Annotated in this window: 70 protein-coding genes, 1 tRNA gene and 1 riboswitch (2 of these 72 only partly in view); of the genes, 17 read left to right on the forward strand and 54 right to left on the reverse strand. The window is 42.3% G+C overall.

Annotated features, from left to right (window positions below; genetic code table 11):
- The 11 genes from spoIIIAF to NYE20_RS13445 form a co-directional block, all read right to left on the reverse strand.
- Window positions 1–422, reverse strand: the 5' portion of a protein-coding gene (spoIIIAF, locus tag NYE20_RS13395) for a stage III sporulation protein AF (RefSeq protein ID WP_003230233.1). Its footprint begins 199 nt before the window's first position; 422 of the gene's 621 nt are visible here — the first part of the coding sequence; the start codon lies at window positions 420–422; its stop codon lies beyond the left edge, outside the window.
- 13 nt (window positions 423–435) lie between these two features.
- Window positions 436–1,635, reverse strand: a complete 1,200-nt coding sequence (gene spoIIIAE, locus NYE20_RS13400) for a stage III sporulation protein AE (RefSeq protein WP_003230230.1) — start codon at window positions 1,633–1,635, stop codon at window positions 436–438.
- A gap of 18 nt (window positions 1,636–1,653) precedes the next feature.
- Complete coding sequence (spoIIIAD, locus tag NYE20_RS13405; RefSeq protein WP_003230228.1) at window positions 1,654–2,055, reverse strand: stage III sporulation protein AD; 402 nt, start codon at window positions 2,053–2,055, stop codon at window positions 1,654–1,656.
- Window positions 2,056–2,062: 7 nt separating this feature from the next.
- Window positions 2,063–2,269 (reverse strand): stage III sporulation protein AC, encoded by a 207-nt coding sequence (gene spoIIIAC / locus NYE20_RS13410; protein ID WP_003153142.1) that lies wholly within the window; start codon window positions 2,267–2,269, stop codon window positions 2,063–2,065.
- A gap of 22 nt (window positions 2,270–2,291) precedes the next feature.
- Window positions 2,292–2,807 carry a stage III sporulation protein SpoIIIAB gene (gene spoIIIAB / locus NYE20_RS13415; protein ID WP_085186480.1) on the reverse strand — a complete coding sequence of 172 codons (516 nt, stop codon included), beginning with the start codon at window positions 2,805–2,807 and terminating at the stop codon, window positions 2,292–2,294.
- A complete protein-coding gene (gene spoIIIAA / locus NYE20_RS13420; protein WP_015714242.1) occupies window positions 2,801–3,724 on the reverse strand; it encodes a stage III sporulation protein AA in 924 nt (307 codons plus the stop codon). The genes spoIIIAB and spoIIIAA overlap by 7 nt, the downstream gene beginning before the upstream one ends.
- Window positions 3,725–3,799: 75 nt before the next feature.
- Window positions 3,800–4,081: a YqhV family protein gene (locus NYE20_RS13425; protein ID WP_004398639.1), complete on the reverse strand. Its 282-nt coding sequence runs from the start codon at window positions 4,079–4,081 to the stop codon at window positions 3,800–3,802.
- 144 nt (window positions 4,082–4,225) lie between these two features.
- Complete coding sequence (efp, locus tag NYE20_RS13430) at window positions 4,226–4,783, reverse strand: elongation factor P (RefSeq protein ID WP_003226377.1); 558 nt, start codon at window positions 4,781–4,783, stop codon at window positions 4,226–4,228.
- Window positions 4,784–4,807: 24 nt separating this feature from the next.
- Window positions 4,808–5,869 carry an aminopeptidase PapA gene (gene papA / locus NYE20_RS13435; RefSeq protein WP_015251726.1) on the reverse strand — a complete coding sequence of 354 codons (1,062 nt, stop codon included), beginning with the start codon at window positions 5,867–5,869 and terminating at the stop codon, window positions 4,808–4,810.
- Window positions 5,866–6,312 (reverse strand): type II 3-dehydroquinate dehydratase, encoded by a 447-nt coding sequence (gene aroQ / locus NYE20_RS13440; protein WP_021480009.1) that lies wholly within the window; start codon window positions 6,310–6,312, stop codon window positions 5,866–5,868. Before aroQ ends, papA begins: the two co-directional genes overlap by 4 nt.
- A gap of 86 nt (window positions 6,313–6,398) precedes the next feature.
- Entirely contained in the window at window positions 6,399–6,935 is a 537-nt protein-coding gene (locus NYE20_RS13445; RefSeq protein ID WP_003230222.1) for a YqhR family membrane protein, read from the reverse strand.
- Window positions 6,936–7,161: 226 nt separating this feature from the next.
- Between NYE20_RS13445 and NYE20_RS13450 the strand changes: the two genes are divergently transcribed.
- Together NYE20_RS13450 and NYE20_RS13455 are read left to right on the forward strand one after the other, a co-directional pair.
- The gene (locus NYE20_RS13450; RefSeq protein WP_032726146.1) at window positions 7,162–8,118 is read left to right on the forward strand and encodes a DUF1385 domain-containing protein; all 957 of its coding nucleotides are present in this window, start codon (window positions 7,162–7,164) and stop codon (window positions 8,116–8,118) included.
- Window positions 8,119–8,157: 39 nt separating this feature from the next.
- On the forward strand, window positions 8,158–8,553 hold the full coding sequence (locus NYE20_RS13455; RefSeq protein WP_003226367.1) for an SA1362 family protein: 396 nt from the start codon (window positions 8,158–8,160) through the stop codon (window positions 8,551–8,553).
- Here NYE20_RS13455 and NYE20_RS13460 read toward each other — a convergent pair.
- The 3 genes from NYE20_RS13460 to lipM form a co-directional block, all read right to left on the reverse strand.
- Window positions 8,550–9,425, reverse strand: coding sequence for a patatin-like phospholipase family protein (locus NYE20_RS13460; RefSeq protein ID WP_003230220.1), 876 nt, complete (start codon window positions 9,423–9,425; stop codon window positions 8,550–8,552). The two genes, NYE20_RS13455 and NYE20_RS13460, sit on opposite strands and share 4 nt — an antisense overlap.
- A gap of 125 nt (window positions 9,426–9,550) precedes the next feature.
- Entirely contained in the window at window positions 9,551–9,979 is a 429-nt protein-coding gene (mntR, locus tag NYE20_RS13465) for a transcriptional regulator MntR (RefSeq protein WP_003236923.1), read from the reverse strand.
- Between the two features lie 99 nt (window positions 9,980–10,078).
- Window positions 10,079–10,915, reverse strand: a complete 837-nt coding sequence (lipM, locus tag NYE20_RS13470; protein WP_014664579.1) for an octanoyltransferase LipM — start codon at window positions 10,913–10,915, stop codon at window positions 10,079–10,081.
- Window positions 10,916–11,105: 190 nt separating this feature from the next.
- On the opposite strand from lipM, the gene NYE20_RS13475 reads away from it, so the two are divergent.
- Entirely contained in the window at window positions 11,106–11,486 is a 381-nt protein-coding gene (locus tag NYE20_RS13475) for a rhodanese-like domain-containing protein (RefSeq protein WP_004398485.1), read from the forward strand.
- Window positions 11,487–11,520: 34 nt separating this feature from the next.
- Here the strand turns inward: NYE20_RS13475 and gcvPB are convergent, their stop codons facing one another.
- From gcvPB to gcvT, 3 genes are read right to left on the reverse strand one after another with little or no spacing between them, the layout of a single operon-like run.
- Window positions 11,521–12,987 carry an aminomethyl-transferring glycine dehydrogenase subunit GcvPB gene (gene gcvPB, locus NYE20_RS13480; RefSeq protein ID WP_021480011.1) on the reverse strand — a complete coding sequence of 489 codons (1,467 nt, stop codon included), beginning with the start codon at window positions 12,985–12,987 and terminating at the stop codon, window positions 11,521–11,523.
- Window positions 12,980–14,326: an aminomethyl-transferring glycine dehydrogenase subunit GcvPA gene (gene gcvPA / locus NYE20_RS13485; protein WP_032726149.1), complete on the reverse strand. Its 1,347-nt coding sequence runs from the start codon at window positions 14,324–14,326 to the stop codon at window positions 12,980–12,982. The genes gcvPB and gcvPA overlap by 8 nt, the downstream gene beginning before the upstream one ends.
- Window positions 14,327–14,355: 29 nt before the next feature.
- Window positions 14,356–15,444, reverse strand: a complete 1,089-nt coding sequence (gcvT, locus tag NYE20_RS13490; protein WP_049141217.1) for a glycine cleavage system aminomethyltransferase GcvT — start codon at window positions 15,442–15,444, stop codon at window positions 14,356–14,358.
- A gap of 171 nt (window positions 15,445–15,615) precedes the next feature.
- A riboswitch (glycine riboswitch) is annotated at window positions 15,616–15,717 on the reverse strand.
- Between the two features lie 168 nt (window positions 15,718–15,885).
- Between gcvT and NYE20_RS13495 the strand changes: the two genes are divergently transcribed.
- From NYE20_RS13495 to sinR, 4 genes are all read left to right on the forward strand, one after another.
- A complete protein-coding gene (locus NYE20_RS13495; protein WP_032726152.1) occupies window positions 15,886–17,559 on the forward strand; it encodes an SNF2-related protein in 1,674 nt (557 codons plus the stop codon).
- A gap of 20 nt (window positions 17,560–17,579) precedes the next feature.
- A complete protein-coding gene (locus NYE20_RS13500; protein WP_032726154.1) occupies window positions 17,580–18,374 on the forward strand; it encodes a YqhG family protein in 795 nt (264 codons plus the stop codon).
- 183 nt (window positions 18,375–18,557) lie between these two features.
- Window positions 18,558–18,731, forward strand: coding sequence for an anti-repressor SinI family protein (locus tag NYE20_RS13505; protein ID WP_014477323.1), 174 nt, complete (start codon window positions 18,558–18,560; stop codon window positions 18,729–18,731).
- 33 nt (window positions 18,732–18,764) lie between these two features.
- Complete coding sequence (sinR, locus tag NYE20_RS13510; RefSeq protein WP_003226345.1) at window positions 18,765–19,100, forward strand: transcriptional regulator SinR; 336 nt, start codon at window positions 18,765–18,767, stop codon at window positions 19,098–19,100.
- 91 nt (window positions 19,101–19,191) lie between these two features.
- On the opposite strand, the gene tasA is transcribed toward sinR, so the two are convergent.
- From tasA to tapA, 3 genes are all read right to left on the reverse strand, one after another.
- On the reverse strand, window positions 19,192–19,977 hold the full coding sequence (gene tasA, locus NYE20_RS13515) for a biofilm matrix protein TasA (protein ID WP_014477324.1): 786 nt from the start codon (window positions 19,975–19,977) through the stop codon (window positions 19,192–19,194).
- A 64-nt stretch (window positions 19,978–20,041) separates the two neighbouring features.
- Entirely contained in the window at window positions 20,042–20,614 is a 573-nt protein-coding gene (locus tag NYE20_RS13520; RefSeq protein ID WP_003246088.1) for a signal peptidase I, read from the reverse strand.
- Window positions 20,598–21,359 carry an amyloid fiber anchoring/assembly protein TapA gene (gene tapA / locus NYE20_RS13525; protein ID WP_032726156.1) on the reverse strand — a complete coding sequence of 254 codons (762 nt, stop codon included), beginning with the start codon at window positions 21,357–21,359 and terminating at the stop codon, window positions 20,598–20,600. The genes NYE20_RS13520 and tapA overlap by 17 nt, the downstream gene beginning before the upstream one ends.
- 270 nt (window positions 21,360–21,629) lie before the next feature.
- Between tapA and NYE20_RS13530 the strand changes: the two genes are divergently transcribed.
- Window positions 21,630–21,956: a YqzG/YhdC family protein gene (locus tag NYE20_RS13530; RefSeq protein WP_038829733.1), complete on the forward strand. Its 327-nt coding sequence runs from the start codon at window positions 21,630–21,632 to the stop codon at window positions 21,954–21,956.
- 41 nt (window positions 21,957–21,997) lie between these two features.
- On the opposite strand, the gene NYE20_RS13535 is transcribed toward NYE20_RS13530, so the two are convergent.
- From NYE20_RS13535 to corA, 10 genes are all read right to left on the reverse strand, one after another.
- Window positions 21,998–22,177: a YqzE family protein gene (locus NYE20_RS13535; protein ID WP_014480252.1), complete on the reverse strand. Its 180-nt coding sequence runs from the start codon at window positions 22,175–22,177 to the stop codon at window positions 21,998–22,000.
- 71 nt (window positions 22,178–22,248) lie between these two features.
- Window positions 22,249–22,623 (reverse strand): ComG operon protein ComGG, encoded by a 375-nt coding sequence (gene comGG / locus NYE20_RS13540; protein WP_032726157.1) that lies wholly within the window; start codon window positions 22,621–22,623, stop codon window positions 22,249–22,251.
- Window positions 22,624–23,007 (reverse strand): ComG operon protein ComGF, encoded by a 384-nt coding sequence (gene comGF, locus NYE20_RS13545; RefSeq protein WP_032726158.1) that lies wholly within the window; start codon window positions 23,005–23,007, stop codon window positions 22,624–22,626.
- 25 nt (window positions 23,008–23,032) lie between these two features.
- Complete coding sequence (gene comGE, locus NYE20_RS13550; protein ID WP_063335293.1) at window positions 23,033–23,380, reverse strand: ComG operon protein 5; 348 nt, start codon at window positions 23,378–23,380, stop codon at window positions 23,033–23,035.
- Entirely contained in the window at window positions 23,364–23,795 is a 432-nt protein-coding gene (gene comGD / locus NYE20_RS13555; protein ID WP_032726159.1) for a competence type IV pilus minor pilin ComGD, read from the reverse strand. The genes comGE and comGD overlap by 17 nt, the downstream gene beginning before the upstream one ends.
- Window positions 23,785–24,081, reverse strand: a complete 297-nt coding sequence (comGC, locus tag NYE20_RS13560) for a comG operon protein ComGC (RefSeq protein WP_003230162.1) — start codon at window positions 24,079–24,081, stop codon at window positions 23,785–23,787. The genes comGD and comGC overlap by 11 nt, the downstream gene beginning before the upstream one ends.
- 13 nt (window positions 24,082–24,094) lie before the next feature.
- Window positions 24,095–25,132 carry a comG operon protein ComGB gene (gene comGB, locus NYE20_RS13565; protein WP_086344083.1) on the reverse strand — a complete coding sequence of 346 codons (1,038 nt, stop codon included), beginning with the start codon at window positions 25,130–25,132 and terminating at the stop codon, window positions 24,095–24,097.
- Window positions 25,119–26,189, reverse strand: coding sequence for a competence protein ComGA (gene comGA / locus NYE20_RS13570; protein WP_032726161.1), 1,071 nt, complete (start codon window positions 26,187–26,189; stop codon window positions 25,119–25,121). The genes comGB and comGA overlap by 14 nt, the downstream gene beginning before the upstream one ends.
- Before the next feature lie 211 nt (window positions 26,190–26,400).
- Window positions 26,401–26,598, reverse strand: a complete 198-nt coding sequence (locus NYE20_RS13575) for a hypothetical protein (protein ID WP_032726162.1) — start codon at window positions 26,596–26,598, stop codon at window positions 26,401–26,403.
- A 1-nt stretch (window position 26,599) separates the two neighbouring features.
- Complete coding sequence (gene corA / locus NYE20_RS13580; protein ID WP_161621668.1) at window positions 26,600–27,553, reverse strand: magnesium transporter CorA; 954 nt, start codon at window positions 27,551–27,553, stop codon at window positions 26,600–26,602.
- A gap of 142 nt (window positions 27,554–27,695) precedes the next feature.
- On the opposite strand from corA, the gene NYE20_RS13585 reads away from it, so the two are divergent.
- On the forward strand, window positions 27,696–29,024 hold the full coding sequence (locus NYE20_RS13585) for a hemolysin family protein (RefSeq protein WP_021480026.1): 1,329 nt from the start codon (window positions 27,696–27,698) through the stop codon (window positions 29,022–29,024).
- Between the two features lie 52 nt (window positions 29,025–29,076).
- Here NYE20_RS13585 and rsbRD read toward each other — a convergent pair whose 3' ends face one another.
- The gene (rsbRD, locus tag NYE20_RS13590) at window positions 29,077–29,913 is read right to left on the reverse strand and encodes an RsbT co-antagonist protein RsbRD (protein ID WP_141949677.1); all 837 of its coding nucleotides are present in this window, start codon (window positions 29,911–29,913) and stop codon (window positions 29,077–29,079) included.
- An 86-nt stretch (window positions 29,914–29,999) separates the two neighbouring features.
- Here rsbRD and NYE20_RS13595 point away from each other — a divergent pair.
- Window positions 30,000–30,070 (forward strand) — tRNA-Gln (locus NYE20_RS13595).
- Window positions 30,071–30,136: 66 nt separating this feature from the next.
- On the opposite strand, the gene mgsR is transcribed toward NYE20_RS13595, so the two are convergent.
- Window positions 30,137–30,517 (reverse strand): transcriptional regulator MgsR, encoded by a 381-nt coding sequence (gene mgsR / locus NYE20_RS13600; RefSeq protein ID WP_003230147.1) that lies wholly within the window; start codon window positions 30,515–30,517, stop codon window positions 30,137–30,139.
- Between the two features lie 231 nt (window positions 30,518–30,748).
- Between mgsR and NYE20_RS13605 the strand changes: the two genes are divergently transcribed.
- Window positions 30,749–30,994 (forward strand): DUF2626 domain-containing protein, encoded by a 246-nt coding sequence (locus NYE20_RS13605; RefSeq protein ID WP_003226300.1) that lies wholly within the window; start codon window positions 30,749–30,751, stop codon window positions 30,992–30,994.
- A 39-nt stretch (window positions 30,995–31,033) separates the two neighbouring features.
- Here the strand turns inward: NYE20_RS13605 and NYE20_RS13610 are convergent, their stop codons facing one another.
- Window positions 31,034–31,669 carry an MBL fold metallo-hydrolase gene (locus NYE20_RS13610; RefSeq protein WP_048655106.1) on the reverse strand — a complete coding sequence of 212 codons (636 nt, stop codon included), beginning with the start codon at window positions 31,667–31,669 and terminating at the stop codon, window positions 31,034–31,036.
- Window positions 31,670–31,825: 156 nt separating this feature from the next.
- On the opposite strand from NYE20_RS13610, the gene NYE20_RS13615 reads away from it, so the two are divergent.
- Window positions 31,826–31,999: a DUF2759 family protein gene (locus NYE20_RS13615; protein ID WP_003230141.1), complete on the forward strand. Its 174-nt coding sequence runs from the start codon at window positions 31,826–31,828 to the stop codon at window positions 31,997–31,999.
- A gap of 31 nt (window positions 32,000–32,030) precedes the next feature.
- Here NYE20_RS13615 and NYE20_RS13620 read toward each other — a convergent pair whose 3' ends face one another.
- The 12 genes from NYE20_RS13620 to NYE20_RS13675 form a co-directional block, all read right to left on the reverse strand.
- Window positions 32,031–32,345, reverse strand: a complete 315-nt coding sequence (locus tag NYE20_RS13620; RefSeq protein ID WP_003230139.1) for an MTH1187 family thiamine-binding protein — start codon at window positions 32,343–32,345, stop codon at window positions 32,031–32,033.
- Window positions 32,346–32,347: 2 nt separating this feature from the next.
- On the reverse strand, window positions 32,348–33,409 hold the full coding sequence (locus NYE20_RS13625; RefSeq protein WP_116316542.1) for a hypothetical protein: 1,062 nt from the start codon (window positions 33,407–33,409) through the stop codon (window positions 32,348–32,350).
- Between the two features lie 61 nt (window positions 33,410–33,470).
- Window positions 33,471–34,601 (reverse strand): M14 family metallocarboxypeptidase, encoded by a 1,131-nt coding sequence (locus NYE20_RS13630; RefSeq protein WP_339185244.1) that lies wholly within the window; start codon window positions 34,599–34,601, stop codon window positions 33,471–33,473.
- 82 nt (window positions 34,602–34,683) lie between these two features.
- Window positions 34,684–36,600 (reverse strand): LTA synthase family protein, encoded by a 1,917-nt coding sequence (locus NYE20_RS13635; RefSeq protein WP_339183199.1) that lies wholly within the window; start codon window positions 36,598–36,600, stop codon window positions 34,684–34,686.
- A gap of 115 nt (window positions 36,601–36,715) precedes the next feature.
- On the reverse strand, window positions 36,716–37,681 hold the full coding sequence (gene glcK / locus NYE20_RS13640) for a glucose kinase GlcK (RefSeq protein ID WP_046160589.1): 966 nt from the start codon (window positions 37,679–37,681) through the stop codon (window positions 36,716–36,718).
- Between the two features lie 10 nt (window positions 37,682–37,691).
- A complete protein-coding gene (locus NYE20_RS13645) occupies window positions 37,692–37,907 on the reverse strand; it encodes a YqgQ family protein (protein ID WP_004399107.1) in 216 nt (71 codons plus the stop codon).
- Window positions 37,908–38,016: 109 nt separating this feature from the next.
- Window positions 38,017–39,540 carry a rhomboid protease YqgP gene (gene yqgP / locus NYE20_RS13650; protein ID WP_049141211.1) on the reverse strand — a complete coding sequence of 508 codons (1,524 nt, stop codon included), beginning with the start codon at window positions 39,538–39,540 and terminating at the stop codon, window positions 38,017–38,019.
- An 89-nt stretch (window positions 39,541–39,629) separates the two neighbouring features.
- Window positions 39,630–39,803 carry a hypothetical protein gene (locus tag NYE20_RS13655; RefSeq protein ID WP_003230126.1) on the reverse strand — a complete coding sequence of 58 codons (174 nt, stop codon included), beginning with the start codon at window positions 39,801–39,803 and terminating at the stop codon, window positions 39,630–39,632.
- Between the two features lie 66 nt (window positions 39,804–39,869).
- On the reverse strand, window positions 39,870–40,433 hold the full coding sequence (locus tag NYE20_RS13660; protein ID WP_038429302.1) for a 5-formyltetrahydrofolate cyclo-ligase: 564 nt from the start codon (window positions 40,431–40,433) through the stop codon (window positions 39,870–39,872).
- Window positions 40,434–40,516: 83 nt separating this feature from the next.
- On the reverse strand, window positions 40,517–40,666 hold the full coding sequence (rpmG, locus tag NYE20_RS13665; RefSeq protein WP_003153056.1) for a 50S ribosomal protein L33: 150 nt from the start codon (window positions 40,664–40,666) through the stop codon (window positions 40,517–40,519).
- 83 nt (window positions 40,667–40,749) lie between these two features.
- On the reverse strand, window positions 40,750–41,829 hold the full coding sequence (locus tag NYE20_RS13670; protein WP_072173926.1) for a glycosyltransferase family 4 protein: 1,080 nt from the start codon (window positions 41,827–41,829) through the stop codon (window positions 40,750–40,752).
- Window positions 41,826–42,296: a hypothetical protein gene (locus NYE20_RS13675; protein ID WP_339183205.1), complete on the reverse strand. Its 471-nt coding sequence runs from the start codon at window positions 42,294–42,296 to the stop codon at window positions 41,826–41,828. Before NYE20_RS13675 ends, NYE20_RS13670 begins: the two co-directional genes overlap by 4 nt.
- A gap of 179 nt (window positions 42,297–42,475) precedes the next feature.
- Between NYE20_RS13675 and NYE20_RS13680 the strand changes: the two genes are divergently transcribed.
- Together NYE20_RS13680 and NYE20_RS13685 are read left to right on the forward strand one after the other, a co-directional pair.
- On the forward strand, window positions 42,476–42,829 hold the full coding sequence (locus tag NYE20_RS13680) for a hypothetical protein (protein ID WP_003245993.1): 354 nt from the start codon (window positions 42,476–42,478) through the stop codon (window positions 42,827–42,829).
- Complete coding sequence (locus NYE20_RS13685) at window positions 42,826–43,290, forward strand: endolytic transglycosylase MltG (RefSeq protein WP_014480272.1); 465 nt, start codon at window positions 42,826–42,828, stop codon at window positions 43,288–43,290. The genes NYE20_RS13680 and NYE20_RS13685 overlap by 4 nt, the downstream gene beginning before the upstream one ends.
- A gap of 27 nt (window positions 43,291–43,317) precedes the next feature.
- On the opposite strand, the gene pstB (NYE20_RS13690) is transcribed toward NYE20_RS13685, so the two are convergent.
- The 9 genes from pstB (NYE20_RS13690) to NYE20_RS13730 all read right to left on the reverse strand — a co-directional run bounded on the left by pstB (NYE20_RS13690) (window position 43,318) and on the right by NYE20_RS13730 (window position 52,812).
- Window positions 43,318–44,100: a phosphate ABC transporter ATP-binding protein PstB gene (gene pstB / locus NYE20_RS13690; RefSeq protein WP_339183208.1), complete on the reverse strand. Its 783-nt coding sequence runs from the start codon at window positions 44,098–44,100 to the stop codon at window positions 43,318–43,320.
- A gap of 10 nt (window positions 44,101–44,110) precedes the next feature.
- On the reverse strand, window positions 44,111–44,920 hold the full coding sequence (gene pstB, locus NYE20_RS13695; protein ID WP_015384102.1) for a phosphate ABC transporter ATP-binding protein PstB: 810 nt from the start codon (window positions 44,918–44,920) through the stop codon (window positions 44,111–44,113).
- A 20-nt stretch (window positions 44,921–44,940) separates the two neighbouring features.
- Window positions 44,941–45,825, reverse strand: a complete 885-nt coding sequence (gene pstA, locus NYE20_RS13700) for a phosphate ABC transporter permease PstA (RefSeq protein WP_003230103.1) — start codon at window positions 45,823–45,825, stop codon at window positions 44,941–44,943.
- Window positions 45,825–46,754 (reverse strand): phosphate ABC transporter permease subunit PstC, encoded by a 930-nt coding sequence (gene pstC / locus NYE20_RS13705; protein ID WP_014477352.1) that lies wholly within the window; start codon window positions 46,752–46,754, stop codon window positions 45,825–45,827. The genes pstA and pstC overlap by 1 nt, the downstream gene beginning before the upstream one ends.
- A gap of 68 nt (window positions 46,755–46,822) precedes the next feature.
- Window positions 46,823–47,725, reverse strand: a complete 903-nt coding sequence (locus tag NYE20_RS13710; protein ID WP_014480275.1) for a phosphate ABC transporter substrate-binding protein — start codon at window positions 47,723–47,725, stop codon at window positions 46,823–46,825.
- Between the two features lie 154 nt (window positions 47,726–47,879).
- Entirely contained in the window at window positions 47,880–50,030 is a 2,151-nt protein-coding gene (gene pbpA / locus NYE20_RS13715; RefSeq protein WP_014477354.1) for a penicillin-binding protein 2A, read from the reverse strand.
- 113 nt (window positions 50,031–50,143) lie between these two features.
- Window positions 50,144–51,436 carry an MFS transporter gene (locus NYE20_RS13720; RefSeq protein ID WP_003230095.1) on the reverse strand — a complete coding sequence of 431 codons (1,293 nt, stop codon included), beginning with the start codon at window positions 51,434–51,436 and terminating at the stop codon, window positions 50,144–50,146.
- A gap of 106 nt (window positions 51,437–51,542) precedes the next feature.
- On the reverse strand, window positions 51,543–52,151 hold the full coding sequence (gene sodA, locus NYE20_RS13725) for a superoxide dismutase SodA (protein ID WP_004398583.1): 609 nt from the start codon (window positions 52,149–52,151) through the stop codon (window positions 51,543–51,545).
- A 178-nt stretch (window positions 52,152–52,329) separates the two neighbouring features.
- Complete coding sequence (locus tag NYE20_RS13730; protein WP_004398518.1) at window positions 52,330–52,812, reverse strand: DUF456 domain-containing protein; 483 nt, start codon at window positions 52,810–52,812, stop codon at window positions 52,330–52,332.
- 109 nt (window positions 52,813–52,921) lie between these two features.
- On the opposite strand from NYE20_RS13730, the gene NYE20_RS13735 reads away from it, so the two are divergent.
- From NYE20_RS13735 to ispG, 3 genes are all read left to right on the forward strand, one after another.
- The gene (locus tag NYE20_RS13735; RefSeq protein ID WP_015384107.1) at window positions 52,922–53,683 is read left to right on the forward strand and encodes a DUF1189 domain-containing protein; all 762 of its coding nucleotides are present in this window, start codon (window positions 52,922–52,924) and stop codon (window positions 53,681–53,683) included.
- A 94-nt stretch (window positions 53,684–53,777) separates the two neighbouring features.
- On the forward strand, window positions 53,778–54,077 hold the full coding sequence (locus tag NYE20_RS13740) for a LysM domain-containing protein (protein ID WP_021480041.1): 300 nt from the start codon (window positions 53,778–53,780) through the stop codon (window positions 54,075–54,077).
- Between the two features lie 122 nt (window positions 54,078–54,199).
- Window positions 54,200–54,436, forward strand: partial view of a flavodoxin-dependent (E)-4-hydroxy-3-methylbut-2-enyl-diphosphate synthase gene (gene ispG, locus NYE20_RS13745; RefSeq protein WP_010886567.1) — the beginning only. The gene runs 897 nt beyond the window's last position; the window shows 237 of its 1,134 coding nt (coding positions 1–237); it begins with the start codon at window positions 54,200–54,202; its stop codon lies beyond the right edge, outside the window.

Raw genomic sequence — 54,436 nt, forward strand, 5'->3', positions numbered from 1 at the left:
TACACGCTGATTGTTTTAATATCCTCTTCTGAATCTACCTTTTCTCCTGCCGTGAGTTTGATGCGGCCTACTTTATATTCATCATGACTGAATCTCTCCTCCGCTTTCTTTTTTAGTTGGACAGCCATTTCTTCTAGAATATATGCGCGCTGGGAAGCTTGTATTTCTATTTTTTTTGAATTGATTTGATTTTTTATGTCGGCAGACTCTGACTGCCCGTTTTTTGTGAGGTATTCAAAGATGACTTCGGGGTCTGTCTTGAAAAGTTTAAAAATCGGCGTAAGCATGACGACAATCAAGAGCAGGCTGACTACCATTTTTGCGTACTTTTGCATGCTGGAGCTCGGCAGCAGCATATCAATCACAATTGCAAATAGGATAAACAACACGATGGTGGTAAGCCATTCCGTTAAAAAACTCATTCGCCTGCCTCCTTCATTTCATCATCATCGTGAGGTTTCCGGCTGTGATTATGACAGTAAGGCTTAAAAAAAACATGAGAGACACAATGGCGAGAGCTGCAAAAATATAAATGACGCTTTTGCTGATGACGTCGAGGCAGGTGATGACGGGCCCGCCTCCTAGCGGCTGAAGAATCGCGGCTGCCAGCTTATAAATAAAAGCGAGGGAAAGCACTTTGATTGCCGGAAATGCCGCAATACAGATCAAAATAGCGACACCGAGAATCCCTACCGTATTTTTCAGCAGTAAAGAGGCGCTGATTACTGTATCTGTTGCGTCTGTAAACATTCGGCCAAGCACAGGAATAAAATTTCCGGTTATAAATTTAGCCGTCCTGAGCGTAATGCCGTCTGTCACTGCAGCTGAGGCTCCCTGAACAGAGATGACGCCGAGAAAGATGGTAAGAAAAACAGCCAGTGCTCCGATGGCGATATTTCTGAGCAGGTTGGCCAGCTGCGTTACTTTGTATTGTTCAGTCATCGTGCTGACAATGCTCAGAATCGCTGATAAAAAAATCAGCGGCATGACGATATTCTGAATCAAGAGACCGCTCGTGTTCATCAGGAAGAGGATAACAGGATGAAAGAAGGCAGCAGATACAGCTCCGCCTGAGGAAGCCAAAAGCGCCAAGAGGAGCGGAATGAGCGCCAGGATAAAGCTGGTCATCGTCTGAATCGCCTCAGTTGCATAGTTAATTGCCACATGAAAGCTATTAAGCGCAAGGATAATCAGCACCATGTACACAATTGAGTAAGCGACCTTACTGACGGTGCTTTGCTGAAACGCATTTTGCAAAAGCTGCAGAATGACGCAAAAAATCGTGAGCAAAATCAATGTGCCCAGCAGCTTTCCGTTGGCAAGCACTTCATGAAACAAATAAGAAAAGAGAGCTTTCAGCCATTCTTGCGGTGAGAATGATTTATCGCCATTGATAAACTCCATTAAGCTGCCTTTTTGGCTTTCCGGCAGCAGTCCGCCGTATTCTGTCATAATGTCATTCCAAAATTCTCCGATCTTATCTGTTTCAAGCGAGGCTGCTGTCCTTTCTGCTAATTGCTCGGCTGTTTCAGCATGGTCTTCCGTTTGTTCTGCATTACCAGCTGCTTGTACAATTTCTGCACGGCCTGCTATGATCAGCACGGCCAAAAGCAAAACCCATTGAAAGCGCTTCAATCTACCGCCTCCTTTCGGTTATGACATAGAAGGTATAAGTCCGAGAATCGTTTCGATAATGACGGTTAAAATAGGCACAGCCATTACGAGTATTAAAATTTTCCCCGCCAATTCTATTTTCGAGGCGATGGCTCCTTGACCGGCATCTTTTGTGAGCTGTGCCCCGAATTCAGCAATATAGGCGATTCCGATAATCTTTAAAATGGTTTCAACATAGACCATGTTGACATTTGCATTAATCGCAATTTTTTCTATCATTCGAATAATGTCGTAGATTTGATCTACCAAATAAAGAAAAATGGCACATCCGGCAAAAACGACGATTAAAAACGCAAAAGTCGGCTTTTGTTCTTTTACAATTAAAGAAAGGAAGGTGGCGATCAGCCCTAAACCTACAATTTGAACAATGTCAATCTGCAAGCCCCCCCTATCCTTGGAATAAAAACACAGCTTTTATCTTTTTAAATAGGTCATCTACAATCGTGGCGACCATAAATAAAATATAGATAAAACCTAACAGCGTCACCCACTGAGCATATTCTTTCTTGCCCATCTGATCCAATATCGTGTGTAAAAAAGCCACCACGATTCCCACTCCGGCGATTTGAAATATGACATTCACGTCTACTCCCATTTTATTTTTGCTCCCCTCACGTTTACATCAATAGAAGAATGAGTAACAAGCCCGCTAAAAAGCCCAAACTTTTTATCATCTTTTCATTTTTCGCTTGCGCCTGCTCAGCATCCGCTTCAGAGGCTTCCAAATGTGACAGCGCCAGCTTGATGTGCTTTTGCTGAGAGATTCGATCATGAATCCCGAGCGTCTCGCCAAACTGCTTCAGCACTTCGTATTCGCTTTTTTTCAAAGACAGGGTGTCCCATACCTTCTTTAAGCTTTGCTCCCACGCCGTTTTCGCGGAATCACTTCCCTTGTCCAGCTGATCACTGAATGCGGAAAAAAGAGCTGAAACAGGCTGTGCGAGCTGTTTGGCAATCTGCATTGAAGCAGTATGAAGCGGTGTATGGCCGTACATGATTTCAGCCTCGAGGGATTGAAGCGCCGCACGCAGCTGGCGGATTTGCCGCGGCCGTTCTGTATAAATCTTCGCCATCTCAAAACCTGTCCATGTTGTCGCTACCACAATGAATACAGCGCCCAGCAGCTTCAGCATGTTTTCACGCCCGTCGTCCTAGACAGCACATTTCCGTCTTTGTCATAAATTTGGCTCACTGTGCCCGGCCCTTTTGCTCTTGATAATTCCAAATAGCGGTCAAAGGCTCTTTCTTCCCACAAACGCTTCAATGAAGGCCGCTTCATCAGGTCGGATATGCTCCAGCCATGCGCCGATACGATTACTGAAACACCGGCATGCAGTGCCTCCAGAAGTGCATCTGTATCTTCCATACGCCCGATTTCATCGACAATCATCACCTCAGGGCTCATGGATCGAATCATCATCATCAGCCCTTCAGCTTTTGGACAGGCGTCTAACACGTCAATTCTCTGACCAAATTGATGCTGCGGAATGCCGCGAAGACATCCGGCAATTTCTGACCGTTCATCGACGATTCCTGTCTTAACGGGCAGCATGGGTTTTTTGCCGGTGCTTGAGAGCCTCGCAAGGTCCCGGAGAAGTGTTGTTTTGCCGGTTTGGGGCGGTCCGATAATCAGCGTATTCAGCCAGCTGCTTTGATATAAGTATGGAAGCAGCGGCTCCGCAATCCCCAGCTTTTGCCGGGCAATTCGTATATTAAAAGATGCGATATCACGGAGGCCTTTCACACCTCCGTTTTCCGTAATGACTCTGCCCGCCAGTCCGACTCTGTGGCCGCCTCTGATCGTGACATACCCTTTCTTCAGCTCTTCTTCTAGTGTATACATACTATAGTTGCTGAGCCGGCTCAGGATCAGATGGGCATCCTCGGCCGTGCCCGCATAGGACAAATACACAGGTTGTCCTCTTCGAATCAATTCAACAGGGCGGTTGATCCGAATTCTGACTTCTTCGATTTCCAGCCATTGTTGTTCCGGTATTTCAGAAAGGGCGTTTTTCATGGATTCAGGGAGAACCTCAGCGATTTCATTCAACAGAGCCTCCTCCTTTCTACCGATTGGCTTCTTTAAAATGTATGATGTGAGGCAGACTTTATGACAAGCCTCTCTTTATTTATGAACACCCGCTAAAATCAAGACAACACCCGTAAAAATCAGAATCAGCTTTGCATACGAAAGCTGCCCGGCAATTTGGTAGATTCCGACAGTCATCGTAATGATAAAAATCAACGGACCGACAATAGCGAGAATGCTGTTAACCACAACCGCCTTCCGGACATCGTTGGTCACAAGCATGACAATTGCTGCCGTCAGCTCAATCATAGAGGATAAAACTCGTAATCCCGCCATTGTTAAAACAGTAGAATTGATATTTCCAAGTAAAAATTTCATAGCACTCTCCCAACCTCCCATTTTTTTATATGATATGCTCTAGCTTGCTGAAGTAGTCTTGTCATTTTCGTATAAAAGAAAGATTCTGTTTTTGGGCACAAAAAAAGCCTGCTCCCATTTGGGAACAGACTTCTTTTTTTCTTTCTATGCTCTTGAAACGTAAGAACCGTCTGATGTATTGACAACAAGTGTGTCGCCTTCATTCACAAAGAACGGCACGTTTACAACAAGCCCGGTTTCAGTTTTCGCAGGTTTTGTACCGCCTGACGCTGTATCACCTTTAATACCAGGTTCAGTTTCAACAACTTTCAGCTCAACTGTGTTTGGAAGTTCGATACCAAGTGTTTCATCCTGGTACATCATGATATGCACAGACATGTTTTCTAGCAGGTATTTTAATTCTTCTTCGATTTGAGTTGCGCTCAGTTCAAGCTGCTCATAAGAAGAAGTATCCATAAATACGTGCTGATCTCCGTTTGCATATAGATATTGCATTGTTTTGGTTTCGATTTGCGCTTTCGCTACTTTTTCACCAGCGCGGAATGTTTTTTCCTGAATCGCGCCAGTGCGAAGGTTGCGGAGTTTAGAGCGGACAAATGCCGCACCTTTTCCAGGTTTTACGTGCTGGAAGTCAACGACGCGCCAAATGCCGCCATCTACTTCAATTGTTAATCCTGTACGGAAATCGTTAACTGAAATCATGTTTAATGTCCTCCTATATTCCAATCACAAAATAATAAGTTCTTTTGGGGAATGGGTGATTGTCCGGTTGCCGTTTTCTGTAATCACGATGTCATCTTCAATGCGGACACCGCCTGTTTCTGGTATGTAAATGCCCGGCTCCACTGTGACCACCATACCCGGTTCAAGGATAGCTGAAGATCTGACGGATAATCCCGGCGATTCATGAACTTCCATGCCGAGCCCGTGTCCGGTTGAATGGCCGAAATAGTCACCGTAGCCTTTTGCAGCAATATGATCCCTTGTGAGGGCGTCAGCCTCTTTTCCTGTCATTCCCGGCTTAATATGTGCGACGCCAAGCGCCTGAGCATCAAATACAACCTGATAGATCTCCTTCAATTGATCACTGGGCTGACCTACAGCGACCGTCCGGGTAATATCAGAACAATATCCTTTATAATAAGCGCCAAAATCAAGCGTAACAAGGTCTCCGCTTTCAATCAGTTTGTCACTGGCCACACCGTGCGGAAGGCTTGAACGAAGGCCTGAGGCGACAATCATATCAAAAGAAGAGCTGTCTGCTCCCTGGCTTCTCATATAAAACTCCAGCTCATTGGCAACAGCGATTTCAGAAATGCCGGGTTTCATAAACGTCAAGATATGTCTGAAGGCATCATCTGCAATCTTCGCAGCTTCCTCTAATATCTTAATCTCTTCACTAGACTTAATCAAGCGCAACTTTTCCACGGATTCAGCCACAGGCACTAATTCGGCATCACTGATAACGGCGCTGTATGAAGCGTAAGTGCCATATGTCATGCTGTTCTGTTCAAAACCGAGACGCTTGATGCCAAACGATTCAACAGTGTCAGCAGTGGTCTGAATCAAGCTGCCGCCATGTTCAATGATCTCAAAACCCTTTACCTGAACCTTCGCCTGCTCAGTATAACGAAAATCCGTAATAAACGCCGCTTTGTCACCGGATATAACAGCCAAACCCGCCGAACCTGTAAACCCTGTCATATAGCGTACATTCGTGCTGCTTGTAATCAGCATGCCGTCAATTCCCAGCTGTCCAAACAGGTTTCTTAATTTCTCTAGCTTCATCTTGATTCTCCCCCTTGCTGGCTTAATAAGTAGCGAACAGCAAGCTTGTAGCCTTCAGCTCCAAGACCGACAATCTGCCCTTTCGCAACAGGAGCGATAACCGACTGATGCCTGAATTCTTCCCTGGCGTATAAGTTTGATAAATGCACCTCTACCACAGGAAGACTGATGCTTGAAACAGCATCCCTGATCGCATAACTGTAATGACTCAAGGCGCCAGGGTTCAGAACAATCCCGCTGTATTGCTCCTCAGCCTCATGTATCGCATCTATCAAATCACCTTCGTGATTAGACTGGAAGAAAGTGAGCTGGATATGTAAAGCTTCAGCAAACTGAAAAAGATCTGTTTCAATATCGGTCAGTGTCTGGCCGCCGAATACTTCAGGCTCACGCTTCCCAAGCCGGTTAACATTCGGTCCGTTCAAAATCAAAAAATGAGGCACATAATCTCTCCTTTTCGCGAGGGTTTCTCATGTAAAAAATGTTCACTTCTCGTGAACATTTTATCATACTGGAAAAGGATTATACACTATTCTCTATGCATTCCCAGCGCACGTGCAAGCTTTTCCGAATTCAGCTCATTGTATTCAAATGAAATGGAATACCCGACAAACAGCCCGTAAAGCAAATAAATGCAAATGGTCGTAATAATTGTATCTGATGTCAGTTCGGTCACCGTGCGCACATCTGGAAAAATCGGATTAAAAACAAAAAACACGAGCAGCCAAAGCACCAAGCCGTATAAAATACCCGGCCACATTGTTTTTAAACGTTTCAATAGAAGAAAATAAAGAAACGCTGCGCCAATTGAAATTACTCCAATTAAAATGATGCTGATTACCGTTCCCAGCCCATGTTTTTTCCACTCTCCGAGCACAAACGGCTGCAATATCATATTCGGGCTGATTTCGGAAAAATGAAACAAATATGCGATATAAGCAACGAAACTCCAAAGTACGCCTCCGCAAAAACCTGTTGCCGCCACTCTGCCGGCCATTGAAACAGGCGGCTTTTGCTTCTCATTCAATTCTTCATTTTGTTCTGTATCTTTTTCGCTTGTCATCATGGCACCTCCAGTTAAAGTGTGCCCAAAAAATGAAATGTCAATAAAAAAGCTCACACTTTTTGACAGCTGCGAGTAAAATTTGAAAATAAAGGGTATAATGCATGTAGAAAAAGCAAGGCTATGGCAATTTTTTCAGCCTGTCAATCTAGAGGTTTAGCGCTGTTTCCTGTACAATAGAGTGAAAGGAAATGGTTAGCAATCCTAAAGAAATAGGCAGGTTGATAATATGTCAAAACATAAAGTTCCGCCCGCTTACGGCGGGCAGGCTGTTGTGGAAGGCGTTATGTTTGGAGGAAAGCATCATTACGTTACAGCCATCAGAAGAACGGATGGAAGCATTGACTTTTTTAAGCTTCCACGCAAACACAACCCGAAACTGAACATCGTGAAAAAGATACCGTTTTTACGGGGGATCGCGGCCATTATCGAAGCGAGTGCAAACGGCACAAAGCATTTGAATTTTTCAAGCGAACGTTACGGGCTCGATCCATCTGAAGACGAGACACTTGAGCAGGAAGAAAAAAAATCCTCCGGGCTGTCTATGTATCTCAGCCTCGCAGTTATAGGCGTCCTATCATTTTTGTTCAGTAAATTCGTATTTACATTGGTTCCAGTTTTCTTAGCGGAACTGACAAGGCCGATTTTTTCCTCGGACACGGCGCAAATCGCGGTTGAAAGCCTGTTTAAGTTGATTTTGCTGCTCGGTTACATCTATTTTTTGTCCATGACACCGCTTATTAAAAGAGTGTTTCAATATCATGGAGCCGAACATAAAGTCATAAACTGTTATGAACAGAATTTGCCAATTACTGTGGAGAATGTCCAAAACCAATCTCGGCTTCATTACCGCTGCGGATCAAGCTTTATTTTATTTACGATTATTGTCGGCATGTTTGTTTATTTACTCGTTCCGACAGATCCGCTTTGGCTGCGTGTTATAGATCGTGTCGCACTGATACCGGTCGTGCTTGGTCTATCCTTTGAAGTTCTGCAGCTGACAAACAAAGTGCGTGACATTCCCGGTCTGAAATTACTTGGGTACCCGGGACTTTGGCTTCAGCTGTTAACCACAAAGGAACCTAAGGATGACCAGGTTGAAGTTGCCATCGAAAGCTTTAACGAACTTCTCAGACTCGAAGCATTGTCTGAGCAAAATCAGAAGCCTTCTCACAACGTCATCTAAAATCCGTTGCCCTGCTATTACTTTCGGAGGTGGACAGTTATGAATCATCGTGTACAACCTATTATTGCTGTATTAATTGCGCTGGGAGCGTTCGGTTTCCTCTATGTGCTGGTAACCAATCCCGGAGAAATGGCAAAAATGGCGGTAACCGTCATCGTGGCAGGTATCATTATTTATTTTATTGTGAAATATGTAATGAATCGAAATGCGGGCAGCGAAGGAGCAGCCTTCAAAAAAGCGGCGAAACAATCGCGGCGCCGGATGAAAGAACAAAAAGCAAAACACCGCGCCGGACATAAGGGACGTGTCAGCCACCTGCGAAGCGTTCCGAGCGCCAGCAAGCCTAAACCGATGATTCTCAAGAAAAAAAGCCAGACTCAGCTGACTGTTATAGAAGGGAAAAAAAATAAAAAGAAAAACAGAGCGCTTTTTTAATAGGTCCACTGCTTTAAAAACAGCTCTGTCCGTCTTTTACCTAGCTCAATCAGGGCTAGTTTTTTTTGTTGTGTTAAATGAAAATCAGTGGCCATTACGTCATCGACAGGGAGAAAAATGATATTTTGTTCATAGCGTGACGCAATGTGCCTTGCGTCATGAGCATCCTTCATCGTTTCAAACAGGGCGCCGAACAGTTCAAAAGCGTTGCGGATATTTTTTTTCGGACGCTCTCTTTCACGCGGCGCAAGTGTGACACCGATCACAGGGCGCTTTCTTTCCTTTGAAAACAGCCAGATTGGAAAATTGCTTAACACGCCTCCGTCGACAACCGTGGCGGTGCCTGTGTCCGTTTTTAATTTTATCGGTTCAAAGAAATACGGGATGCTGCAGCTCATTCTGACCGCTCTGGCAACCGGGAACATATCAGGATTTAACCCGTAACGGGCCAAATCGTCCGGCAAAACAATCATGGTGCCGTTTGTCAAATCAGAAGCAATAAGGCGCAGAGACCCTTTCTGCAAATCGCCGAAAACCCTTATGCCTTTCGCTCTTAACAGATCAGCAATCCATTTTTCTATCGTATCGCCTTTGTATAAGCCAAGACGCCAGTAGATGGACACCCACTGGAGCATTTTTAAGGGGAGAAAAGAGTACCTCTGATCCAGCAATTTCTCTCCGTCCACTTCTTCAATTAAAGCGTGGATTTCCTTACTGGTGTAACCTGACGCAATGAAAGCGGCAATAATGGCGCCGGCGCTTGTACCCGCAACTCTTTTAAAGCGGAAGCCTTTTTCCTCAAGCACTTCATAAGCGCCTGCGAGCGCAATGCCTTTTACTCCTCCGCCGGAAAACACACCGTCAATATACATCTCATTCCCTCCCCCTCCATCCGATCGTTTATTACCATTTTAAGAAAACACGCGAAGAAATAGACCAATGAATGACGGGCGGCGTCAGCGTATCAAAAAAGACGGCCTCCTTCGAGACCGCCTTTTTACTGATTATGATGTTCTGTTTTCTTTTGGATTGATTTCAGATCTTTTTTACGGGCATCATCTTCTTCAAAATATTGAACAAGATCCCCGATGCGATCAATGCTGTTCCAGCTTAAATGATGTTCGATTCCTTCGACATCGTTATATATTTTCTCTTCATCAACACCAATGATTCTTAAAAACTGCTCAAGCAATTCATGTCTGTATACCAGCCGTTTGCCTATTTTTTTCCCTTTAGACGTTAACACGAGACCGCGATATTTTTCATAAATTAAATATTCGTCTTTATCTAGTTTTTGAACCATTTTTGTTACAGAGGAGGGATGGACTGCCAATGCTTCCGCGATATCGGAAACTCGTGCATATCCTTTTTCTTCAATCAGCATATAAATCTGTTCAATATAATCTTCCATACTTGGTGTTGTCATCGAAACCCTCCCAAAAAGCACCTTAACTTTATAAACCATTACAAGTTTACACTAATGAACTTGAAAAAACAAGGATGCTCCGCGGGTCAAAAGCCCTGTTTACCGCTTATAATTCCATTCATCTGAAGCGTACTTTGTTTCAGCCAAGTGATGAACAAAATCAAGCTCTTCCTGAGAAAGTTCATATGGCTCCAAATGAATGTTAAGACCTGTTTCAAATCCTTCTTTAAAGGCTTTACGAGCCTCATCCATCGTCACCCGCTTTTCAGTGAGTTCATTAATGGCAACCGCTTTATTTTTGAAATTGCGCTGCATCCGTTCTCTTACTCTTTCACTCGGATATAAGAACAGATCGAACAGCTTATCCTCATCCAAATCAAGCAGAATGGAGCCATGCTGAAGAATCACGCCTTTTTGTCTCGTTTGCGCGCTTCCCGCCACCTTGCGCCCCTCAACCACTAGCTCATACCATGAAGGCGCGTCAAAACAAACAGATGACCGCGGATTTTTTAAGCTTTCTTTTTCTTTTTCAGTTCTCGGGATGGCAAAGTAAGCGTCCAGACCGAGATTTCTAAAGCCTTGAAGTATGCCTTCTGAAATAACCCGGTAAGCCTCAGTAACAGTTGCCGGCATCTCGGGGTGCTCTTCCGAAACAATTACGCTGTATGTCAGTTCCTGATCGTGCAGCACACCTCTCCCGCCGGTCGGGCGTCTGACGAATCCGAGATTATATTTATGTACTGCTTCAAAATTGATTTCCTTTTTAATATTTTGAAAATACCCTACAGAAAGTGTCGCCGGATTCCAGCCGTAAAAACGGATAACCGGGGGGATTTTCTTTTCGCTGTGCCAATATAAAAGCGCTTCATCAAGCGCCATATTGAATGCGGGACTTGCATTGCCTGAGTCTATAAACCGCCAAGTTTCTTTTTGCATTTTAAGACCTTCCTTACCGTTTTAATAGAATCAGTTTATCAAACTGTCGGGAAAATGAAAAATATTTTAGTTCCATTATAGATGACAATCACGCTGTGCTTTACTATAATAGTATTTGTCGAAAACGGATCTATGACCTTGTTTTATGAAGCAGGGTTTTGATTTTATATGCTAAAGGAGTAGAATCACATTGTCTAATATGATCGTTTTGATTATTTTTGCTGCATTTATCATCTATATGATTGCTTCATATGTCTATCAGCAGCGAATTATGAAAACACTTACCGAAGAAGAATTCCGCGCGGGTTACCGCAAAGCGCAGCTTATTGATGTTCGTGAGCCAAATGAGTTTGAGGGCGGACATATTTTAGGCGCCCGCAACATCCCGCTTTCCCAGCTGAAACAGAGAAAAAATGAGATCCGTACGGACAAGCCTGTTTACCTGTACTGCCAAAACAGTGTCCGCAGCGGACGCGCGGCACAAACCCTGCGCAAAAACGGCTGCACTGAGATTTACAATTTAAAAGGCGGCTTTAAAAAATGGGGCGGAAAGATTAAAGCGAAGAAATAAAGCAAACAGCTGTCTGGTAGACAGCTGTTTTTATTTATCTTTCTTCCGCCTCGTATCTGAGCACCGGGTGTCTCGCCGCTTTTGTTTCATCCATTCTTTTTACAATCGTTGTATGCGGGGCCTCCTGAACAAGCTCCGGATTCTCCTCCGCTTCTTTTGCGATTTGAATCATAGCATCAATAAACGCGTCCAGTGTTTCCTTTGATTCGGTCTCCGTCGGCTCGATCATGATGCATTCTTCAACATTAAGCGGGAAATAAATCGTCGGCGGATGATAGCCGAAATCAAGAAGCCGTTTTGCTATATCAAGCGTACGCACTCCCAGCTTTTTCTGCCGCTTCCCTGATAATACAAATTCATGCTTGCAATGGCGGTCAAACGGAAGATCGTAATAAGGCGCGAGCTTTCTCATCATATAGTTGGCGTTTAACACTGCGTTCTCAGTAACAGCCTTTAATCCGTCAGGCCCCATGGAGCGAATATACGTATACGCTCTCACATTAATGCCAAAGTTGCCGTAATACGGCTTCACTCGGCCAATCGCATGAGGGCGGTCATAATCAAACGTAAAGCGCCCTTCTTTTTTGACTAAAACTGGCTTTGGCAAATAAGGAATCAGATCTTTTTTTACGCCGACAGGGCCTGAGCCGGGGCCTCCGCCGCCATGAGGGCCTGTGAATGTTTTATGCAGGTTGAGGTGCACCACGTCAAATCCCATATCTCCAGGTCTCGCCTTGCTTAAAACGGCATTTAAATTAGCGCCGTCATAATACAGTTTCCCCCCCGCTTGGTGTACAATTTCCGCCATCTCTGTAATCTGCTCCTCAAACAAGCCGAGCGTGTTCGGATTCGTCAGCATAAGAGCTGCAGTTTCTTCATTCACTGCTCTTTTTAAATCCTCTAAATCAACAAGCCCTTTTTCATTCGATTTCACCGTAACGGTTTCAAAGCCTGCTACTGTTGCTGATGCAGGATTCGTCCCATGCGCGGAATCAGGGACAATGACCTTCGTCCGCTTGAAATCCCCGCGAGCTTCATGATAGGCACGGATCATCATCAGCCCCGTCCATTCGCCGTGCGCTCCGGCAGCAGGCTGAAGCGTAACCTCATCCATTCCCGTTATTTCTTCAAGGTGCTTGCTTAAATCATATAAAAGCTCTAATGCGCCTTGCACCGTGTCTTCATCCTGAAGAGGATGAATCGCAGCAAAACCAGGTATACGTGCGATTTTTTCATTGATTTTCGGATTGTATTTCATCGTGCAAGAACCGAGAGGATAAAAACCGGAATCCACCCCGTGATTGCGTTTGGACAGCGCTGTATAATGGCGCATGATGTCCAGCTCTGAAACCTCCGGCAGCGCTGCGTCTTCGTCACGAATATAGGTGTCTGACAAGAGGTCCCCCAATTCGATTTCCGGTACATCGAGCTCCGGCAGACTATAGCCGATTCGGCCTTCTCTTGAAAGTTCAAAAATAAGTGCCTGGTCCTGATTACTCATGGCGATCCCCCAATTCCTGAATGAGTGCGTCAATTTCTTCTTTTGTTCTCAGCTCCGTTACAGCAATCAGCATATGGCAGTCCAGCTCCGGATACGTCAACCCAAGATCATATCCGCCAATCATGCCTTTTGCCAGCAAACGCTTGTTCACAGCTCTCACCGGCTCATCCAGTTTGATGACAAATTCATTAAATATCGGCCCGTCAAACATAACGGTAAGACCTGCTTTTTTTGCTTCTTGCTTTGCATAGTTGGCTTTTAAGAGATTTTGGCGGGCTATATCTTTTACGCCGTTTTTTCCGAGAGCAGTCATGGCCACTGATGCTGCCAACGCATTTAAAGCTTGGTTCGAGCATATATTTGATGTTGCTTTATCTCGGCGGATATGCTGCTCCCTGGCTTGCAGGGTAAGCACAAAGCCTCTTTTTCCGTTTTCGTCTTCCGTTTGTCCGACGAGACGGCCCGGCACCTTTCTCATTAATTTTTTAGTAACGGCAAAAAAGCCGCAATGCGGGCCGCCGTATGCTGAAGGAATGCCGAAAGGCTGCGCATCACCGACGACGATATCAGACTGAAACTTACCCGGCGGAGTGAGAAGACCTAGCGCAAGCGGGTTAACTGAAACAATAAACATGGATTTCCCTTGATGAGCGATAGGCTCAATATCCTTTAGCGGCTCGATCCGGCCGAAAAAATTCGGGTACTGAACGATCACTGCGGCTGTGTTCTCGCAAACGGTTTGGCGCAATGCATCAAGATCCGTAACGCCATCCGCAGCGGGTACTTCAACTACATCAATATACTGACCTTTTGCGTACGTTTTCAGCACTTCTCGCGATTCAGGATGCACGGTTTTTGACACAACGATTTTTTTCTTTTTCGTGTGGCCTGAAGCAAGCATTGCTGCTTCCGCCAAGGCTGTTCCGCCGTCATACATCGAGGAGTTGGCGATATCCATGCCTGTCAGTTCACAGATCATCGTTTGGAATTCAAAAATAGCCTGGAGCTCTCCTTGTGAAATCTCTGGCTGATAAGGCGTATATGCGGTATAAAACTCAGAGCGCGAAATGACATGATCCACAATGACAGGCTGATAATGGTCATATACACCCGCTCCTAAGAAAGAAGCGTATTGTACGGTATCACGATTTTTAGAGGCCAGCTTTGTCAGTTCTCTTGTTAATTCAGTTTCTGATTTCGCTTTTTTAATTTGATACTCTTTTTTATATTTGACGTTTTCCGGTATATCAGCAAATAAATCATCGATGCTGCTTACGCCGATAGTAGCAAGCATCTCCTGTTTATCCTTTTCTGTTGCGGGCAAATAACGGTGCTTCATGTGTTGTCTCCTCTCTCCAAGAAAAAATATTAGCGTTTATAAAATGGTGTTTTGACAACCTTTGCTTTCACTAATTTTTTGCGAATCTCTACATCTACAACAGTCCCGATCTCACTCGTTTCCGAATCAATTAAGGCAAGGCCGACGTTTTTCCCTAATGTCGGTGACTGCGTGCCGGTTGTCACCTTTCCGACAGACTTGCCATTTTGGAAAACCTCATATCCGTGCCGCGGTATCCCTTTTTCAATCATTTCGAGACCGACAAGTTTGCGCTTCGCTCCGTTTTCTTTTTGTTCACTCAATACTGACTTACCGAAAAAGTCAGACTCCTTTTTGTGCTTTACAGCAAAGCCTATACCTGCTTCAATCGGTGTAATATCCCGGGTCAGCTCCTGACCGTAGAGCGGGAGCTTCGCTTCAAACCGGAGTGTATCACGTGCACCGAGACCGCATGGAATCAATCCGTATGCATCCCCTGCATCGATGATTTTTTTCCAAATATGCATAGCATCATCACTGCGGCAGTAAATTTCATACCCGTCTTCTCCCGTATAGCCAGTGCGTGAAATAAGTGCTTTGCGGCCGCTGATATCGGCTTCATCAATAAACGCAAACGGCTTTAATGCAGACACATCTGCATCTGTCAGACTTTTTACGACCGCTTCTGCTTTCGGTCCCTGTACAGCCAAGAGCGCGATTTGATCTGACTGATTGTCAATCTGCACATCACCTGCTGCATGTTCTTTCATCCAAGCCAAGTCTTTATCTATATTAGAAGCATTAATGACAAGCAGATAGCGGTTCTCCCCTTTTTGATAGATAAGCAAATCATCGACGGTTCCGCCATCCGGGTAACACATCGCTGTATATTGAGCACGGCCTGGCGTTAACGCGGAAACATCATTTGTCATCAATCTTTGCAAAAAAGACAGACTGTCGTTCCCTGACACTTCGACTTCTCCCATATGAGATACATCAAACAAACCGGCTGCAGTTCGGACAGCCTCGTGTTCTTTTTTTATAGAAGAAAATTGAACAGGAAGCTCCCAACCTCCGAAATCAATCGTTTTTCCTCCATATTCCTTATACAGGTCAAATAACGGCGTTCTTTTCAGCATCTAATTCCTCCCCTTTATCAACGGCGCAGCTAAAAAACATACAAAAAAGGACAGAGAAACACCTCATGTAAAATGAAGGTTCTCTGTCCTGGCACCTGAAAGTTTACTTTGCATACGCAAAGACGTCCCCTTTGGTGGTTTGCGCATCCGCACAAACACTCTCCAGAGTTGCGTCGAGCAAGAGTTCTTTTGCCTGAGAGATTCACTCCGCAGTTTGCTCCTTCGGCGCCTGTATCCCGAGGTTTTCGGTCAGGTCTCTCCCCTTGCTGTCATTCGCTCATATTTTCATGCTGTTATGGACATACTATAGCAATATCTTACATCAAATACATACTCATATCCTACCATCATCACTATATGCTGGGCAACAGCAATTTGGGCAGATTTTTCTAATATTATTCATCTTAAGAATCGAAGAATAAGAAAGGCGGTTTCAAAGCAATGAATACAGAAATGATCTACGATGCAAAATGGCCTGAAGAATTTGCTGAAAGACTGAAAAACGATGGCCCTTGGGCAAACTGGGAACTGTACAAGCTCTCTGCAGAAATCCAGAAAACATTAGCAATTCCAGAGTTTGAAGGTTTACGGGCTCCTTTATATCTGCCTTCCTTTACGCCGCTCCCCCACCAGCTTGAGGTGGCGCAAAAAGTGGTTGAAAAAATGAACGGCAAAGCGATTTTAGCAGACGAGGTTGGTCTCGGGAAAACGGTTGAAGCTGGACTGATTCTAAAAGAATATATGATTCGCGGGTTAGCAAAAAAAATTTTGATCCTTGTGCCCGCTTCCCTTGTGTCACAATGGGTCAAAGAGCTTCAGGAAAAATTTTTGATTCCGGCTGTTGAACAAAAGAAAAGCTATGTGTGGGAGCAATGCGATATTGTCGTCTCATCAATAGACACCGCGAAGCGCTCGCCCCATCGCGAAATCGTTCTGTCAATCCCATATGATCTTGTCATTATTGATGAGGCACACAAACTGAAAAATAGCAAAACGAAGAACTATGAATTTGTCCGGAATCTCGTAAAAAAATATTGCCTGCTTCTTACCGCGACGCCAATCCAGAACCGTATCGAAGAGATTTTCAATTTGGTGTCCTTATTAAAACCCGGCCATTTAGGCAGTCAGAATCACTTTCAGGAGGAGTTCGCCAAGAAGAAATCCAGTTTAGAAGCGCATGAACATTTAAAAGATCTTGTGAATAAAGTCATGATCCGTAACAGGCGGCATGATACCGGGCTGAATTGGAAACAGCGCCATGTTGAAACAGTGCCGATTGAATTTTCTCCATCAGAGCAGGCGCTTTATGATGAAATTTCTCGCTTGAAGGAAAGTATCAATAAACCAGCCAGCATGTTCTCGATTATGACCTTGCAAAGAGAATGCTGTTCGAGCAGAGAAGCGGTGTATATGACGCTGAAAAAGATGCTTGATCAAAAAGAGAAACAAGCACCTGCCATTGATGAACATACGATTTCAGTTTTAATAGAGCGCATCAATCAAGTGACACAAAATTCTAAAGCGCTTCAAGTCGTTGATTTAATCAAAAAGATCGACGATAAGGTCATCATTTTTACAGAATACCGTGCAACCCAGATTTATTTGCAGTGGTTTCTTCAGCAAAACGGCATCAGTTCTGTGCCGTTTAGAGGCGGATTTAAACGTGGGAAAAAAGACTGGATGAAGGATCTTTTCCGCGGAAAAATCCAAGTCCTTATTGCAACTGAAGCAGGCGGTGAGGGAATTAACCTGCAATTTTGCAATCACATGATCAACTATGATCTTCCATGGAACCCGATGCGACTTGAGCAAAGAATCGGAAGAATTCACAGACTCGGGCAGGAGCGTGACGTGCACATTTATAACATGGCAACAAAACATACGGTGGAAGAGCATATTCTAAAGCTTTTATATGAAAAAATTCATTTGTTTGAAAAAGTGGTCGGCGAACTTGATGATATTTTAACGAAAATTCAAGTGAACAATTTTGAAGAGCACCTTCATGACATTTTGTATCACTCAGCAACAGAAGAAGAAATGAAAATAAAAATGGATAACTTAACCTCATTTTTGTCTTATAAAAAACAGCAGCCTGCTGAAAAAAGAGGATCTTAGCCTGTAAGGAGGTTTTACTAGTGAGACAGCAAGAGGTTCACGATTTTCTGCTGCGTTTTTTTCAAGCAAACAGCTGCCAAATCGTCGATCAAGGCTTAGGCTATATGACAGTGCAGCTTACAGTTGAAATGGACAAACAAATCATGAACCGCCCTTTCTACTGGCATTGGCGCGAGAAGACAGGCGGTGATCCGAATCCAATGAAAATCACTTTTATTACAGATAAAGAAAATGCGCCAAAAGACCTAGATGGTGAATTTATATATTTTGGGGCCCCGCGTCTTTTTCAAATATTTAAAGCTGTTAAACAAAATGGGAGATTTACCAGAATGTATGAGAAAATTGAATCAGCCGGAGCCAAAGTCCCACTTCAGCCTTGGCTTGGTATAAATGTCACGATTTCATACCAGTCCGACATGAAAAAGGATAAGTTATTGTCACTAGGTCTTCACCTAGTCTCTGGAACGATAATTGAAGATTTTCAAAGCAAGCTGACCCAGCTTTCACTGACATCACAAATATGTGACTATTGCTTCACCATTTCACCTATGATCAAACCAGAAAGCGGACTTAAGCGTATGGAAAACTATATTTCCAAATCCGCTATGCAGGAGCCGTCCGACTGGGCGGAACAGGCGGTTAATAGGTGGAGAAATGACATGATATTGCTTGATAAGTTTTACGAGCATATAGAAGAAAAACCAGAAGAATACCATCTAGAAAAACAGGCGCTGAAAACCTTGTATCAACCAAAGATATCAGTTGAAATTGAAAATGGCGGATTATTTTATCTGCAAAATAATATTTCAAGCTAACTTTTATTCATTCGACATCGTTCTCGTTTTTTTTGAAAAAATGCGATTATAATAAAGGTATATTGGAAAAAAATTCTGGCATTTTTAAAGGGGAAATGACTTCCAGAGACTAATGAAGCATACAATGAGTCATGGCCGGACTGGCTGAAATACATAAACAAGTATTTTAGGAGGAGAAACTGCATGAAAAATGCAAAACAAGAGCACTTTGAATTGGATCAAGAATGGGTTGAATTGATGATGGAAGCCAAAGAGGCAAATATCAGCCCGGAAGAAATACGAAAATATTTACTTTTAAACAAAAAGTCTGCTCATCCTGGTCCGGCAGCCAGAAGTCATACCGTAAATCCTTTCTGAATGTGCTATAATATCACAAGGAAGGTGATGACATTGATTGGCCAGCGTATTAAACAATACCGTAAAGAAAAAGGCTACTCACTATCAGAACTAGCTGAAAAAGCTGGGGTAGCGAAGTCTTATTTAAGCTCAATAGAACGAAATCTACAAACGAACCCCTCCATTCAATTTCTCGAAAAAGTCTCCGCTGTTCTGGACGTCTCGGTTCATACTTTGCTCGATGAGAAACATGAAACCGAATACGATGGTCAATTAGATAGTGAATGGGAGAAATTGGTTCGCGATGCAATGACATCCGGGGTATCGAAAAAACAATTTCGTGAATTTTTAGATTATCAAAAATGGAGAAAATCCCAAAAAGAGGAGTAGTGCCTGAGCAGAGGCACTAACTCCTCTTTTGTCAATAAACATCGAGACGGCCCAGTGATAGTTTACTGGGCCGTCTCTTTTTTTGCTGTTATTAATTTTTATCCTCGCTGTGCGCTTTTTCATTTTCTTTCACGTAACCATCTTTATCAGTATGGTCCTTTTTGATTGTCAAGCCGTTCCACTGTGTAGCTTCGAATGAGAATTGAAGCTTAATGGAGTTGCCTTGATATTTATTTTGAACCATAAGCCCGTTTTCATCTTTTGTTTTATCATCCTTGAATTGGATTTCCATTTGAACCTGATCGAAGTCAGTTGGTGTTTTTGGAACACCATCATATTCAGGAGCGGTTTTACCATCAATTGTTGCTACATTGACTTTACCGCTTGCATTTAAGAATTTAGGGTCAATTTGTTTTTTGATTTTTTCAGCAGCCGCTGCATCATTTTTAGCAGACATCAAATACAAGTCTTTAAGGTTCGCATCATCTAAAATAATGTTTTTCGGGTAGCCATTGCCGCCCTCTTTTCCAACTGTCAACAATGTCACTTCAAACTGGCTGAGGAAATCTTCTGGAGATGTATTGCTGCCGCCATTTGCTTTAAAATCTCCATAATTAAGCGCCATTAAAACTTCTTTGATCGCAAGTGATCCGTTATTTTCAAATTGGAAATCCTTTGTCAACTTATCTCCCGGCTTTAGATTTGATAAGTTCACACTCGCTGAATTTTCTTTAGCAGATAAATCAAGCGTACCTGATGCAAAAGTAGCATCCTTTGATTTAATGTCGTTAAATGCTGCCCATGTTCCTCCTCCAACTAAAGCTAATCCTAGTGCTGCAGAAGCAACTCCTAAACTCAATTTCTTTTTCATACCCATGGTTAAAACTCCCCTTTTATTGAATGTTTTATATCGAAACCTGTTGCCAGGTTTACAACTGAAGTTAAGTGGACATGGTGCTGTCCTTTGTATCTGTTTCCAAGGCTTTTGTCTTTCTTTCAATTTCTCTAATGGCGCTGCTGATCGTCACAAAAGCGTACACTAACAGCATCACGCCGGGAACAATCAATAATACAGCCGTTCCAATTGGCTGGCTGGCAAAATGAAGCATATAGCCGGCATATGGAAGCTGAAAACCTGTGTATTGCGCGCGAACATTTTCGTCCGATACAGGCGCTGAATCAGCTGCTGCATTATTATCACCTTTTGTTTTAAATAACAAATGGTCTCCTTGCTTTGTTATGTCAACAATTCTGTGGGTGACCGCCGTATTTGCATCCTGCATAAATGTAATAACGTCACCTTTTTGGAGCTCTTTCACATCAGTGATTTCTTTGACCAATATTAAGGAACCTGTATTGAACTCCGGCTCCATCGAACCTGACAGAACTGATTTCAATGTATACCCAAACACAGCCGGCTCTCCCCCGGATGAACGTGTTGAAATCACGACAAGTGTCAGCACAATAATAAGAGTAAAGATGATCACGTATAAAATATTACTGATCAGCTTCATTGCTTTTTTCATCCTCTTCCCCGCTTTCCTTCTGGTCTGATTGAGTTTCATTTTCTTTGGTTACAGCTTCTTGAGATGTTTCTTCTTTCATTGTTTTTTCCTGTATATCCTTTTGTGTTGTTTCATTCTCCTTTTTGACGTCCGACTTTGTTTCTTTTTTAGGGACTGTCGGTTTTTCATCGCATTTTGCAAGCGTCATAGGCTCCGACCACTCAAATGTACTGCCGTTTGCCGGGTAGCCTGCCGGTTTATATACTTTAAATGCATAAATGCCGGGTTTCATTTTTTTCTTCGTCTCAATTTTATAAAGTGAATCGCTGATTTGATTGGAGACAAATCCTTTTTCGATCACGTTCCCATCCTTTAACGGTTTTCGGGCATTTTCAAGCTTATGAAGCTCCCACTTCCACTTTGATTTCTTAAGTTTCTCACCTGTATTTTCGAGCTCAGCAAATAAGGTGATAGGTGAGCATACAGTTCCTTTCGTATCCGTTTGATCTGATATGTGCAAATCACTTTGATCCCAGCGTTTATCATAATGGCAGTTTTTATCTGTATGCTGAAAGTCTTTACACGTTTGAAGTGAGACATCAAATGTTTCAATATCATGAAAAGCAGCGCTTGTATCATCGGAAAATTGTAAGCATATTGCGGCAGTCAGACTGAAAATGACTGAAAGCTGGAAGATTAGCAGAACTTTCAGTTTCGTCTTCGCCTTTTGCTGATTGTGAAACAATCGAAACATATCTTACCTCCTGTAAAACACTGTAACTTGATATGACAATCGTTCTTTTTAAAGAACTACACAAGTAGAGTATAATCAACGATTTATAGATTTAAAAACACCAAAATCACTCATTTTGTTCGTTTAAAAGAATGTTTTCATCATATTACAAAGTCTTGCTCAGTATTGCTCATCTTTTCAATTTTTTTGAAATTTTTGGGATTGTTATGTGAGAATTTAAATGCATATCCCGTTATTATTTGGTAATAATAAACAAGAAAGGGTGACAGCATGATGATCAAACAATGTATGATTTGTCTAACTCTTCTTGTCTTTGGCACCACAGCCGCTCACGCAGAAGAAACACCGCTTGTAACCGCCCGTCACATGTCCAAATGGGAAGAGATTGCTGTAAAAGAAGCAAAAAAAAGGTACCCGCTCGCACAGGTACTGTTCAAACAAAAAGTATGGGACCGTAAAAGAAAAGATGAAGCAGTGAAGCAATACCATTTAACTCTGAGGGAAGGATCAAAAGAATTCGGCGTTTTTGTGACGATTTCATTTGATCCTTATAGCCAAAAGGTCAATAAAATCGCCATATTAGAAGAATATCAATAAGGTCCTCCATTTTTTGAAGGACCTTATTCGTTTATTTGCGGTTATTTTTTCCGTTTCAGCCAAAGCCGGAAGCCATAGGGTAAAATACCGAACCACTGCTGAGAAGCAGGCGTTTTTGTTTCTTTCCGCACCTCTTTTCGTTCTTTTCGCTCATCTCTCGGTGTATCTATATATTTGACAAATTGCTGCGTCATATATTTAACATAATCATTCGTTTTCACGTGATCACCTCATCATTCAATTATTATGAAGTGTTGTCTCACATGACTTTTTTTATACCCTTTACACTGTTTTATTCTGTCCATCTCAGCAGTTTTTTCTGTTTTTGATCAAACACGATCTGTGCAGTTCTTTCTGTTCCCGACTCCGTTGACACTCTTAAGTTGATTTCTTTTTGCTCTTTTATCGATGTATCATGAATGTAATAAGAAACCCGTCCATATGGAAATTGCTGCGTACCCTCCTGGCCTTTCCGTTTCTCTAGAACGTGCCGAATCGAAAGAAGCGTACCATTTTGAAGCAAATTCTCTCCTATGTATAACTCTTTTGTTTCCTTTTCAAACATGCAGCGTGAAATATATTGAGCAGCAGCAAAGTTCACGATTAACAGCACAAGCGCTGACACAAAAAGAACAGCTGGATAAATAAACCCTCTTGTACGATACATTCACCCCCCTCCTAAATATGAATAGACTGGAAAAGCAGTTTGATACACTTTTTGGTCCTCACTCTCAATTTTCAGCAAAACAACACCATTTTCAATATCAGCTTTCATGGCAGTAATATGATCTAAAATCGGAACATGCCCTTTGCCATCCACTCTTTTTCTTATCATTGAATGATAAATGTCAAAACGGATGTCTTGTCCGGAAAGATTGGTGCAGATTAACACGCTCCCATGCTCGGCTGTCTTAACTGCCTGTGATTCCTTGCATTCATTCATCATCTGTTCTATCGAAATCATCCATTCTTGCTGTGTGAAACCGTCATGTTCCTGCTGTCGAGATAAAAACAGATGGAAAATCGCAGCTAACGATCCTGATATGAGCAAAAAGACTGAGAGCGAAAATAATACGTTAAGAAGCGTGTAGCCATTCTGTCTGCAGGATGCTGAGGCAAAATGATTTCTCTTTATAAGCTGCGGCTTTGATACATACGTTTTGATATTCGCCCTCCTCCTCCCACTTCATTGCATAGATATGATTGTTCTTTGTAATCGTTTTTGACGCGGCTCCTTCACCACTCATGACATATTTGCTAATGCTCTCATTCATCATCTGATAGCCAATTTCTCGTGATTCCGCCATTTTTTCATCAGACATCAGCTTGTCCCACAAGGGGACGACTGTCAGCAGCACAAACAGCCACAGGCTTAGCGCAGACATTGTTTCTATTGTAGAAAAACCTTTATTTTCTCTCCACATTGACTCTCCCGCTCCCTAGATAAACTGTTATGTCATAAGCGTCATGGCCTATTACTCGTATTTTTCCGCCTGCATTCGGGTGCCCTTTCTCATTAAATTCCAAACGGTCTTTTAATGTCAGCAGTTCTATAGAAAGTCCCCTTGCATACGGACGTTCAATGACCGTATCACCAATGACTAATTGATATTCTTTTTTATGAAAGAAAATTTTTGTTCTTTGTTGACGGGAAATAGCAGCCTGCTGTGTGAGCATAATATCATTTTTCAGCTGCCTTGCTGCCTGTCGGACAGCTATATTGTCATAAGCAGGAGGAAGTGTGGTGAAGACGGCAATCAGTAGGATAGAGGCAAGGCTTAACACAAGCAAACTTTCTAAAAGGGTAAACCCCTCCTCCTCGTTTAATTTAATGTTCAACCTTAACTTCTCCGCCGGTGATGATAATGCGCTTACCATTTGGACAGACAGCATCCTTTTTCACATAGCCCTCTGACTGTAAATCGGCAAGGCTCGGAGTTTGTCCCTCATGATCAAGCTCAAATGCAGTCATTTGTGCCTTAACCATGTTTTGTAAGCCTTCACAGCCTTTTTTTTGAATGGTTTGATTATGTTTTGTGACGTTCGGTATCGTAATTAAAAGCAAAATCGAAATAATAAAGAGCACGATTAACATTTCAACAAGTGTAAATCCTTTCTCATTCATCAGCCTCTTCCTTTCACATTTGATTCATCATCTGATACATAGGCACAAGCATAGATAAATACACAAGTAAGATCATCGCTGCAACAAATCCATAAATCATTGGCTGAAGGATGCCTGTCCATTTTTGCGCTTTGTGTTCCAGCCGCTGTAATATGAATTGGCTGTATGTGAAAAGCTCCCGATCCAATCGGCCGCTCAGCTGGCCGTGAGATATGACTTTTGATAAATCAGTTTCATAAAAAGGGCTTCCACAAATAGCGGATTCAATTGACTCACCGGCTTTTAGCCGTTCAATCAATTGTTCAGCCTCGCAGCGGTAGAAAGGGAGAAACGTTTGATGTTTAAATGCATTAAGGCTGTCATAAATTGAGAGGCCTGATTTTAAAAGGCTGCTTAGCTGCAAAGAAAAAAAGTAGCTGTTAAACAGCTTGACAAGCTTTCCAACCAAAGGAATCCTGATACAAATCAGCATTTGCCGGGCAGGTGATTTTTTCTTAAACACAAGCCAATAATAAATCCCGATACCTGCTGTAAAAAGAACAAGCAAAATGATCACAAGATCAATATGCTGAAAAAAAGCAAAAAGCATATCGGTTGAACGTGAGGTTTCCATATTCATCGATTGATAGATACCGGAAAACTGAGGAATGATGATGGACTGTAACATATAAAACATGACAGCGACCGTAAAGATGAGGAAAAGCGGATAGCGCAGCACTCTTTTCAGCTGGTCTGCCTGTGCAATTTTTCGTTCCAGCAGCTCTCCGCTCTGGATCATGGAAGCAGGCAGTTCACCATGTGTTTCAGCAAAATAACAAATACCTACGGCTTCCTTATGAAATGACAAACTCTTTAGTACTTGATAAAACGGAGCCCCTTCCCTCAAACAAGTGACCGTACCAGTCAAGTCAGCCGCCTGCCTCTTATTCATCTGAAGTTCCATCAGGCGTAATCCATCCAGAAGCGTATATCCGCCCGCAGTCATTTCACCGAGCCGCTTTAATAACCTGGCTTGATCCTTTAATGACCAGACTTTTCTAATCTTTTTCATGATAAACCCACCGGTCATAGTTGTTTGTCGTTAAATAGCCGAGCGCAATTCCTTTTCTGATAATTTGACGAAGCGTTTGATATTGGTAATTTGCATGATTTCCTTTTGCCTCCTGGATACATTGCTGAAGATTTTTCCCGTATAGAAGCTCATAAACGCTAGCTCTCCTGGTATTTCGTGACTGTCGGCAATACACTGATGAACATCCGTTTTCACAAAACGGGCAAGCCAAATCAACCAAGCGCTGAGCCGCTATTGCAATGACAGTCTGTTCGATTTCATTCATATTGATACCGAATTCAAGCAGTCTGTAAATGGCGCCCTTTGCGTCTCTCGTATGAAGGCTCGTTAGTACCAGATGTCCCGTCATCGCTGCCCGCACCGCAATTTCAGCTGTTTCCGCGTCTCTGATCTCACCTAAAATAATCATATCGGGATCATGGCGCAAAATTGCTTTCAGACCTGCAGAATAAGTTACACCGGCTTTTTCATTCACCTGAACCTGAAGAACATCTTCGTCCCTTGTTTCAACAGGGTCCTCTAATGTGACAATATTTCGATTAAAGTGTTTTTTTGCATATTGAACGAGAGAGTATAATGTGGTAGTCTTCCCTGAACCAGTCGGCCCGGTAAAAATGAGCATGCCATGGGAATGTTTTAAAAACGAGAGTAATGTGGCTCCTGTCTTCGGAAATAGCGACAATTTATCAATCGAAGGGATATTGTATTGGGGCATCACTCTGATCACGAGGCTTTCCTCATTAATTGTGGGCAGCGTTGACATTCTTAAATGAACATTTCCCTCTTTCAGCTTTAACGTAAGCGAACCGCTTTGCGGCTTTCGCCTTTCACCTATATCCATTGCTGAAAGAAATTTAAAATGTGAAATCAGTCTTACGCACTCTTCTTTTTTCATGTCCCTTTTTTTCAGCAAGGCATGATCGACCCGAAAATGAATGATAGCGTCCCGCTCCCTCGGCACGATGTGAATATCAGAAGCCTTTGTTAGATATGCCTCTTCAATCAAGTTTTTGCTTACCTTTTCTATTGAATCCAATTTGATTCCCTCTCCTTTCAACGCATATTGTAGAAAAAGAAGAAAAGGTAATCAAACAGGGAAAACGTGATTTTGTGAGATGTTATATGCTGAAAAACCAATTCTTTCTGGCACGAAAAAAAACTTTCAACTGAATGTGCCCCTTTCATTATAATTTTCCCAATAATAAAAAAGCAGACATGGTCACCATGCCTGCTTGATTCCATTTTCATTATGCTGTTTTCGCTTTTTGACCAGTATCTTTCTCAACGGAAAGGTCGCCTAATGCAACAATACCGGTCATTTGGTCATTTTCAAGAATCGATAAACTGCGGATTTGATGCTCTGTCATAAGCGCCTTGACATCGTATCCGGTCACCCTGATATGTCTGGTGAAAAAGCGGGGCACGCTGCACAAAATATGAAACATCCTATAGAGTCCGCCTTTTTCGAGGTTTCTTTTTCTTCTTCCGCTCCTGCAGCATATCTCCCGTCCAGCCTTTTTTCCTCAAATAGAGATAGATCAGAACTGTAGATGTGACAATCAATAAGAGAGAAAAGAGATATCCGTATTTCCAATTCAGTTCCGGCATCACTGAAAAGTTCATCCCCCATAAGGCCCCCAGAGCTGTAATCGGCGTAAAAAGCGTCGTGAAAATGGTCAGCGCTTTTACAATTTCATTCCCCCTATGTGAGGTAATGACTTCCTCTGAATGCAGCAGATTGTTAAGCTCCCCTTCAAATTCGCTGATGTATGTAAATCCCCTGTCAATCTTCAGTTGTGTCCGCTGATAATCCTTTTTCCCTTCATTTTGAGGTAAAAAGGTTTCTTTCAACGCCATTTCAATTTTTTTAGCGCTTAATATCAAATTTTTCCAAATCATCAGTTCATGGCGCAGGAGATGGACGCGGTTTAAAATGCTTTTGCTATTGTCGTCTTTAATTTGCCATCTGAGCTTTCTCAGCTTTATTTCAAATTCATCAACACCGATTAAATACGCATTCATTAGTTCGCCGAGAAGAATTAAAAACCCCTCTATCGCATTGTCCGCTCTTTCCATTTGCCGAACAACTTCTTTTCCTTTAATCTCTCTCAAAATTGAAAAATCAAAGTTGATTGTAAAAAAATATTGTCTGGTGATATAAAAGTGAAAAACAGTATGGTCTTTTTCTTCACCAAGCCCCTGATCATAAACAATCGACCCAAATACCGCTTCATTTTCCGTTTCAGTTGTATCTACTCGTAAAAAATTAACGTGATGGTTATTTTCAAACCACTTTTCACACTGAGGCCAGTGAGAAAAATGGATTAGATCCCTTGCCTTACTTCTTTCTTGAGGCCCCATTTGGTACCAAAACCAATCCTTTCCCGTATGTGCCTTCATGTCAAGCTCCTCCAAACTTTTGTTCTTTATTCTTTAATTGCCCAATAACCGCGTCACTAAACCAGTCTGCCGCTTCAACACATGTTTTATGAGCATTTTCAGGTGGTATGGAATGTAGAAAGACATCGGAAAAGGGAGGTGCATGCCTTCCTTGGAGAAGGCAGTTGTTTTGGAATTTGTCAATTTACTAGCAGTCGCTATTCTTATTTTGTTAACAGGATTTTTTGTTGCCGTAGAATTTTCAATCGTAAAAGTGCGGCGGTCCAAAATTGATCAGCTTGTCGCAAAAGGAAAGAAAGGTGCTAAAGCGGCAAAGCATGTCATCACTCACCTTGATGAATATTTATCAGCCTGTCAGCTGGGCATCACAGTCGCAGCCTTAGGACTGGGATGGCTTGGGGAACCGACTGTGCAAACTCTGCTTCGACCGCTTTTTCATAAAGCAGGCTTAAATGAATCGCTTACCCACCTGCTGTCACTCGTCATCGCATTTTTAGCGGTTACGTATTTAAATGTCGTTATCGGGGAGCTGGCGCCAAAGAGTTTCGCCATTCAAAAAGCAGAAAGCATTACCTTGTTGTTCGCTAAACCGCTTATTTGGTTTTATAAGATCATGTTTCCATTCATTTGGCTGTTGAACCACTCTGCCCGATTGATTACAGGAGTGTTTGGGCTGAAGCCGGCATCAGAGCACGAGCTGGCATATACAGAGGAAGAACTTCGGGTCCTATTGGCTGAAAGCTATAAAAGCGGCGAGATCAGAAAAAGTGAATTAAAGTACATGAATAATATCTTTACCTTTGATAAACGAATGGCAAAGGAAATTATGGTGCCGCGAAATGAAATGGTCAGTTTGTCACTAGATGAAGACTCCATTTCAAATCTTCAGGAAACAGTCAAGCAAACAAAATATACACGGTACCCAGTTGTAAGAGAGGATAAAGATAACGTTATTGGCGTGATTAATATGAAAGAAGTGCTGTTTTCCATGCTGACGAAAGATTTTTCAATCAAGAAGCATCAAATTGAACCTTTCGTACAGCCCGTTATCCATGTCATTGAGACGATTCCTATTTATAAACTACTGCTGAAAATGCAAAAGGAACGCACTCATATGGCGATCCTCATAGATGAATATGGCGGGACGTCCGGTTTGGTCACTGTCGAGGATATTATCGAGGAAATTGTAGGAGAAATCCGTGATGAATTTGATGCGGATGAAGTGCCTCATATCCGCGAACTTGGAAAGGATCATTACTTGTTAAATGCAAAATTATTAATCAGCGATGTTAACAGCCTGCTTGGAACCGATTTATCAGAGGCTGAAGTAGACACCTTGGGCGGCTGGTTTTTGACACAAAACATAGACGCTGAGCCTGAAAGTGCCATAGAATATGATGGCTACTCTTTTAAGGTAAAAGACATCAACAGCCATCACATTTTATTTATAGAAGTTAAAAAAGCTGAATAGCCCGTGAAAGGCTGTTCAGCTGCTATCTTTCAAGATAAACATGGCAAAGGCATCAACACTCTTTTATTTTAAACCCTTTATTGGCCAGGGCTTTAGCAAGACTTTGCTCGGTTTTCACATTCGAAAAATCCAGACCCAGCTTCACGACAGTTTGGGCAATTTCCGGCCTGATTCCTGAAATAATCGTCTCAATGCCGAGCAATTTGGTGCTGTCAATCACTTTAAAAATTTGATAGGCTACCATGGTATCAACGATAGGAACGCCCGAAATATCTAAAAATAAATACGAGAGCTTTAACGCTGAGCACTGCTCCAGCACAGACTCCAAAATCGTCCTCGCTCTGTGCGTATCAATTTCACCGACAAGCGGAAGAATCCCAATTCCATCAGTAATCGGCATAATCGGCGCACTCAATTCATTAATCATTTCTTTTTGCGCGTTTAATTGTATCATGGTCACCTGGTGATATTCTTCCGTAAATACTTCGATGATCTCATCAATGTTTTGATTCAAGATCCGGCTCCACTCATAATATTCCTGAATGCTGATGTCTTGAGAAGAAGCTTCGCTGAATTTCTGAATCCATTCAAACATGATGTGCCTGAAGGTGTTAAACTGGCCGACACTTTGTGTAACCGTCACTTCATGAACGGCACGGTCTCTGGCGCATTGAAGAGACCACCGGTTGAGCTCATCCTCTACGTCTTCTTTTCTAAGGGATTTTGCTACGATGGTCACCAATAATTCATGCTGGTCTTTTAACTTTTGTTCTAGTTTTTGCTGATCTTTCGCTGAATACAGCCAGCTGCCTTTTGACGTACAAACTTCCAGCCATTGTTGCGTGATATCTTCTTTGTGCTCTGTTAAGTGCTGATCAAGAGCTATCATCTTAATGAGCTCCCTCCTGTTTTTGAAAAATGTACGCTATATATGTATAACGCGTCTGCCTTTACACATACTATGTTTAGATTCAATGGGCTATAGCCAAGCGGTAAGGCAATGGACTTTGACTCCGTGATCGTTGGTTCGAATCCAGCTAGCCCAGTTTCTGAACAGGTGAAAAACCGAAGATAAGCTGATTCGAATAAATCAGCGGATCTTCGGTTTTTCATCATGCAGATTGATGAACCGTTTTCTTCTTCGATAACTTCAACAGTTCTCCCGGGTTATAACCAATCACCAGCTTTTTGTTGTCTACTAGAATCGGGCGTCGCAAAAGCTTCGGCTTCTCGATTAAAAGTTCCAGCACCTCATTTACCGTCATTTCTTCAATGTTTAAATTTAAATTTTTGAAAGTCTGGCTTCTTGTCGCCAAAATTTCATCAATTCCTTCTGTCGTTAACGATAAAATGTACTTTAATTCTTCTCTTGTCGGGGTTTCTCTGAATAAATGCCGTTCGTTAAATTCAATTTGATGTGCTTTAAGCCAATGTTTTGTTTTTCGGCATGACGTGCAGCTTGGATATGAGTAAAAAGTTAATTGTTGTTCCATTCGTTTTTTCCTCCTCAGTTAACCATCTCTTTGTAGAATAACTACCCGGATCATTTTTCATTTAAACCATTTACAGAACTTTTTTCGGATTATTTTTTAAAAAACATTCATACAATAGAAAACACAATCAAAGGGACAAATTCCATTTGTATATTAATAATGAAAATGTTTACATTTCTAGGTGTGATCTATTATAATAACAGTCAGAGGGACTCTCGGGAGGGGATAAAAATGAATCGCATGTTCCGGGTGTTAGGATTTTGGACGGGAATTTTTGCAGTCATGTTTTATTTAGGTGATATGAAAGATGCTTCCCTTTTATTTTTTGGACAGACGATCTTATTTGTGTTTCTATCGTATTTGAACTTAACCGAACGCATGTATATTTATATTTTTGGCGCTTATTTAACAATTTTCTTCGCCGGCTTTACATATTACTCAATTTTTATTATGGTGCCCGGCGGCGGAGGCCATTAAATGCAGAAAGAGACAAACCTTATCGGTTTGTCTCTTTTTTTACAATGAAAACCCATTTAAAAACGGATTTTGGTCCTGCTCAGTCAGTACGTTTGTTTCAGGTCCATGGCCGCTTAACACCAGCGTGTGTTCCGGAAGCGTAAGCAGTTTTTCATGAATGGACGTCAGCAGCGTCTCTTGATCGCCGCCTATTAAATCCGTACGTCCTATACCGCCTTGGAACAAAACATCTCCGGAGATGACCAAGTCTGCATCTTTCACGTAGTAAGACACACTGCCTGGTGAATGTCCCGGCGTAAATAATGTTTCCAAATGAAACGGCCCGATATTCAACTCACCGTCGCCTTCAATTAGATGATCTGCAGGCTTAGCTGTTACTTCTATCCCTCGCAGCATGCCGGAGCCGTTTAAAGAAGCGTCCGTAAGCCAATTTTTTTCATTTTGATGCAGGTAAACAGGGATATCCCATTTTTCTCTCACTTCATCAAGCGCCCCAATATGGTCAAAATGGGCATGTGTAAGCAAAATGGCTAAAGGCGTCAGCCCTTTTTCTTTTATGTATTGATTGATTTTATGTCCCTCGCCGCCCGGATCAAAAATCAGGCATTGATCATCATTGATGAGAAAATATGCGTTCGCTTGAATCGGCCCTACTGGCATTCGTCTCCATTTCACTATTATCACCTCTTTCTTTTTTATGCTCTTATTATGAGGGTTTTTTAAAAAAGATTCAAACAATCGCAATGAAAACGCTATCGACAAACCTATAAAAAACAGGTAGAATAAAACTGGAAAGAATTGCAGGTTTTTCAATGTAAAGGGGGCTGTGTTATGTTACTTGTCGTGATTTTCGGCCTTGTCGCTCTTTTCGCTTTATGGGGAGTCTTGCGTTCTGTTAGAAATAAAAATATACTCGGGTTTTTATTAGCCGGTGCCACCTTATTTGTCTTTGGATGGTTTACCGTGATGACCGTAATAAACAGCGGGTATCCAACCGCACATTAAAACCTGTATCCGATCGGATACAGGTTTATTTTTATGGCTGTAAATGTTTATTGACACTTTCTATTTTGCTCTCAAGCGTCGTTTTTTTGTCACGCCTGTCATCGATACGGATATTCGTTGCCACTCTGTGCAATCCTTTTTGAAATGGCGCTTCGTGAATTGCCTGAATGACTGCAAAAAGGTCACTGAGTTCTCCCTCGATCAGCGTATTCATCGGTGTCAGCTGATATTTGATTTTCCCTTCTGCTTGATATCCTTCTAATATCTTTTGCACATCGGCTACGTAAGCACTGACACTGGGTGTTTCCGTACCGATTGGGATAATGGTTACATCTGCGATAGCCATCGTTATTCCATCTCCTTTTGATCAATGATGAGTTGCTTCGTTTCATGTGATTTCAATAAAATAATTTGCTCAAAATGAAAGCCGTATAACGCATATTTCCCGTTCGGAGATATTTGAATCGGCTCCATTTCCCGCAGAGACACAAGATCTTTTGTCTCTCCCGATGCTACATTGATTGCTGCGAGCTTATATGCATCGCCGCTTTGTTTGAATGTATAAAACAGGCCTCCTGCTTCATCATAGTCATACTCCATTGGAGCCAAACTTGTATATTTCGCTTGGAGCGGCCATTTCGCTGTAACAGGTGATGTTGATTGCGGCGTTTTAAACTGATACGTCCCTTTTCCTCCGGAAGCTGATTTGACAGTAAAACTCATTTGATGGAAAGAATCGAAGAATAGAACGTCATCCTCAAGCTTCTGTTCCGTCTTAGAAGCTGTATCGAACGTATATAAAGGCCCTGTTTTATCGTCTCTTCCCTCTTTTACATAATCAAATGTATTTTTGGATGTCCAATGAATGAACGGAACCTGTACTGGGCTTAAGAAAGATTCGTCTTTTTTAGCATTCACCTGATATGTATGGAAATCCCAGTTTTCATTGAATTCCGTCACCATCATTTGATAAGGATCATACTGATTCCAAGCAGCCTCAAGCTCATACGTTTCGTAATCTTTTTCGTAAAGCGTCTCTCCTTCTGCATTAAGCAAAACGACTGCCGTCTTTTGGCTATGTGTGATTTGCAGCAGAATCATCTGCTCCCTCGCATTGATTTGAACATCAACGATTTGACCATCCGTTTGATAGAGCTTTTTCGCTTTGCCTGTAAAGATGCGGTACGCAAAAAGCTCTGTTTTCGTCGGATTAGACGCAGTATATAATATTGTGCTGTTATTCAGCCAGCCTTCCGCCCCATCCGCTTTTTCCGCGGAAAGCGGTATGATGTCTTTTTTCTCATCTTTTGCCGCCGATGCCTGTTTTTGCTGCTGATGAGATGGTTCGCATGCCGATAAACTAAACAGCAATACCGCCAGCAGAATAAAACAAACTGATCTCATCAGCATTCCCCTCCGATCATCTTTATTCTCTCATATTTGCTTCGGCAGAAAAAAGAAAAAGTTTCAGTTACTCATGAAAAAATAACGCCCTCCACAAGATGCCGTTTGTGGCGTTATATATGTGTAAAAACTGCTGAAACGGCAAAGGATTTTGGCCTTTTCCAAGTTCCACCGTATACCCTTCCTTAAAATAATGATGAATAAACCAATCACGAAATCCAGCATAGCTGTCTATATCCCTTACTCCCTTATAAATGTTCCCGCTTAACTCCTCAAAATCCTTTATCACGGCAGCAGATTCCTCAGGCTCAAGGCCTTTATAGCCCCAATAAATTTCTTCTCCTTGAGTATGAAGAGCCAGCAGTCTGTCAGGCGGATTCTCCGTGATCAGCCGGTACATCGCAATAGATTCCGGCTCCGTAAGCGGAGAGATTCCCGGAAAATCGCGGTAGCTGGGTGCTGTCGGTTTTCGGTATTTTTCAATTTCCCATAATGATGGAAATTGTTTATTTAAATCAACTCCGTTTATATTCGCCTTCCATTCATTAAAATTCGGACGATGTTCATTTAGCCTTTCGAGCTCATCTCTTCTGGCTCCCATGACTTCTGATCCGTTTAAAACAAGATCAACGCCATCCGGATTGACAAGAGGAACGAGGGATAAGGATGTGCTGTTAAACAGCTTTATGGGAGAAAAGCCAAAGAAAGGCGAATTGCAGCATAATGACATACAGTATTCCTTAAACCATTTTAGCAGGACAGACGTTGTAATCCACTCATTCGCATGAAATGACGCGTTCATATGGACCTTTTTTACGGCATGCTCCCCACCAGCCTTCAGCTCCCAGATAGGCCTGCCGAGTACAGAACGGCCAATTTCCCGGCATGAGACAAACGGAAAAACATCAATAATCTTCTTTATTTCCTTTTCAACAGCTGAATCATCATAGATTTTCTCTTGCTCAATCCAGCTATCAGAAAGTTTCAGCTGCCGAGGCTGTAAAAAGCGCTTTATGTCCTGAATGGTTTGAAGCTCTTTGCCGCTATGCTCCTCTATCACATAACCAGGGCAGTACAATTGATGTTTTTGTGCGGAGCGATTTGCACTTTTAAGCAATTCCTCGTCTATCTTCAGTTCTTTCGCCACTCTGGCCAAATTGTTCTTGATATCAGGTTTCACCGTAATAAACGCCATCATCATCCCCCTTTTTTGTTACTATATGACAGCGTATTTAAAAAAAGAAAGCCTCCCGCTCACTTTGACGCGGGAGACATTGTGATTACGATGCCTGATCAAGCATTTGTTTTTCTTTCCGTTTTGACGAATTGTCCAGCCTTTTCTGGTCATAAAATCGCAACAAATCCCCATAAATGATTTCATCAGAAAGTGATAGCTCCTGTTTTGCTTTATCAGCAAATGCTTCACATTGTTTTGTCTCTTCTAATGGTTTTCCCGTCTCTTTGTCATAACACGCACCGTCTGTATAAACAACCTGATCTGTGATAAAGCTCCCGTCCCGGAGCACCGTAAAGTCCAGTTTTTCGTCTGAAAGCAGATCGTTGCCGAATTGAATTTGATCTTTCGTATCAATCCCTAAAAGATTCATTAGCGTCGGCCTGATATCAATCTGCCCGCCTACTGTTTCAATGGTTTGCGGCTTTTTATCAGTAATACCCGGAATATGAATGACCAGCGGCACTTTTTGGAGCTGTACCTCTTCAAATGGGGTTATTTCTTTTCCTAAAAACTGCCCCATCGCTTCATTGTGGTTTTCTGATATACCATAATGGTCACCATATAATACAATAACAGAGTTGTCGTATAATCCGTCTTCCTTCAGCTTTTCGATAAACCGTTTTAGCGCCTCATCCTGATAACGCACTGTCGGAAAATATTTATTTAGCGTCTGGCTGCTTGAATCATATTCATCAATCAATTGATCCTCTTCATCAAGATCAAACGGGAAGTGGTTCGTCAGTGTAATCAGCCTCGAGTAAAACGGCTGAGGCAGATTTTTCATCAGCTCTGAAGACTGCTCAAAAAATTCTTTATCCTTCAGTCCCCAGCCGACTGAATTTTCGTCAGTTACATCATATGAGTTAATATCAAAAAACGAATCATATCCAAATGAGTCGTACATTAAATCACGATTCCAAAAGCTCTTATTATTAGCGTGGAGCACCGCTGAATAGTATCCGCTGTTTTTCAAAATTTCAGGAGCGGCCATATATTGATTGCCCGCATTCGTAAAAAACACGGCACCTCGTCCAAGCGGATACAGTGAATTGTCCACGATAAATTCAGAATCCGAGGTTTTCCCCTGGCCTGTTTGGTGGTAAACATTATTAAAGTTGTAGCTCTGTTTTATAAAGTCATTCAGAAAAGGCGTGATTTCTTCTCCATTCAATTTTTCATTAATCACGAAGCTTTGCGTCGACTCTAAGGATACGAGAATGACGTTCCTTCCTTTTGCAGCGCCGAATAAGCGTTTGTTGGCATCCTTCGCATTAGCGGTTACATAGTTTTCAATCTCCGTCAGGCTGTTGCTGTCTGCCAACGCTCTCTGTGCGGATTGCTTTGACTGAAGAACGCCATCGTAAATATGAAAATTAAACAGGCTAATGTTTTTAACAAGCATTTCTCTGTCAAATGAGCGTGTCAATAGCTGAGGTCTTTCCGCCTCAGACAAGCCCAGGTTGAAGAAATAAACAGAAGCAACGAACAAAAAATAAGCCGCCCGTTCATTTTTCGTTGAGGGAATGTCCGATTGAAAAGCTTTTTGCCGGATGTGAAGCCATATTAAAACCGCAATATCTACAGCTAATAGGAGGTCTGTCGGCTCAAGAAGTGTTCCGATGCTGCTTCCGAGATCACCCATATTGCTCGTTTGAAAAAGAACAGGGATTGTTAAGAAATCATTGTAAAAACGGTAAAAAACCATATTTGCCAGCAATACAAACGTGACAAGACAGCTTATCGCGATAATATAGCGATTTCTGTTTTTGCCTTTTAAAAACAGGCTGAGGCCAAAAATAAGCAACAAAAAACTCAATGGGTTGATAAACAGAATAAATTCCTGTGTTAGATTGTCGATTTTAATATGAAAACTGGTTTTGTAAACAGCATACGTTTTCAGCCACATCAATAAAATGGCAATCAGCATAAATGAAATCTTCGAAAAAAACGTTTTTCGCATTTCAACCTCCTATGCAGCACGCTCAAAAAATCAGTCTATTCCCAACATTCTCATTAACACATCAAATTAAATCTTAACCTGAGCACAACAAAAAATCAATTTGATTTACACAATTTTAACAATTTTGATGTTTCAGCCATTCATTTTTAGCGATCCAAGCGCCTCCGATAACGCCGGCATCATTTCCAAGTGCTGCGATTGAAATATCAGCAGCTTGGGCAGCCCGTGGAAACGCGCATTTGCGGAATGTTTTCTCAACTTTTGATCTCAGCAGTTCTCCGGCTCTCGATACGCCGCCGCCAAGAACGATTTTGGATGGATTAAGCGAGCTTGCCAAATTTCCGAGCACCAAACCAAGGTGCTTGGCTACATAATCAACCACCTCAAGGGCAATTTCATCATTTTCACCCGCCGCTTCAAACACATCCCGCGCTGACAATTGTTCGGTTGCTTGTAAACGTGTCGTCTTTTTAGCATTTGCTATTTTTTCTTTTGCAATTCTTACAATTCCGGTTGCTGACGCAATTGTTTCGATACAGCCCGTTTTGCCGCAGTTGCAGGGCGCTCCGCCTTCAGGGATGCTGCAAATATGGCCGATTTCTCCGCCGGCGCCATTTATGCCATGTACAATTTCACCATTTGCAATGATGCCGCCGCCAACTCCTGTGCCAAGCGTCACGAGAATGACGTCTTTTGCGCCATCACCCGCTCCCTTCCACATTTCCCCGAGCGCAGCAATATTTGCGTCATTTTCTATAACAGCTGGGATGCCGGTTTCTGTCTCCAGATGGTTTTTCAAAGCATAATTTTTCCACCCTAGATTTACTGTTTCATAAACAACTCCTGACGCCATATCTACAGGGCCTGGCGCACCCATTCCGATGTATTTGATGATGTGCTTCGGTTTTTGCAGCTCATCCAGCTTGCTGTCGATAGTTTTTGCAATTGTGACAGTAATCGTGTCGCCGGTTTTATCAGTCGGAACTTCCCACTTATGCTGAATTTCACCATATTGATTAATAAAAGCGAGTTTAATCGTCGTTCCTCCCAGGTCAATGCCCGCAAACCATATCTCGTCCATTTTTATCACCTTAGCCTTTATAGAAATCTCTTCCGTTTTTTGTTTGTTCCAATTCTTTTCGAAGGACAGCTGCCGCTCTGGCCCACTGCTCCTTTTCAATCATGTGGTTCATGTATAATTCCTTTAATTCATCCAGCATAAACTCAATTTCAAGCTCTCTGTCTCCAAAATAAACAATGTGGCCAAACGTTTTTAACAGCTGTTGCACATCATAAAATGTATTCATTTTCCTCACCATTTCTTGAACTTAACTATCATAAGCGTATTCATATGAAAGCGGTCAGTCAAGAAGAAAACGCTGACAAAAAAGCCAGCCTCCTTTCCATATTCCACCTTTATGATTCTTTATTGTTTTCAATTTGTTGCTGCAGCTCCTTGTAGCGCTGCTCCTTCGGCTCCAATTTTAAAGCCAGCCTGATGGCCTTTTCTGCTTGTGCAAGCTCATTTTTTTCCGCATACAATAAGGCTAAATTGTAATAGGAAGCATGGTCTTTAGGTTCTTTTTTCACTGCTCGTTCCAAAAGGGAAACCGCCTGATCATATTCGCCGATTTGAATATCAGATACAGCAAGAATTTTCAAAAGATCGGCAGAGGCATCTTTTTGCTCTGCTTCTCCGTTCAGCAATTCTGTTACTTCTTCATACTTTCCTTCCTGATACAACTCGCTTGCCTGCTGAATCAGCGCTGACTCCTGGTGTGAAGGCGAATGCAATCCGTAATATAAAAAACCGGCAGCCAAAGCAATCAGCAAAACCGCTGACAACACTCTTTTTCCAAAGGCTCTGGCTTTGGGCAACCCCAATGCCGCTGCAGCGAAAAAGCCGCCAATCAAGCCGCCGATATGTCCTGAATTATCAATATTTGAAACTGCAAAACCAAAGCCCAGATTGATGATAATAATGACAATAATATTGGTTCCTATGGTTCTTAAAAACATTTTTCGATTAGATAAAGCAACATACAGTAATGCACCTAAGCATCCGAATATGGCTCCTGATGCCCCTGCCGAAGGATACGGGCTGAACACAAAACTCGCAATCGAACCCGTAATGCCAGCAGCCAGATAAATCAGCAAAAATCTCCCCGATCCATACATCCGCTCAACCGCTGTACCAACCGACCATAAAGCCAGCGTATTAAAAGCTAAATGCGCTATGCCGATGTGAAGCACGATCGGTGTCAGAAGCCGCCACCATTCTCCTTGTGCAATCAGGCTGTTTTCTTTTGCTCCAAAAGCGACCAGCGTCTCCGTATTTGTGCTGCCCCCGTTTATTTCGAGCAAGAAAAACATTAGGATCTGAAGCGCAATAAATAAATATGTAAAAATCGGTTTTCCATTTTGAAAAACCGCCGCTTCAGTTTTTCTCTGTTCTTCTTGTTTCAGCACTAGCGAAAGGAAGCGTTCTCGCGCCATTTGCACGTCTTCAAACGAAGCGTGTTCCTCTCTACAATTTTCTGTACGAAATGATGGAAAAACCGCTTGAAGATCATCTCGAAGCATCGTTCCTCTAACGATCGCCGGCTCAACTGACACAGTTCCCTTCTCAAACGTTTTTTTTGCAATCTCTTCCCAGTCATCAACAGGGGCTTCCGTTGAAAAAAACACATTCAGCAGCTTCATCCTTCGTCTGCCCAATTGATGTCTGACTCGTTCTACTCGTTCGGCCTGCTCTTCGATGTCTCTAACCATTTCTTGACGGAAATCAAGATCGTGCTTATAAAGACGAACTAGATCATGAGAGGACTTGTCCGGAGCTTCCAGCCATATCTCATCTGACTCACCGGCTTGTATGACGCCATACCCGCTATTCACCAGGTGCGCCGCAATTTTCCAATATGTATACTCCAGCAAAAACATGTTTACCGCTCCAATAGTTTTTTTTCATTATAACAGCTGGCGCTCCGAAACGCCTACTGAAAGCAAAAAATCCCGTTTTTCACGGGATTTTAGAAAGCTTGCTGTATAAACTTATTGCGGATAAATGGAATTCTTAAAAACAAATGGATAAAAGACCGCCTGATTCCTGGCTGGCTGAGTACAGTATTCATAAGACGGTAGCGATTTTGATAAAACATGACGGCAGAAACCGCGAAAATGGCATAAATCAAAAGTTTTTTCATGATATCCCTCCTGCCAATAGGGTTTGTTATTCTGCCTTATTTATTCTCGAATAAGGGACAGGAAAGTTATGAAAAACAAGAAATAATCCGATCCTCTGTTATCAGCTTATGTACCGGGATGTCATGTGGCAGACTGGGTACGTGCGCATACAACTGGCACTCCAAAAGCAATGAGACTGTCTTCCCTTCATATTCACTTAAATAGCGATCATAATAGCCGCCTCCAAAGCCGACCCTAAACCCGTTAACATCAAAACAAACACCTGGAACGATCATCAAGTCAATTTGTGATGGGTTTACTTCTTTTGTTTTTTCAATTACCGGCTCGAGCAGTCCGGCGTACACGGTTTCGAGCTGATCATCAGTCTGATATGTGCGAAATTGCATTTTCTTCGTGTCCGGATGGCATTTTGGGATGCAAACTTGTTTCCCTTCTTCCCAAGCCTGCTCAATGACAGGACGCGTCGGTATCTCTAATCCTCTGGAAATAGTGACGGCAATGGTGCCGGCATTTTGCCACTCCGGCAGAGAAAACAAGTACTTATACATACGTTCCGTTTTTTGAAGAATATCTTCATTTGATAAAGCAGACAGTGCCTCCAGCGTCTTTTTTCTTAATTGTGATTTCATCTCTCATCCCCCTCGGAATAGAAAAAAGCCAGAACCTTTTTCAAAGCTCTGGCTTTTTTCTTACACCTCAAACAGCAAGGCTGTTATTTTGTTTCACGGTGTAACGTAGATTTTTTATCACGTGGGCAATATTTTTTAAATTCAACGCGGTCTGGATTGTTGCGTTTGTTCTTTTTAGAAATATAGTTACGCTCACCACATTCAGTGCAAGCCAAAGTAATATTAACGCGCATTATTTTCCCTCCAAACTAAAATCATTTACTTATTCAGACTTATATATAATACCACTATAATGGACGGAATGCTAGGCTGTTTTTCAATGAATTGCTGAATTATTGAAGATACGCTCATAAAGCTGCAAATATGATGACGTAATGAGTCGGGGGTGGTGGAGCTTGAACACTTGTTGTCTGCCAGCTTCTTTTATCCGGCGGGCTTTTCCCCGGTCTTTTAAAAAACTGTCCAGCAGATCAGCCGCTTCCTGTACGAGCGTAAAATTAGCGATGATTGCCGTTTTGTCATGAACGGCATAATCACAAAAACCACCCGACTGAGAAACGACAGTCAGCACACCTTGTTCCATGCTTTCTTGCGCGGCAAGCCCAAACGGTTCATAAGAACTAGGGAAAACAGCCATTTCACAGTGAGACAGTAACGTTCTGATGTCTTTCCTATTGAGAAACGGCAGAAACATGACACGATCCTTCAGGTTATATGCCGCAGCCAATTTCTCATAGGAGGAAAGAGACGGCCCCTCCCCAGCCAGCACTAGATAGAGGTCAGGCTGACGCTGCTTCAAGATGGCAAATACCTTTAACAGCTGCGAAAATCCTTTTTCCGGAACGAACCTTCCATATGAAAAGAGGAATCTTCTATTTATGCTTCTTTGGATTTTCCCCTTCTCTTCCTCCATAGATGCAGGGCTTGGGATAACGGTTATTTTTTTATGTGCTGCCTTATTAAGAGACCGCTTCATAAATGTGCTTAATACGATCAATGCATCAGCGGATTCTATAAGGAGCCGTTCGGTCTTGAGCCTGTATGGGTGTGGGGCTTCTCGGCACACCTTCTTCCTTTCTCTTTCAAGACCGTGGATTGTCGCAGCAAGCGGAAGGCCAAGCCGTTGTTTCAAATACTGGGCGGCAGGGGCAGTTGTGTCATCATGGGCATGAATCAGATCAAAGCGTTTATTGTGTGATAACACATGGCGAACCATTGTAAAGTTAGCATCAGCTATGCAATCTTCAAACTTCGCATACGAAAACAACTGCCCGCTCGGAGTACAAACTGTAATGTTGATATGAGGATTTAAATAGGAAATGAGGCGGTTTAAATGGACACCGAGCCCGCTTTTCGGCTCATCGGGATGTTCGGGTGAAAGCATGAGAATGTTCACCGTTCTTTTTCCCCTCTCCCATAACAGGTGTATGCAGAAAATTGCGCCTCCCAACTGGTGTGCGCTTCTTCAATCTGAAAACTGTTTATATGACGAATCCCATTTTCATCAAGATAGATGTCATCTGTACCGGCAAGCTTGAGAGAGACATTCATTGAATTCACAATTCTGTATTCAGCCCGATATACAGCATCACCAGCCGTCTGTCTAATCATCCATTCGCCTTTATCATACGTTGTGCGTTTTGTCCTGACAGCTTCAATATCTTTTCTTTTGATGACAATGCGCAATTCTTTTATCATATCCTGCGTTTTTTCGAAAAGGACCGCTTCAGCCAGCCGCATTGTTTCTTCTGAGATTTCCCAGCTTACGGTCAAGGTGTGGGCGTTTTGAATGATTATGTCGAATGTGTCCCTAAAAAAGGAAAGCTTATGTCGTATATTATAGGGAAATGGGTGTTTATCCATGGACTCCTAACATTCTCCTTTCCAATCGTTCACTTCGTGTTCCTATTAAACCATTACATAAAGAAGAAGCAAAGAAAGATTTCTCGACAAAATCTCGTTTTTTTCGCGAATTCCTTTAGAAACTATTGGTTTTATGGTATAAAAAAGAAGGATAAAAAAAGAATAGAAGGTGATGAAACGTGGAAATTGCTATTATTGCGTTGTTTATCGTCAGTATAGCGCTAATTGCATTCTCATATTCTCAAAGAGACCCGATGAAAGATGTAGAACAGGAGCTCGAAACACTGCAGCTTTCTGCGATGCAGGAAATTTACAAGCTCAAAAAGAAAATGACAGTGCTTGAGGAAGAATTACTGGAAACAAACCTTGTCATTCGCAAATCAAAGCAGAACGACATCAATCAAAAAATCGCTAAACAAATACTTTCTAAATATAATAACGGTATGTCAGCTGAAGCGATTGCTAAAGCTGAGCATGTATCAGTGGAAGACGTGAATACGATTATCAAAGATAATGAGAAGGTGCTCGTATGACAAAACGGGGCATTCAGGCATTTGCTGGCGGCATCATTTTAGCGACAGCCGTTCTTGCAGCTGTTTTTTATCTGACTGACGAAGACCAGGCCGCTGCTGTAAAAGATAATAAAACAGTAACTGAACAAGACGTGAACAATTACCTTGATTCTAAAAAAATGGTTTCTGTGAACCGTGATGAATATCAAAAACTTCTTGATTCAAAAGAGAAATCGTTGACCGATGACAGCAGCTCAGACACGAAAACAGACAAAGTCAAAACGTACAAGCTCAAAATTAAAGATGGCATGAGCACTGCGGATGTATCTGCTATTCTTGAAAAAGAGGGCATTATCTCTTCGGCTCAAGACTTTAATGACTATGTCATTGATGCCGGCTATCACAAAGAAATTCGTGCCGGCGAGTTTAAAGTAAAATCAGACATGAGTTTCAAAAAGATCGTAAAAACGTTAACACGATAAAAAACAGGCTGACTCAGCCTGTTTTTTTCATCCAAACTTTCCTGAAATGTAATCGAGCGTTCTTTGGTCCTTCGGGTTAGAGAACATTTTATTCGTATTGTCGCATTCAATAAGCTCGCCCATGTAGAAAAAGGCGGTTTGATCAGAAACCCTTGCTGCCTGCTGCATGTTATGCGTGACAATGACAATTGTATATTTATTTTTCAGCTCTAGAATGAGTTCTTCAATTTTTCTCGTTGAGATTGGATCTAGTGCAGATGTCGGTTCATCCATCAGCAAAATATCAGGATTGGTCGCAAGTGCTCTGGCGATGCAAAGACGCTGCTGCTGGCCCCCTGACAGCGAAAGAGCGGACGTATGCAATCGATCCTTCACCTCATCCCATAACGCCACGTCTTTTAATGACTTTTCCACAATTTCCTGAAGCTTCTTCTTATTTTTGGTGCCGTGGACTCTCGGTCCGTAAGCCACATTATCAAAAATAGATTGCGGAAACGGATTCCCTTTTTGGAATACCATGCCGATATTTTTTCGCAAATCCACGATGTCCACTTTATCCTTTAAAATGTTGCTGCCATTATAGTTCAGCTCACCTGCAAGCTTTACATTCGGCGTCATTTGAATCATTAAATTCAATGTCTTGATAAAGGTCGATTTCCCGCATCCGGATGGTCCGATAATCGCCGTAACCTCATTTTCATAAATGCTCAAATTGATATTTTTTAAAGCATGATGCTGCCCATACCATAAGTTCATTCCATTGACTTGATATACTTCCTGTTTCATTACAGCTTCGGTAGCAATACTCATTGCCGCCCTCCTATCCGAATTTCCCGTTAATATAATCCTCTGTCTTTTGCTTTTTCGGACTCGTGAAAATCTGTTCGGTCTGTCCGTATTCTACAAGCTCGCCGTTTAAAAAGAATGCCGTCCGGTCAGAAACCCGCAGAGCCTGCTGCATATTGTGCGTGACAATAATAATTGAGTATTCTCTTTTCAATCCTGTAATTAATTCCTCTATTTTTGCATTTGAAATCGGATCAAGCGCTGAAGCTGGTTCATCAAGCAGAAGAACAGCCGGCTTCATCGCAAGCGTTCTCGCGATGCATAAACGCTGCTGCTGGCCGCCGGATAACGAGAGTGCGGATGAATGTAAACGATCCTTCACCTCATCCCAGAGGGCCGCTTTTGTTAAACTTTCTTCCACAATTTCATCTAAAACAGCTTTATTCCGCTCTCCGGCATATTTCAATGCATGTGTGATATTCGCATAGATCGATTTCGGAAATGGATTTGGTTTTTGGAAAACCATTCCGATTTCCCTTCTCAAGCTGACAACGTTAATATTGCCGCCCAATATATTTAATCCCTCATAAAGGATTTCACCTTCCGCTCTTGCAGATGGAATTAAATCGTTCATTCGGTTAATATTTCTCAAAAAAGTGGATTTTCCGCATCCCGACGGCCCAATTAAAGCAGTCACCGCATTTTTTTCAATATCCATGTTTACATGATGAACGGCTTGTTTATTTCCGTAAAAAATAGACAGATCTTTGACCTCAAGCACGTGGTTCTGCTTCGGAACAATAACAGCTCGCTCAGGTTTTTCTTTTACCATTTGTTCAGACATGTTTTTCGCCTCTTTCCGTTCTAATTTGCCGTAAGCTTTTTGTAGATCATCGTGCCAAGCCATCTCGCTGCGAGATTAAACACAAGAACAGAAATCACCAGCACGGCAGAACCACCGTTGGCAATCGCTTCAGCATCCGGAATCATTCCTTGTGTATTGACGTTCCAAATGTGGACCGCAAGTGTTTCAGCGGGCCTGAAAATATTAAGCGGTGATGTTTCCGAAAACGGGTTCCACTCCGTAAAATTAAGACGCGGTGTTGTCAGGCCTGCCGTAAATAATAATGCGGCCGCTTCCCCGAACACCCTTCCTGACGCTAAAATTGCTCCTGTGATAATAGACGGAATCGCACTTGGAATTAAAACCGTTTTTACGGTATGCCAGCGTGATACACCTAAAGCGAGAGAGGCTTCCTTCAGATCTTTAGGGACTGAACGGATCGCGTCTTCTGTCACACGCACCATGACAGGAAGGTTAAAAACAGTTAACGCAAGCGCCCCGCCTATGATCGTATATCCCCAGCCTGTTAAGTTGACAAACATCAATAATCCAAACATCCCAATGACAATAGACGGAAGAGATGAAAGCACCTCTATACATGTTCTGATGAAGTCAGTTACTTTGTTATTAGGCGCGTATTCAGCCATGAAGACTCCGCCGCCCACACCGAGCGGGATTGTAATCAGCATTGTAATAAACAAAATATAAAAGGAGTTAAACAGCTGATCTCGTATGCCTCCTCCAGCTGCAATGGCGCTCGATTTTGTTGTAATAAATTGAAAACTGAGCTGAGAAACACCGTTTATAATAATATAGGAAAACAAACCTACTAAAATGGCAGCGATAATGGCTGCACACAAACCAAACATTCCGGTCGCCAGTTTATCTGTTATTTTGCGGTTCATTACACTTTCCTCCTAGATGACAAGTAGCGAATAAGCAGGATGAACAGGAATGACATCACCAGAAGCACAAGCCCCATTGACCACAGCGTATTGTTTTCAACACTTCCGTATGTGGTGTGGCCCATATTCAGCGTGATGATCGTTGTCAGCGTTCCCGCAGTGTCAAACAGGCTTTCCGGCAATACTCTTGTATTTCCAATGACCATCTGAACAGCCAAAGCTTCACCGAACGCCCGAGCCATGCCTAACACAACAGCTGTCATCAATGTTGGAAAAGCTGCAGGCACAAGTACTTTTCTGATCGTCTGCCATCTTGTCGCACCAAGCGCGTAAGAACCCTCTCGTAAACTCTTCGGAAGAGAAGCCATTGCATCAGCAGAAATCGATGTGATCGTCGGGAGAATCATGACGGAAAGGACAATCGTTCCCGCCAATAAACTGTGCCCTGTTCCGCTCGATTTGAACTGGGCGATAAACGGCACCAATACTGTAAGACCTATGAATCCATAAACAACAGATGGAATACCGACTAAAAGCTCAATCACCGGCTGCAGCACTTTCTTTCCCCAATTCGGGGCAATCTCTGTCATAAAAATCGCGCCTGCAATGCCAAGCGGCGCAGCGATTAGAGCAGAAAGAATCGTTACTGCAAATGAGCCAAAAATAAATGGCAGCACTCCGTATTTCGGATCACTATCTGTAGGATTCCAATTTAAGCTCGTTAAGAATTCAATTGGGCTTACACCATTTACAAGAAAAGATTGCAGCCCCTTCACGCCGAGGAAAATGGTGATTGCAACAGATGCCGCAATCATAATCAGCGCACATGCTGTCACAATCATTCTTCCCCGAACTTCATCCAATTGCCGATTTTGCCTTGAGCTGATTAAACGCTCGCTCACAGACATATTTTCTCTATTGTTTATCATTGTTTTACACTCCTATGAATGTGTTAAGAGGAGAAACGGTTGTCCCCGCACTCCTCTTTTTATTAAGATCAGCTTTGCTTCCCGTTGGCATCGCGTGTCACTTTCATATCAGTAACCGGAATGTAGCCTTGGTCAGTAACAATGCTTTTTTGAATGTCTTCACTCTTTAGATAATCAAGAAATTCTTTAGCTAAACCTGTCGCTTCACCTTTTGTATAAGAATGCTGATAAGCCCAGATCGGATACTCGCCAGTTGCTACATTTTTCGCTTCAGGTTTAACACCGTCAATAGATAGAGCAGTTACTTTGTCATCTGTTAAATATGAGAATGCAAGATATCCAATCGCTCCCGGAGTATCAGCAATGATTTTTTTCACCGTGTTGGAGGAATCTTCAGTAATGCCTTCTGCAGGTTCTTCTCCGTCAAGCGCATATTTCACAAATGTAGCACGTGTGCCGGAAGAATCAGGACGGTTTACAAGTGTAATCTTTTGGTCTTTGCCGCCGAGCTCTTTCCAGTTTTTAATTTTGCCAGTGAAGATTTTTTTCAATTCATCTTTTGAAATATCCTTCACACCAGCATCAGGGTTTACAGCTGCTGCCATACCAACTACAGCGACTTGATGATCGACAAGCGCTTTTGCATCGATGCCTTCTTTTTCTTCTGCAAAAACGTCTGAATTCCCGATCTGAACAGCTCCTTCAGAGACTTGAGAAAGCCCTGTTCCAGAACCGCCAGCTTGTACCTGTATATCAGCATCAGGGTTTTCTTCCATAAATTTTTCCGCGGCTGCAAGTACTAGTGGCTGCATTGCCGATGAACCAGAAATGGTTAAAGAACCTGATGCCTTTTCTTCTCCTTTTGCAGAATCGCTATTCGATTTTTTACTTTCTCCTGCATTTCCGCATGCAGCTGCAATCATCATAAATGCAGCCATCAGAAGCATAAGCACCAATTTGTTTTTTTTCATTTCCTGAATTCCCCCTGCGTATAATGTGTAATTTGTCCTACACGTATAGAGTAAAGGTTCTATGTAAAAAGGGTTTGAACCGAATGTTAAGGTTTTGTAAATCAGTGCGTTTTTTTGTATAAAAAAAACGCCCACATCATGTGAGCGTTTCTTTTTAGTTATCAGAAGACGTTGTGTTTTCTGCATTTTCTTCAATTTTGTCTTTATTCTTTTGCTGAGTATCTTCTTTGTCCTGCTTCGATTTCAGCTCAAAATATTTATCCATTACTTCCCTGCCGATTTCGTTTGTAATGGTATATTTAGCGCTGTAATCAATATAAGCCCAAGGGACTACTACAGAGATCGCAATCTCAGGATTATCAGCCGGTGCATAGGCAACAAGTGTCGTATTATAAGTCGATGTTCCTGTTTTTGATTTATCAGGTCCATCATAGAACGATTGTGCTGTTCCTGTTTTACCGGCAGGCTGATATGACGCTGAAGCAAATTGGCTGGCAGCTGTCCCTTTTGTCATCACCCGTCTGAATCCGGCCTGAACCTCTTTAATATATTCACTCTTCATGTCGATTTTATTCAGCACTTCCGGCTGAACGGATTGTACGACAGCACCGATTCCTTTTTCAGGATTAGGATCCCTGACTTCTTTCACAAGCTGAGGTTTTAAGCGATACCCGCCGTTTGCAATCGTTGATACGTATTGCGCCAGTTCCAGCGGTGTATATGTGTCGTATTGGCCGATTGCATAGTCAAGCAAGAATCCCGTCAATCTGTCTGTTCCTTTATAGCCTGTCATTTCATTCGGAAGATCAATTCCAGTTTTGACACCTAATCCAAATTGGCTGAAATAATTACGGAACGTATCAAAGGCCGTCGTATCAATCGGTAAAGCTTGGTGCGGTTTATATTCACCTTTTCCGAGCGCGATCGCTGTTTTAAACATAAATACGTTAGAAGACTGCTCTAAGGCTCTTTGAATATTGACCGGTCCTAAGTTAGTCCATGACTTTTTACCGCGTTTATCCTGACCAATATATAAAGGTTCATCTTGAAAAACAGTATTCAGATTGATGGCTCCGGTTTGAAGGCCTGTCAAGACTGTTGCGCCTTTGACTGCTGAACCCATGGCGTAAGATGACGTCATTGTACCTAAAGCGTAATCATCAATTTTATATTTCCCATTTTCTTGTTTAATCTGCTTGCCCGCCATTGAAAGCACTTCACCGTTTCTTGGGTCCATCATGACAACGAATGCCCGGTCTAACAATTGCGTGCTTGGTCTTGCTTTAGCAGATTTGAGGTTCTTCTCAATGATTTTTTCCACTTCTTTTTGCAAATCAATGTCAATCGTAAGGACGAGATCTTTACCGGCTTTGCCTTCAGATACCGTTTTTGTTCCCGTGACATTGCCGTTTGAATCTGTGATATTTTCGACTTTGGCTTTTTGGCCCTGCAGAAGGCTTTCGTATTGGTATTCCAGATAACTTTTTCCGACCCTGTCATTTCGGCTGTAGCCAAGCGACAGATAATGGTCGAGCAAGTTGGACGGCAATCCTTCATTAGAGCTGGACACACTTCCGAGCACTGAGCGAAGAAGGTTTTTATACGGATATTCACGTTCCCAATCGGACGTGACATCAACACCTGGCAGTTCGTCTAAATGTTCACTTACCACTGCCATTTCCTTCGCTGATACATCTTCGTTTTTGATATATTGAGGGGTCAATGCATAGCCCGAATCCATCTGTCTTTTGATAGCGAGGATCTGCATATCTTTATCCGTCAATTCATTCAGCTGCTTATCAGTAATCCGTTTTAGCTGAAGCTGGTATAAATCGTCATCGGATATTTTTTTGTCTTCAACCTGCTGTCTTTCTTTAGAGCTAATCAGCTTTTTCGCTTCTTTCGGTCTAGTCAAAATCCAATAATCTTTTTTATCCCGTTCTGTTACTTTTTTTGTATCGACTTTGATCATGTCAGACAGCTTTTTTGCGATCTTTAAGCGCTGTTCTTGCGTGGTCGATTTAGATCTCGTGTATGTGATTGCATTTAAAGCCTTATTTGTCACAATGGCATTAAAGTTTCGATCATAAATTTTCCCGCGCGGTACCGCTGAGCTGACTTCACTTTGTTCCTGCTTATTCGCTTGGTTTTTGTAATCATCGCCTTGCACGATCTGCTTGATGCCCAGTTCCACAATAATCCAGGTAAATATAACAAAGGCAGCTAAAAATAAAATATTCAGCCGGATCGGAAGCGACTTCTTTTTCTCTTTATGATTTTGCTTTTTTGGTTTATTTCTCCTCATAACATCACCTTTTCTATTTACAGAAAGAAAAGACACTCAAGTAAGAGTGCCAGTTTTCATTTTAAAGGTTTTTTCGACTTTTTTCTACAGATAACCCCTTTTTGGCAAAAAAATTATCTCTCGCCTTTTAACAGGGTCGGTTCTGTTACCCGTTTTTGGCCATCTTCTTCCATGGTTTCATTTTCCCCTTCTTTCTCCTTAAAACGGATATCCTTGACAAAGTAATAAATCAAAGGATGTCCTATACCCAATATCGCAAGTGACAAAGGAATTCCCACATCCTCTTTCAGAAGGGCCACAATCAGGAGAAAGCACAAAATGGAAACAATTCTGCCGGCGTTCAAGAACATTTCTCTAAGCACGATATATTCAATTCTTGCTTTTCTGGCATGCCTCGCCCGCCCTATCACATCATATGTAAGTGATACATATGGCACAAGCAACAGAGGATAGCCGATGGCAATAAAAACGCCGTACGTTAATAATGTCGAAAAGCTCATATGAAACAGAATCAAAAACAGCGCCCCATACAAAATAAGTCCGCCCAGCAAAATCGATTTTTTTCTCGCCTTTTTCTTAATCAGCCTGGATGCAAAGTAGTAGGCAAAGAAGGAAACAGCTGAATTGACAAGACCGAATGTACCGAGAGCAAGTTCGCTGTTTGTCTCAATAAATACAAACACACTGATTAAAAAGACAAAAATCCCTTCTCTCAAACCCTGAAAAAAATGCGCATTCGTGATTCTCCGCCAATTCATATTGCTATGGCGCTCTCCAAATACTTTGCTCAGCATAAAACGGCCCTTTGATTCTCTCCGTTTTAAGAAAAAGCTCATCACGACAGCCAGGGCAAATAAACTGAGGGAGAGACTGAAAATCACTGTATAACCCGTATTATTTTCAAGCCTTGAGATCACGAATCCGGCTACAATCGGGCCGATCATTCCTGCAGAGGAAGACAGAATGCCCATAAACCCGTTGAAAAAGTCTCGTGTATCCGGCTCTGTTATTTCAAAGGTCAGTACGTTAAACGCTAGCCAATAAAAGCCATAGCCAACTCCGAGCACCGCGCCGATTAGCACGAGGCGGCTGGCCGCCGTTTCTCCGGCTAAAAGCACACTTAAATAAAAGGCAGCTAAAAAAATGACGCCGAACCTTAAAATGAATACCCTGTCTATTTTTTTGGCTAACCGTCCAGCCAAATAAAAGGTTATCGGCTGCATTGTCACAATGGATAAATTATATATCGCCAAATCAATAAATTTCCCTGACTGCTTCCAAAGATACACATTAACAAATGTATTGGACAGTGCAATTCCCAGCGAGTAAAGCCCGCCAATGGTCAGCAGAAAGAGTAACCCTTTGTTTACGTCTACATCGCCTATCACTTTTTTTAGTTTGCTCATTACTGACTCCCCTTTACTATCCCTTAGTCTGTCTCACTCAAACCGAGATATGTAAAAAGAAGACATAAAAAAACAAGGTCCCATAATGAGGACCTTGTTTGTGCCATTATTTTGCTTCGCTGTATAGACGAGCCACTTCGTCCCAGTTTACAACATTCCAGAAAGCTGAAATGTAATCAGGACGGCGGTTTTGATAGTTAAGGTAGTAAGCATGCTCCCAAACGTCAAGACCTAAGATAGGCGTTTTGCCTTCTGAAAGCGGAGAATCTTGGTTTGGCGTGCTTGTGATTTCAAGTTTACCGTTGTTCACAACAAGCCATGCCCAGCCAGAACCGAAGCGTCCAGCTGCTGCTGCTGCGAATTGCTCTTTGAATTTGTCAAAGCTTCCAAATACACTGTTGATCTCTTCAGCAAGCGCGCCAGTCGGTTCGCCTCCGCCGTTTGGAGATAAAAGTGTCCAGAATAATTTGTGGTTCGCGTGTCCGCCGCCGTTGTTGCGGACTGCAGTGCGGATGTTTTCAGGAACAGAATCAAGATCAGCAACAAGCTCTTCAACTGATTTGTTGGCAAGAGCAGTGTTTCCTTCAACCGCTTTGTTTAAATTTGTCACGTATGTGTTGTGGTGTTTCGTATGGTGAATAGTCATAGTTTCCTTGTCGATATGCGGTTCTAAAGCATCGTACGCATAAGGTAATTCTGGAAGTTCGTAAGCCATGATAATTCCTCCTTAGTATATATGTACTGAAATGCCGCTTCACAGCGAGCCTTTCTTCATTCAATGTAACAAAAGAATGCTTTGTAATCAATGAAAAAGCTCACGATTTGGCTCATTTCAGCGGACATATTTCACTTTAACCGATAATCGGTCCCATTAAACCTGCCGCCAGCATTTCTTATAGGACCGTCCATAAAAAGTATCCGATCATCAAAAGCTGTATGATGCCCTTTGCAATAACCCCTGTTAAAAAACCAATGAGTGAGCCGAGGCCAATTTTAAACGCTGACTTTAAGTCCTTCTGATGGACGATAAGTTCTGCGCAAACAGCCCCGATAAACGGCCCCAATATGATCCCTGCAACCGGAATGACAAAAGGCCCGATTAATAAACCGATCGTGCTTCCCCATATGGCAGCTTTGCTTCCTCCGAACCTTTTTACTCCAAGCAGATTCGACACGTAATCTGCTGCGAATAATACTGCAGCAAAAACTGCCTCAACAAGCCAGAACATATAAGAATACGGACTGAATGAAAATAAAAATCCGTACAATACAAATCCGGCAACAATAAATACTACGCTCGGAATAACAGGATACACCAGCCCGATAAAGGCAATGATAAAAACCGCTGCAATCAACAGCCAATACAACATATCCATAGCTTCCATCCTCCCATTTTACTCTGTCTTCTTCATGTCTTCCTTGTATTCACACGCATGCAACGATACAATAAGCAACATATATTAGTTTAGCTAGGAAGTGAAGATAGTGAATGTGTTTCAGCTTTTCATTAAAAGTACATACTCTCCCCGTGATATTGCAAAAACAAGATTTCAAGGAATCGGAAAAGCGATTCTTTATGTATTTTTGCTCTCTGTCCTGTTTGCAATCCCTACCGCTTATTATGTAAGTACAGGGACCGTAAAATCAATGAACGGCTTTAAAACTGTTTTAAACAAAGATTTCCCTGATTTCACAATTTCAAACGGCAAACTTCAAACGGATGAGAAAAAAGCCACGGAATCTCAAGCAAATGGTTTCGTTATCGTGTTCGATCCGACAGACTCCTATGGCACTGAACAAATTGAAGCAAAGCAAAACGCGATCGGCATCCTTCAGAACAAATTTGTTTTGGCCATTGACGGACAAGCCCAAGAAATGTCTTACTCAATGATGCCGTCAGAGTTACAGAAAAAAGATGTCATTGCAGGGTTAAACCAAAATAAAGCGATGATTGTAACTGTTCTCTCAGCTCTTATTTTTCTCGTAACAGCAGCGGGAAAATTTATTGAAGTATCGTTTTTAGCGCTTATCGGGTTAATCATTAAGAATTCGCAGAAAAAACATTTATCCTATCATCAGCTCTGGAAGCTTTCTGCTTATTCCATCACCCTTTCAACTGTATTCTTTACAATCATGCGGGCATTAGAAGCAACCGTACCAAGTGAATTTTTACTAAACTGGTTTGTCAATTTTGTCATCCTGTTTCTCGTTTTAAAAGAGATTCCGTCCAAAAAAGCTGCTGTATAAACCGAGGCTGCATTCGCAGTCTCTTTTCTTTTGTCATGAATCGAAATGGACAAGCATACTATGATATAAAATTTCGTATGCGGGAGGAAAAGCGATGAAGCGTCTCACCTTAGTATGCAGCATTGTTTTTATACTTTTTATTCTTTTTTATGACCTTAAAATTGGAACAATACCCATTCAGGACCTCCCTGTCTATGAAGCATCAGCAAAAACGGCTGCACAAGAACCGGCTTATAAAACGGTGAAGGTAAAGCCGGGTGATACGGTTATGTCGATAGTCGGATCAGCAGGTTCTCCGGATGACATTGTAAAGGATTTTGAAGCACTGAATCCAAATGTGAAAGCCAATGACATTCAAGCGGGAACAGCGTATAAATTCCCGGTCTACCCTTAATTTAACGTTAATTTCTTGTCAGTTCGGCGAAGACACTGTTACAATGTAATTTGTAAAATAAATTCACATAAACCATACTAGAATTGTTATATCTAGAAGCGGCAACTACAATTAAGGAGCGATTGCAAGTGAGTGAAATCACACATCGTACAAAAACGCGTCCCGTCAAAGTGGGACCTTTAACAATAGGCGGCAACAATGAAGTTGTCATCCAAAGCATGACAACAACAAAAACACATGATGTAGAAGCAACGGTTGCGGAAATTAACCGTTTGGCTGAAGCCGGATGCCAAATCGTTCGGGTAGCATGTCCGGATGAACGGGCAGCAAACGCCATTGCGGATATTAAAAAGCGCATT

It is taken from the genome of Bacillus sp. FSL R5-0416 (assembly GCF_037975425.1).
GTDB classification, from domain to species: Bacteria; Bacillota; Bacilli; order Bacillales; family Bacillaceae; genus Bacillus; species Bacillus subtilis.

Excerpts from the sequence above, each read along its gene's own strand:
- NYE20_RS13675 (WP_339183205.1), bottom strand. The coding sequence starts at position 42,296 with ATGGATAAACACCCATTTCCCTATAATATACGACATAAGCTTTCCTTT.
- yqgP (WP_049141211.1), bottom strand. The coding sequence starts at position 39,540 with ATGTTTTTGCTGGAGTATACATATTGGAAAATTGCGGCGCACCTGGTG.
- NYE20_RS13645 (WP_004399107.1), bottom strand. The coding sequence starts at position 37,907 with ATGAATACATTTTATGATGTGCAACAGCTGTTAAAAACGTTTGGCCAC.
- sodA (WP_004398583.1), bottom strand. The coding sequence starts at position 52,151 with ATGGCTTACGAACTTCCAGAATTACCTTATGCGTACGATGCTTTAGAA.
- NYE20_RS13710 (WP_014480275.1), bottom strand. The coding sequence starts at position 47,725 with ATGAAAAAAAACAAATTGGTGCTTATGCTTCTGATGGCTGCATTTATG.
- NYE20_RS13445 (WP_003230222.1), bottom strand. The coding sequence starts at position 6,935 with ATGATGACAAGCGAAAAAGATACAGAACAAAATGAAGAATTGAATGAG.
- tasA (WP_014477324.1), bottom strand. The coding sequence starts at position 19,977 with ATGGGTATGAAAAAGAAATTGAGTTTAGGAGTTGCTTCTGCAGCACTA.
- corA (WP_161621668.1), bottom strand. The coding sequence starts at position 27,553 with ATGAAGGCACATACGGGAAAGGATTGGTTTTGGTACCAAATGGGGCCT.
- NYE20_RS13585 (WP_021480026.1), top strand. The coding sequence starts at position 27,696 with ATGCCTTCCTTGGAGAAGGCAGTTGTTTTGGAATTTGTCAATTTACTA.
- pstA (WP_003230103.1), bottom strand. The coding sequence starts at position 45,825 with ATGAACCGCAAAATAACAGATAAACTGGCGACCGGAATGTTTGGTTTG.
- NYE20_RS13450 (WP_032726146.1), top strand. The coding sequence starts at position 7,162 with ATGTCAAAACATAAAGTTCCGCCCGCTTACGGCGGGCAGGCTGTTGTG.
- NYE20_RS13520 (WP_003246088.1), bottom strand. The coding sequence starts at position 20,614 with ATGAAGCTGATCAGTAATATTTTATACGTGATCATCTTTACTCTTATT.
- NYE20_RS13505 (WP_014477323.1), top strand. The coding sequence starts at position 18,558 with ATGAAAAATGCAAAACAAGAGCACTTTGAATTGGATCAAGAATGGGTT.
- lipM (WP_014664579.1), bottom strand. The coding sequence starts at position 10,915 with ATGCAAAAAGAAACTTGGCGGTTTATAGACTCAGGCAATGCAAGTCCC.
- pstB (WP_339183208.1), bottom strand. The coding sequence starts at position 44,100 with ATGAGTATTGCTACCGAAGCTGTAATGAAACAGGAAGTATATCAAGTC.
- gcvT (WP_049141217.1), bottom strand. The coding sequence starts at position 15,444 with ATGCTGAAAAGAACGCCGTTATTTGACCTGTATAAGGAATATGGAGGA.
- pstC (WP_014477352.1), bottom strand. The coding sequence starts at position 46,754 with ATGATAAACAATAGAGAAAATATGTCTGTGAGCGAGCGTTTAATCAGC.
- NYE20_RS13455 (WP_003226367.1), top strand. The coding sequence starts at position 8,158 with ATGAATCATCGTGTACAACCTATTATTGCTGTATTAATTGCGCTGGGA.
- comGE (WP_063335293.1), bottom strand. The coding sequence starts at position 23,380 with ATGTGGAGAGAAAATAAAGGTTTTTCTACAATAGAAACAATGTCTGCG.
- NYE20_RS13620 (WP_003230139.1), bottom strand. The coding sequence starts at position 32,345 with ATGGCTATCGCAGATGTAACCATTATCCCAATCGGTACGGAAACACCC.
- NYE20_RS13605 (WP_003226300.1), top strand. The coding sequence starts at position 30,749 with ATGAATCGCATGTTCCGGGTGTTAGGATTTTGGACGGGAATTTTTGCA.
- pbpA (WP_014477354.1), bottom strand. The coding sequence starts at position 50,030 with ATGAGGAGAAATAAACCAAAAAAGCAAAATCATAAAGAGAAAAAGAAG.
- spoIIIAB (WP_085186480.1), bottom strand. The coding sequence starts at position 2,807 with ATGCTGAAGCTGCTGGGCGCTGTATTCATTGTGGTAGCGACAACATGG.
- NYE20_RS13635 (WP_339183199.1), bottom strand. The coding sequence starts at position 36,600 with ATGCGAAAAACGTTTTTTTCGAAGATTTCATTTATGCTGATTGCCATT.
- NYE20_RS13625 (WP_116316542.1), bottom strand. The coding sequence starts at position 33,409 with ATGCTGATGAGATCAGTTTGTTTTATTCTGCTGGCGGTATTGCTGTTT.
- NYE20_RS13740 (WP_021480041.1), top strand. The coding sequence starts at position 53,778 with ATGAAGCGTCTCACCTTAGTATGCAGCATTGTTTTTATACTTTTTATT.
- NYE20_RS13425 (WP_004398639.1), bottom strand. The coding sequence starts at position 4,081 with ATGAAATTTTTACTTGGAAATATCAATTCTACTGTTTTAACAATGGCG.
- spoIIIAC (WP_003153142.1), bottom strand. The coding sequence starts at position 2,269 with ATGGGAGTAGACGTGAATGTCATATTTCAAATCGCCGGAGTGGGAATC.
- tapA (WP_032726156.1), bottom strand. The coding sequence starts at position 21,359 with ATGTTTCGATTGTTTCACAATCAGCAAAAGGCGAAGACGAAACTGAAA.
- pstB (WP_015384102.1), bottom strand. The coding sequence starts at position 44,920 with ATGTCTGAACAAATGGTAAAAGAAAAACCTGAGCGAGCTGTTATTGTT.
- mntR (WP_003236923.1), bottom strand. The coding sequence starts at position 9,979 with ATGACAACACCAAGTATGGAAGATTATATTGAACAGATTTATATGCTG.
- NYE20_RS13660 (WP_038429302.1), bottom strand. The coding sequence starts at position 40,433 with ATGAAATCACAATTAAGAAAAAAGACGCTGGAGGCACTGTCTGCTTTA.
- NYE20_RS13575 (WP_032726162.1), bottom strand. The coding sequence starts at position 26,598 with ATGTTTCATATTTTGTGCAGCGTGCCCCGCTTTTTCACCAGACATATC.
- NYE20_RS13615 (WP_003230141.1), top strand. The coding sequence starts at position 31,826 with ATGTTACTTGTCGTGATTTTCGGCCTTGTCGCTCTTTTCGCTTTATGG.
- NYE20_RS13630 (WP_339185244.1), bottom strand. The coding sequence starts at position 34,601 with ATGATGGCGTTTATTACGGTGAAACCTGATATCAAGAACAATTTGGCC.
- NYE20_RS13685 (WP_014480272.1), top strand. The coding sequence starts at position 42,826 with ATGACAAAACGGGGCATTCAGGCATTTGCTGGCGGCATCATTTTAGCG.
- NYE20_RS13730 (WP_004398518.1), bottom strand. The coding sequence starts at position 52,812 with ATGGATATGTTGTATTGGCTGTTGATTGCAGCGGTTTTTATCATTGCC.
- comGB (WP_086344083.1), bottom strand. The coding sequence starts at position 25,132 with ATGAAAAAGATTAGAAAAGTCTGGTCATTAAAGGATCAAGCCAGGTTA.
- NYE20_RS13720 (WP_003230095.1), bottom strand. The coding sequence starts at position 51,436 with ATGAGCAAACTAAAAAAAGTGATAGGCGATGTAGACGTAAACAAAGGG.
- comGG (WP_032726157.1), bottom strand. The coding sequence starts at position 22,623 with ATGTATCGTACAAGAGGGTTTATTTATCCAGCTGTTCTTTTTGTGTCA.
- NYE20_RS13655 (WP_003230126.1), bottom strand. The coding sequence starts at position 39,803 with ATGAAAAAACTTTTGATTTATGCCATTTTCGCGGTTTCTGCCGTCATG.
- comGC (WP_003230162.1), bottom strand. The coding sequence starts at position 24,081 with ATGAATGAGAAAGGATTTACACTTGTTGAAATGTTAATCGTGCTCTTT.
- papA (WP_015251726.1), bottom strand. The coding sequence starts at position 5,869 with ATGAAGCTAGAGAAATTAAGAAACCTGTTTGGACAGCTGGGAATTGAC.
- glcK (WP_046160589.1), bottom strand. The coding sequence starts at position 37,681 with ATGGACGAGATATGGTTTGCGGGCATTGACCTGGGAGGAACGACGATT.
- rpmG (WP_003153056.1), bottom strand. The coding sequence starts at position 40,666 with ATGCGCGTTAATATTACTTTGGCTTGCACTGAATGTGGTGAGCGTAAC.
- NYE20_RS13530 (WP_038829733.1), top strand. The coding sequence starts at position 21,630 with ATGATGATCAAACAATGTATGATTTGTCTAACTCTTCTTGTCTTTGGC.
- NYE20_RS13460 (WP_003230220.1), bottom strand. The coding sequence starts at position 9,425 with ATGTATATTGACGGTGTGTTTTCCGGCGGAGGAGTAAAAGGCATTGCG.
- rsbRD (WP_141949677.1), bottom strand. The coding sequence starts at position 29,913 with ATGATAGCTCTTGATCAGCACTTAACAGAGCACAAAGAAGATATCACG.
- mgsR (WP_003230147.1), bottom strand. The coding sequence starts at position 30,517 with ATGGAACAACAATTAACTTTTTACTCATATCCAAGCTGCACGTCATGC.
- gcvPA (WP_032726149.1), bottom strand. The coding sequence starts at position 14,326 with ATGAAGCACCGTTATTTGCCCGCAACAGAAAAGGATAAACAGGAGATG.
- NYE20_RS13495 (WP_032726152.1), top strand. The coding sequence starts at position 15,886 with ATGAATACAGAAATGATCTACGATGCAAAATGGCCTGAAGAATTTGCT.
- efp (WP_003226377.1), bottom strand. The coding sequence starts at position 4,783 with ATGATTTCAGTTAACGATTTCCGTACAGGATTAACAATTGAAGTAGAT.
- gcvPB (WP_021480011.1), bottom strand. The coding sequence starts at position 12,987 with ATGAGTAATCAGGACCAGGCACTTATTTTTGAACTTTCAAGAGAAGGC.